Genomic DNA, 56,324 nt, shown 5'->3' with positions numbered 1-56,324 from the left:
TCGTGTGGATCAACGGAGAGAACTTCGCGTCCCTCAAGGAGCAAGGGCTGCTGGCGGACGGCTTCGCAACGGACTTGCCGAACTGGCGCTACGTCGACACCAGCAACCCCGGGGCCACGACGGACTTCACGCTGCCGATCGAGGGACAGGAGTCTCCCTGGGGCCGCGCCAAGCTGGTGTTCTTCTACGATTCCGCGCGCACCGCCGAGGCGGACCTGCCCCGCTCCGCCGCGGACCTCATGACTTTTGCCAAGGCCCATCCCGGGCGCTTCTCCTATCCGGCACCGCCCGACTTCGTCGGATCGTCTTTCCTCAAGCAGGTGCTGCTGGAACAGGTCGCCGACCGCAGCCTCCTCGAGCGCCCCGTGGACGAGGCGGCGTTCGCCAGCGTGACGGCACCCCTCTGGACTTATCTCGACGCGCTGAACCCGCTCCTATGGCGCGGGGGGCGCGACTTTCCAGCCAACTACCCGGCCATGAAACAGCTTCTCGCCGACGGTGAACTCGACATCATCTTCGCCTTCAATCCCGGGGAGGCCTCGGCAGGGATAGCGGCGGGCGAGTTGCCCGACACGGTGCGTTCCTTCACCTTCCCCGGCGGGACCCTCGGCAACACGCACTACGTGGCGATCCCCTTCAACTCGGGCTCGCAGGCGGCTGCGAAGGTCGTCGCCGACTTCCTCCTCTCGCCGGAGGCGCAGCTCCGCAAGGAGGATCCGTCCCATTGGGGCGATCCGACCGTACTCGACATGGCCAAGCTGCCGCAGCCCGAGCGCGCCGCATTCGAGGGGCTCGACCTCGGTCCGGCGACGTTGCAAGCGTCCGAGCTCGGCCCGGTCCTGTCCGAGCCTCATCCCAGTTGGATGACCCGCCTCGAAGCCGAGTGGATGAAGCGCTACGGCACGGGACGATGATGCGGGTGGCGAGGACGAGCGCAGGCCCGGGGATCGGGACGGCGGCCGGACGGGGGTCCGGTCCCGTCGCCATCGGCGTCGCGCTACTCCTCGCCGCACCCGTCGTGGCAGGGCTGCTCGGCGTTCTCCTGCCGGCCTTCGGCTTCCTTCCGGCGCTCGGTGGCTCGTCGGCGACCACGGCGCCCTTTCGCGCCCTGTTCGCCGAGCCGGCTCTTGCGGCGTCGGTGACCCTGTCCTTCGCCACCGGGCTGGCGACCACGCTCATGTCGGTCGGGGCGACCGCGCTGTTCCTTGCGTCCTTCTCCGGCACGCGGACGTTCGCCCTCGTCCAGCGCCTCCTGTCGCCGGTGCTTTCCGTGCCGCACGCGGCAGCCGCCTTCGGCCTCGCCTTCCTGATCGCGCCCTCGGGACTGTTCATGCGGGCCGTCGCCGGCCCGTTCGGCCTCGACCGCCCACCGGACCTTCTCATCGTCGGCGATCCCTGGGGACTAGCGCTCATGTCCGGCCTTGTCGCCAAGGAACTGCCCTTCCTGCTCCTCGTCGCCATCGCCGCCTTGCCGCAGGTCGATCCCGAACGCCGGATGATGGTGGCTCGGTCACTGGGGTACGGGCGTGTCGCCGGCTTCCTCACCTGCGTCTGGCCGGGCGTCTACCGTCAGATCCGACTGCCCGTCCTGGCGGTCGCGGCATACGGTTCCTCGGTCGTCGACGTCGCCTTGATCCTCGGCCCCTCCCTCCCGCCGACGCTCGCCGTGCGTCTCGTTCGCTGGATGTCGGATCCCGACCTGTCCTTCCGTTTCCTCGCGTCCGCAGGTGCGATCCTGCAACTCGGCGTGACCCTCGCCGTGGTGGCCGCCTGGCTCGCGGTCGAGCGGGCGGCCGGAATGGCGATGGCGATCCTCGGGAACTCGGGACGGCGCGGACAAGCGGACGGAGCGGTCCGGTTCGCGGCCGCGGGCATCGTCGGCCTTGCCTTGTCGACGGTCGGCGCCGGTCTCGTCGTTCTGGCGCTCTGGTCTGCTGCCGGGCTCTGGCAGTTCCCCGACCTTCTTCCCGCCAAGCTGTCGGGAACGACCTGGCTCCGGGCCTGGTCCAGCGCGTCGGGCCCGTTGATCACCACTCTTGCCGTCGCCGCGACATCGGCCCTGATCGCGCTCGTCCTCGTCGTCGCCCTTCTCGAATCCCACCGCCGGAGCCAGCGCGGGGACGACATCCGACTGCCCCGGGTGATGGCCGGGCTGATCTACCTGCCGCTCGTCGTGCCGCAGGTCGCATTCCTGTTCGGCCTTCAGATCCTCGTCCTGTCGCTGAGGGCCGAGGCGTCCCTTTCGCTTCTCGTCGCGACGCATCTCGTCTTCGTCGTGCCCTATGTGACGCTCGCGCTGGCGGCGCCCTGGTATGCGCTCGATCCACGCTACGAACGGGTCGCGGCGGGTCTCGGGACGTCGCGCCTACGCTCGCTCCTGCGCGTCCGGCTGCCGATGCTGGCCGCGGCGCTGGCCACCGCCTTCGCCGTCGGCTTCTCCGTCTCGGTCGGCCAGTACCTGCCCACCCTCCTCATCGGCGCCGGACGCTTCCCAACGATCACGACGGAAGCCGTGGCGCTCTCGTCGGGCGGCAACCCGCGCATCGTCGGCACCTATGCGTTGCTCCAGACGCTGCTGCCGACGATCGTGTTCATCTTGGCCGGCAGCGTCCCCATGGTCTTCGCCACGAAACCGGGACGGGCCACGTGACGATGGCCGCGGGCGATGGGAACCTCGAGCTTGAAGCGGTCCGCATCTCGCTGCGCGGGCGGCTCTTGCTGGACATCGACGCGGCGATCGAGGCCGGGAGCGTCCTGACCATTCGTGGCCCGTCCGGCTCCGGCAAGTCGAGCCTGTTCGCGCTTCTGGCAGGCTTCCTGGACCCGATCTTCACAGCCTCCGGCAAGGCGATCCTCGGCGGCCGGGATCTTCTCGCGCTTGCGCCCGAGAAGCGCGGCGTCGGCTTGATGTTCCAGGACGCCCTCCTGTTCCCGCACATGAGCGTCGGCCGCAACCTCACCTTCGCGATCCCTGCCGTCCGGCGCGGGCGTGGCCTCCGCAAGGCGATGGCGGAGGACATGCTAGAGGGGCTCGGGCTCGCCGGAACCTTCGACCGCTCGCCCATGACCCTGTCCGGCGGCCAGGCGGCTCGCGTGTCGCTGGCGCGGACGCTCCTTAGCGAGCCGCGGCTGCTCCTGCTCGACGAACCCTTCTCACGTCTCGATGCCGCCTTGCGACCGGAGATCCGCGAATTGGTGTTCCGCGAGGTCGCGACGCGCCGCATTCCCGCGCTTCTCGTAACGCACGATGCTCATGACATTCCAAAGTACGGGAAGGTCATCGAGATCGGCGGTTGATCGGATTGACTAGTGTGCTCCGAGAGCTGCGTAGCCAATGGGCCCATGCGCTCGTTGGCAATCAGCCTTGAACGTTACAACGATATTTGCATAATCACAGGGATGAACGACGACTCAGCCGTTGCCGCCCTGTCCGCCCTTGCCCATGCCGACCGCCTCGCGGCCTTCCGGATGCTCGTCCGGGCCGGCCCGAACGGCATGCCGTCCGGGGAGATCGCCGAGGCGCTGTCCATCCCGCCGACGCGCATGAGCTTCCACCTCGCGACGCTGGAGCGCGCCAAGCTCCTGCGCTCGTGGCGGGACGGACGGCGCGTCCTCTACGCGGCGAGCTACGACGACATGCGCCAGCTCCTCGCCTTCCTGACGGAGGACTGCTGTTCGGGGAACCCGGAGATCTGCGGGAACCTCGGAGCCGACCTCCTCGCCCCCTCCTGCCCGTCGGAGACCTGCTCGTGACCGTCACGATCTACCACAACCCCGCCTGCGGCACGTCCCGCAACACGCTGGAGATGATCCGCCAGTCCGGCGAGGAGCCGGAGGTCGTCGAGTACCTGAAGGCTCCTCCGAGCCGCGAGCGGCTGGTCGAACTGATCCACGCCATGGGCATCCGCCCGCGCGACCTCCTGCGCGAGAAGGGCACGCCCTACGCCGAACTCGGCCTTGGGGACCAGACGCTGTCCGACGACGCACTCCTCGACGCCATGATGGCGCACCCGATCCTGATCAACCGCCCGATCGTCGTGACGGACAGGGGTGCCGCGCTCTGCCGCCCGTCGGAGACGGTGCTGCCGCTCCTCGCCAACCCCGTCGCCACGTTCACCAAGGAGGACGGGGAGACCGTCGGAGGCTCCCGGACATGATCCCGACGCTCGTCGCGACCGCCGTCGACGATCCGGCCGGCCTCGTTGGCCTCCTGTCCGCGGCGGGGCTGCCGACTGAGGACGTGGCGGAGCCGGGCCGGGTGTTCCTGCGCTACGCCACCGAGGACGGCGAGTTCGTCGGGATCGGCGGCTTCGAACCCCTCGGCGCGGCCGTCCTCCTGCGGTCCATCGCCGTTGTCCCCGAGCACCGCGGGCGCGGCGTCGGCGGCGCGATCACGGCGGACCTGACGGAGCGCGGCCGCGACCAGGGCGCGGCCGACGCGTTCGCCTTCACTACAGGGGAACGGGCCTTCCTCGCGGCGCTCGGCTTCCGCCGCGTCGAACGGACGGAGGCTCCCGCCGCGGTGCTGGCGACTCGGCAGGCCATGGGCCTGTGTTCGGCCTCGGCCGTCCTATGGCGGAAGGAGACCGGACGATGACGGACCCCGCCGCCCTCGACCTGCCCTCCGCGGACCTCGACCAGCTTCGCTCGATCGACGTGGACGCGCTCGCCGGCCCCGGCGCCCCGACGCACCCGCCGCGCATCCTCGTCCTCTACGGCTCGATCCGCGAGCGGTCCTACTCCCGCCTCCTATCCGAGGAGGCCGGTCGCCTGCTTCGCTGGTTCGGCTGCGAGGTGCGCACGTTCGACCCCGGCGGCCTTCCTCTCCCCGACGGGGCGGAACCCGACCATCCGAAGGTGAAGGAGCTGCGCGACCTCGCCGACTGGTCCGAGGGCATGGTCTGGGTCAGCCCGGAGCGCCACGGCGCCATGACCGGGATCATGAAGGCGCAGATCGACTGGATCCCGCTGGCCCTCGGCGCCAAGCGTCCGACGCAGGGCAAGACGCTGGCCGTCATGGAGGTGTCGGGCGGCTCGCAGTCCTTCAACGCCGTGAACCAGATGCGCATCCTCGGCCGCTGGATGCGCATGGTGACGATCCCGAACCAATCGTCGGTCCCGAAGGCGTTCCTTGAGTTCGACGAGGCGGGACGCATGAAGCCGTCCGCCCTCTACCAGCGCGTCGTCGACGTCTGCGAGGAACTGGTGAAGTTCACCCACCTCGTGCGCGGTCGCTCGGACTACCTGACGGATCGCTACTCCGAGCGCGTCGAGAGCGCGGAGAAGCTGTCCGAGCGCGTGAACCAGCGCACCCTCTGATCCTCTCTCCCCCGGACCGTCCATGCTCGCCCTCGCGATCTTCGTCGCCACCCTCGTCCTCGTCATCTGGCAGCCCCGGGGGCTCGGCATCGGATGGTCGGCGCTCGCCGGCGCCGCGGTCGCGCTGGCGACCGGCGTCGTCGGCTGGGGCGATGTCGGGACGGTCTGGGAGATCGTGTGGGACGCGACGTTCACTTTCGTCGCGCTGATCGTCATCTCGCTCGTCCTCGACGAGGCCGGGTTCTTCGCCTGGGCCGCGCTCCACGTCGCCCGTTGGGGCGGGGGCAACGGGCGGCAGCTGTTCCCGCTCGTCGTCCTTCTGGGCGCCGCCATCGCCGCCGTCTTCGCGAACGACGGGGCCGCGCTGCTCCTCACCCCGATCGTGCTCGCCATCCTCCTGCGCCTCGACTTCCCGCCCGCCGGGGCGCTCGCCTTCGTCGTCGCCTGCGGGTTCGTCGCCGACACGACCAGCCTGCCACTCGTGGTGTCGAACCTCGTCAACATCGTCACCGCGAACTTCTTCGACGTGTCCTTCGGCCGCTACGCCGCGGTCATGGTGCCGGTGAACCTCGTCTCGCTGGCGGCGACGCTCCTCGTTCTGTGGGCGTACTTCCGGAAGGGCATCCCGGCAACCTACGACATGCGCCGGCTTGAAGCGCCCGGCAGCGCGATCCGCGATCCGGCCGTGTTCCGCACCGCGTTCCCGCTCCTCGGGCTCCTGCTCGTCGCCTACTTCGTGACGGGGCCGCTCGGCGTGCCGATCGCGTTCGTCACCGGCGCCGCTTCCCTCGTCCTCGTGGCGTTCGCGGGACGGTGGTTCTCCGGCGGACGCGGTGCGGTGATCGACCTGCCGAAGGTCCTGCGCGGCGCGCCTTGGCAGATCGTCCTGTTCTCGATCGGCATGTACCTCGTCGTCTACGGCCTCGGGAACGCTGGCCTGACCGACATCGCGGCGGGGGTCCTGCGCTGGCTCGCGACCCAAGGCACGTTCGTCGCCACCGTCGGGACGGGGTTCGTCGTGGCGGCGCTCGCCTCCGTCATGAACAACATGCCCGCGACCCTCGTCGGGGCGCTCGCTATCGACCGGGCGGACATGGCACCCCTGACCCGCGAGCTCATGGTCTACGCCAACGTCGTCGGGAACGACCTCGGACCGAAGTTCACGCCGATCGGCTCACTCGCGACCCTCCTGTGGCTCCACGTCCTCGCGGGCAAGGGGCAGCGGATCACCTGGGGCGCGTACATGCGGGTCGGCCTTGTTCTGACCCCGCCCGTGCTGCTGGCGACGCTCGTAGCTTTATGGGCTTGGCTCCCGGTTGTCAGATAATGTCCGCTTCAGCGTCCTTTTGATCCGGAAGCGGACTGACTGGTTTCCTGAAGAGTTTCGGGCGCCGCGAGGCGTACGAAAGTCGCGGAAGAACGAACCCGCGGGATGCCGTTCGGTGCGCTATGGGATTTTGGGCTGACGGGCGTTCCGGGGCGTGGAGCTGCAATCCGGGAGCGGGGCGACTTGTGGGTCGAGGTTGACCCGTGAGGCGGCCGCCGCCACCGACGACCGGGCCTTTGACCCTGCGACCACGGGCCGGCGGCAGCTCGTGCCGACACGATGGCCGTACGCGAACCTCCCCGGGAGCATGCGGCTCTCGGCGGATGCGGATGTCATGCCATGCCGGGTCATGGCGATCCCTCCCGGCGCGGTGGCGGGTGCGGCGGCGGTCCTCGCGGCTGGCGCCATCGCAGGAGGGTACCGACGACGCGCATCGCTCCGCCGCAGCACGGGCAAGGCGGCCGGATTTCGGGCGGCTCGGGCGTGTCCGGCGCTGCGGTGGTAGGATCGGGCGCAGGCGGTGCGCCGAGAAGCTGGCGGATGCGATCGAGGCCGGCCTCGCGGTTCGGCCCGGTCAGGAAGCCGTAGTGCCGGATGCGATGGAAGCGGCGGGGCAGGACGTGGAGGAGGAAGCGGCGGATGAACTCGCCCGCCTCCAGCGTCAGGGTGCGGTGGCGGGCGGCGCCGTCCTGGCGGTAGTCCTTGACGCGGAAGGTGACGGTGCGGCCGTCGAACGCGGTGATGCGCCGGGACGAGATGGCGACGCGGTGAGTGTAGCGCGACAGGTAGGCCAGGACGGCCTCTGGCCCCGCGAAGGGCGGCTTGGCGTAGACGACCCAGCGTTTGCGACGCACCGGGGCGAGATGGCGGGCGAAGGCGCGTGGGTCTGTGAGATGGGCGAGCGCGCCGTGGAAGGCGAGCTTGGCCGTCTTGTGGAGGGCGGCGAGCCCTTCGAGGAACAGCCGTCGGAACAGGGCCCCGAGCACGCGCACCGGCAGGAGGAATGCGGGACGCGAGGCGATCCAGCCCGTCCCGTCCGGCGACAGGCCGCCGCCGGGCACGATCATGTGGATGTGCGGATGATGGGTCATCGCCGAGCCCCAGGTGTGGAGCACGGCGGTGAGGCCGATGCGGGCGCCGAGGTGCTTCGGATCGGCTGCGATCGTCGTCATCGCCTGTGTCGAGGCGCGGAACAGGAGGTCGTAGACGGCGGCTTTGTTCTGGAAAGCCACAGCCCCGATCTCGGCGGGCAGGGTGAAGACGACGTGGAAGTATCCGACCGGCAGGAGGTCGGCCTGTCGCTCGGCCAGCCAGTCGCGCGCCGCCGCGCCCTGGCACCGCGGACAGTGCCGGTTGCGGCAGGAGTTGTAGGCGATCCGCAGATGGCCGCAGTCGTCGCAGCCCTCGACATGGCCGCCGAGTGCGGCGGTGCGACAATGCTCGATCGCCGCCATGACCTTCAGCTCCGCCAGACTTATGTGCCCGGCGCGGCTCACCCGGAACGCAGGCCCGGCGACGCGCAGGATGTCGGCGACCTCGATCGAGGCGCCCATCGGCTCAGCCGGGCGAAGCCTCCTCTCGGGGAACCAGGGCCAGCCGGTCGAGCGGGCTGACGACGGCCCGCACCGTGCGCAGGGCGACCTTGGCGTAGAGCGCGGTGGTGTCGAGCTTGGCGTGGCCGAGCAGGACCTGGATGACGCGGATGTCGACGCCGTCCTCCAGGAGGTGCGTGGCGAAGGAATGGCGCAGCGTGTGCGGCCCGACGCGCTTGGAGATCTCGGCGGCCCGAGCCGCCTCGGCCACGACGCGGTGGATCTGGCGGGTGGAGATCGGTCGATCCCAGCTCTGCCCGGGGAACAGCCAGCCCTCGCGATGAAGAACGCCCTGCCGGTGTCCCTCGACCCACCACTCGCGCAGGAGGGCGAGAAGATCGGCGGAGAGCATGGCGTTGCGGTCGCGCCCGCCCTTGCCACGTTCGACGCGCAGGAGCATGCGGGTGGAGTCGATGTCGCCGACCTTCAGGCTCGCGACCTCCGCGGCGCGCAGGCCCGCCCCGTAGGCGACCGAGAGCGCCGCCAGATGCTTCAGGCACACGGTGGCGCCCAGCAGCCGGCGGACCTCGTCCGGGCTCAGGACATCGGGCAGGCTGCGGGGATAGCGCAGCCGAACCAGCTTGCGGGCGAGATCGGGCCGGTCGATTGTGTGGACGAAGAAGAAGCGCAGCGCCGAGACGACCGCGTTCATCGTCGGCACGCCGAGACCGGCCTCCTGGAGGGCGATCTGCAAGCGGCGCAGGTCCTCAGGCGTAGCGGTGTCGGGCGAGCGCCCGAGGAACGAGGCGAGACGTCCGACGTCGCGCAGGTAGTTGCGCTGCGTCTCGGCCGAGAAGCGCCGCATCGTCATGTCGGCGATCAGGCGCTGACGCAAGGGACTGACCGAGGCGGCGGGAATGATGAAGGTCGTCATGGGAAGGCTCCGTCCAGGTGAAGGAGCCGGTATCGTCCGCCCGCACAGGGCAACGCTCAATCAGCGCAGCGCGCTCGTATCAGTCCGCCGACGACGAAGCCGCCGCCCTTCCCGCGGAAGCGGGTTCGTTCTTCCACCCAAGCTCGTCACGAATGAATCCGTTACGTCTTCCGCCCGGGCGCCCGGTCGGGGCGGTTCCTCGTCCATGTAGTCATCGTCCGCCGACCCCGCCTCCGGCCCTTCCATCGCCGCCAGGATGGCACGGTCTAGGCTTGCGCGGGCCGACCTCGGCAGCTTGGCGGCCTTGAGCCCGGCGGAGACCCGGCTCTCCATCGCGGCGCCCGCGAAGAAGGGGTATGGGGGCACGCGCAGCGTCATCCTGGCTTGGAGGTCGGCGACCGATGCCGCGACATCGAGTGCGGCGCACTCCGCCAGTCCCTCGGCCCCGCGCTTGGCCTCGGGCGACCGATAGCAGGCCCGGACGGCATCCGCGGCCGCGCTGATCCCACCCTCACGGTATATGTCCCCGAAGCGCTCGACGCCGCGCGCAGCCCCTACCTTCGTGGCGTGATCGATGTCGGGGCCGGCGACGGCCGCGGTGGACGACAACGCGAGAAGGGCGACGAGGGGAAGAACGGCGGCAAGGCGCATGGAGGCTCCTGTCAGGTGGAGCCGCCATCCTGGCACGGTGGCCCCTACCGCGAGTTGCCCGGATCGTTCGCATTGTCGCGACCCCGGCGCGGACGTGATCGACGTGACGAGCGCCACCACATCCGCGCTTGACGCCCGCGAGCACCGGCGACAGCCTGAAATGGATACCCCCGCGTCATCGCGCTGCCAGGCGCTCGGCGGGGGTCCATAGAGGCGAGAGAATCATGGCGTCCATGCTGGATGCCGTCAATCTGTTGGCGGCACACGTTTGACCTGCGGGCTGGGATACCCCCCAGCCTCCCCGACGCACCACTCTGTCCAAATCGCGTGTCAACAATTTGGGTCCGTCCCGCTTCCCGCCTCCGTCCGCGAGTTCGAGACGCGCTGGGATGAGGAAGCCTGGGTCCGCGAGATCAGGAACGACTGGAAGCAGCCCTCGCGCGGCCCCCTTAAGCCCGGCGCGGAAATCTTCGTGGCGTCGGCCCAGTCACGGCGCGACCTGATCCACCGCCGCCTCGCGGTTGGCTTCGAGCACTTCGGCGGCACCGTCGCCGGTCGGCACCACGCCCCGTTCACGGAGCGGGGCTTGCGTTCGGAGGCGAGCCACGTCCTCCGGCGGATCGTGCATGCGACGCCGCGGACGAGCCGGATGCGCGTCGGTCGCGACAAGGGCGCGGTCTGGACGCCGGATGCGAAGGTCTTTGGGCTGGACGAACCCTACGTTCACCTCAACCCTGCCGTTCGATCCGTCTTCCGGATCGACCTCGACCACGTGTTCCCCTCGTGGGCCGCGCTCCGTCAGGAGGTCGCGGACCTCTCGCTGCCGTGCCTGCCGTCCGTCGCGGTGGGGTTTGAGGACGAGGCGGGGCAGATCGAGCGCCCGCACCTCCTCTGGCTCCTGCCGTACAACGAGGGCGTCTGGTTCTCGGACAAGGACGCACGCTGCCGCCGGGACATCATGTCCCTGTGGCGCGGCGTGCATGCCGGGATCACCAAGGCGCTGATGCCCCTCGGAGCCGACCCGGGCGCCCTCTCGAACCCTGACAAGATCAAGTGCCCGCTCAGCCCATTCTGGTCGGTCCAAATTTGGAACGAGGCCATGTTCCCCAGCCTGTCTGAATGGGCGGGGTGGGTCGACACGTCCACGTCGCGGGACCGGATGATCCGGGACTCGGCCGCCGCCTTGTCCGGCATGGAGCGGACGGCCTCGAACGCCCTCTTCGCCGCCGCGCAGACGCTAGCGTTCGGGACGCTGCGCGAGTGGCATCATTCCGCTGACGCCGAATACGCGGGCGCGATCCTGCGCCGCGACCGGGACGCGCTCGCCGAGCGCCTGTTCCGGGCGCTGGTCGGGCACGTCAGCGCCGCCGCAAGCAATCCGAAGCAGGGCCAGGCGATCCTCTACAGGGTCGCCACCTATGCCGCCGACCACTGGGACCCGTCGCGGGCTGGACGGGACGGATCGCGCGACCGCGGCGCCTGCGCGGATGCCGTCGGGGACGTGCAGGGCGTCGCCGCCCGTCAGGCGGTCGGCGCACGCTACGCCGCCGGCCTTCGCCGTTCCCGGTCGGCCGACGCGATCCGCGAGGCGATCGAGGTCGCGCGTGCGGCTGGGGAGGCGGTCACCGTCTCGGGCATCGCGCGCCGGTCCGGCATGGACCGCAAAACCGTCCGCGCGAACTGGCCGGACGAGGAGTCCGCGGCGTGAGGGGGGTGGGGAATTCGGTGTATAGTAAAAAAGCAGGGGTGGTCCACGGCCCGGTCCTCTCACCTGCTCAGCCTCGGACGCGTCCTCCTCGTTCTCCACGCCGCGCGCGACGGAGGCTCACAGCCGTCTCCCGTCCTCTGGGCGGCGAATCCTTTCGACCCGTCGTCTTCCCCCTCGAATCCTTGCGAGTCCTTCGTCGGACACGGTGCGTCGGCCTGCGCACCCTACCCGAATCCTTGTTGATCTATAGTAATTCACGCCGCTATTCCGCCTAATCCTTGCGTGAACGCGAGTCCTTTAAGCATTCATGCGCGGACATCGACCTAATCCCACTGTTGTCAACAATTCTTATCGAACATATCGGGGAGATTATCGGACGGTGTACATTTCAATGTCGTTTACCAATCGCATCTGAACTTCCTTGTGCTCTTGACCAACTGTGGCCGATGGCGGCAGCATGGCGAACGACATCACGTGACGGAGACGGATACAGTGACGCAGGAGGCGACCGACACACCGACGAGGCGGGGCGCGAGGCCGCTGGGCGACCGCCCGATGACCGACGCGGAGCGCAGCCGCCGCTACCGCCGCAGGCACTCCACGACCCGCCTCCTGCGGCTCCCCGCGGACCCGGCCGACCGCCTCACCGCGGAGGCCGACCGCCTCGGCGTCGACCCCGGTGCGGTGCTGGCCGAGGCGCTGGCGGCGCTGGAGACAACGGGACGGGGCGGAGCCTGACCCCGTCCCTCACCCGACCGCTCCGTGATCAGGAGCGGCCCGGCGAGGGACGGCCAGAACCCTCGAACCAGCCACAAGGAGGCACCCTATGGACATCAAGAAGGTCGTCGGCGGCCTGCGCTACGACACGACCAAGGCCGAGGCAGTCTGCCGCTACGAACGCGGCTACCCCCGCGACTTCGAGTACGAGGACACCACGCTCTACCGCACGTCGGGAGGCCGCTTCTTCCTCGCCGGGGAAGGCGGCGCGCGGTCCCGTTGGGCCGAGCGGGTGAGCGGCGGCCTACAGGGCGGCGAGGGCCTGCTCCCCGTCACCGTCGAGGAGGCCCGCGAGTTCGCGGAGCAGCACGCCGACGCCGAGACGGTCGAGCGGTTCTTCGCGGTCGAGGACGCCTGACGATCCGGGCGGGCACCATGCCCGCCCTTCTCCCGGCCGCCGCGCATTGCGACGGCCTGGAGAGGGACGGCTACGACGGCACCCCTCGCATTCCCCAGGAGGCATCATGACAAGATACGAAGACGTGGGCGGCCCGCTCACCGACGACCTGACGGACGAGCCGCTCGTCCTGTCCGTGGAGGAACTCGGCGCCCAGATTTGGGGCCTTTGGAAGGCGCGTATCGCCGAAGGCTGCACCCCGGCGGAGTTCGCGGCCGCTCTCCGGCACGCCGTCCGCCTGGGCTACTGCCGGCCCGGAGACCCCGCCAAGTCCGTCCCGGCGGATGCCGAAGACGCATCGCTCCAGGTTCGGGCGCGCAGCCTCTACAGGCACCTCCTGACCCTGCACCCCGACGACCGCGAGGAAGGCTTGGCGATCGCCCGCGCCATCGTCGCCACCCCCGCCTCCTGGCAGCGCGTGGAATCCCGCGACCTGACTGTGCGCGACTGCGTCTACGCGGCCCGCAGCGAGGCGGCGGGAGAGGCTGCGTGATGAGCAAGCCCGTCAGCGAAGCTTTCGTCCTCGCTACCCTCTCGCTCGCGCGCGGCTCGATCGAGACGGGCGAGCCTTACTACCAGCCACAGGACTACGCGGTCGCCGCTCAAGAGGGATGCGACGAAGCGGCGGAAGAGGTGCGCCGTGAGGGCGTTACGCCTGACGTGCTGCACCTTGTCGGCCTCGTCGTCCGCGAAGCGGCGAAGTGCACCGCTGGCGACTTTGAGGCCGTCTTGCTCCTGCGTCGTCTCGCCCAGATCGAGGGACGCCCCGCCGACTTCGAGTCGGCTCTCGCTGAGTACGACGCGCTCGACAAGTCCCTCCCTATCTGACGGCGCACCCGGCGGGCCACGGCCCGCCGCCCTCCACCAAGCCGCCGTCACCCTCGGCGCCTTGGTGGGGAGCGGTTTCCCGGAGAGACCCATGGACATCGAGACTGCAATGCACCCGCGCGTCCGCGCGGGCGCGATCCGCCACGCCTTGGACCTCCAGACCGTAGGCCAGAAGTCCGGTACGGTCGCCGACCAGATTCTGACCTTTGCCACGGGCGGGACGGCGGGCTGCTCTTCCGGCCGCGCGATGGCCCGGCTCTACCTCGTCCTGACCCACGGCGCGGCGATCCCGCTGGGCGACACCGACATCGCTCTCGACGGCACGCGCCAGGCTTGGTGGCGGACGGCGATGGACGAGTACGGCCGGGGCATGTGGGGCGGCACGAGCGACGGGGCCGATCGGGTCCGCGCGCGGCATCCCGAGATCGCCCGCGAGGCGGACGCGGCGTCGAACGCCTACCGTGCCGCGAAGGGCTGACGAGGCGGTGGGCGTTCTGCCCGCCCCTGTCCCGGCCGCCGCGCAGCGCGGCGGCTCGGCGAGGGGCTGTCCCTCCGGAGACCGGATCATGTACATGGAGACCAAGGCGCTCGCCGCGATCAAGGCGGGCGACAAGTCGATCGATGACTACGAGAAGGCATCGACGTCCGAATGGCTGACGCTCTGCCTCGCGCTCGATCGCCACGATCGGCTCGCCGGCACGGGCTACGACACCCCTTCGGCGGCCTGGGCGCGGTTGGACGACCGGCAGCGCGCCATCGTCCGTGCGGCGGACCCTTCCTACGCTCCGGCGGGGCGGTAGCATGGCCGAGATCGCACATCTGGCCGTGGCGCGGTGGCGTCGCGCGAGCGTCGGCTACGTCCGCGTCGATCCCGAGGAAACGGCGGAGGTGGTCGGGGTGCCCGTCCGACGCGACGTGCGCCTCGGCACGTGGATGCTGGACGGCAACCAGTGGAGCAACGCGGTCCACGGCATCGACACCGCGATCGAGGACGAGGAGTCCGACGAGCGGATGACGCTCTACGTCGACCCGGAGGGCGGGGCATGGCGGGCGACGGTGCGCGGCCCCGGCGGAGTGGTCCTCTTCGATCTCCTGGCCCAGACCTCCGGCCACGCCATGTCGCTCGCGGAGGCGGGTGCTTGGCACATCCTGCACCTGCACCCGACGCTCGCGGCAGCCTGACCTGGACGCCGCATCGGCGGGGCCTCACGCTGGTCTCCCGACCACCAAGGAGGCCCCCCATGCTACCGATCGTCCTGACCAACGCCCTCCACCGCCGCCCTTGGACGCGGCGCCTCGTCCTCGCCGCGGGCTACCTCGGCGGGGCCGCCGCGCTCGTTTACGGCGGCCTCCTGTTCTGGTCGGGCAACCTCGATCGCGCGATGGAGTCCGGCTGGTGGCTCGTCGGCGGCCTCGCGCTCTGGCACTACACCGCCGAAGCCCAGACCCTGTCCCGGCACGAGCGCCGCGCCGCCGTCCGCAAGCCCGATCCGATCGAATCCAAGTCCGCCTAGACGCCGTTCCGTAACGCCTCTACGGCATGCTCGGGCGGGGACGCCGATGCCCAAGCGCGAGCGTCGCCCGTGCCGGGCGAGGCAGCTACCCCCGTCCAAGATGCCGCGTCGAGAGGCCGGAACGGTCGCCGAGACGGCCAGACATCGAGAGGAGATCGGACATGCACGGAACGCTCGTCATCAGGAACCCCGTCGCCCGCGTCCTCGTCGGCCTCCTCCTGCGCGCGGCGGCCGTCCTGTGGTGGATCGGCTTCCCTCTCGTGGTGTTCGCCATCTACCGCGCGATGTACGTCTGACCGGCGCGGAACCTCCGCGCCGGCCTTCGGTCACCCGCCCGACTTGTCGCCAGTCCCGGCGGCCGCCGCCCGCAGCGCTCCGCCGGCGCTCGCGCCCAGCGCCGTGGCGCCCGCCTTGGCGCCCTTGCCCCCGTCGTCGTCCTTTCTGGAACTCGCTCCGCCCTTCGCCATGCGGGGCATGTGGCGGTGCCCGGCTGTGACCCCGCCGACGACCGACGACCCGGCGTCGTCGTCGCCCCATGCGGTCGCTGAGAAGCCCAGGAACTCGGCGATCTTCGCAGGCATCGTCGTCAGGAGCTTGTAGGACCACAGGACCAAGGTCCATTGGGCGTAGACCATCACGCCGACGCTGACGACCAGCCCCGTCGCCCCGAGGTTGAAGCCAACCTGGCTGGCCTTGAACGCGATGTTGTAGGATGACAGGAAGAGGTTCAGCACCGTCACGTTCATCATGTGCAGCGCCACGAAGCTGGCGACGGTGATGGCCGGGCGGAGCATGACCCCGATGAGCAGGCTGACGTAACCCTGCTTCTGCGCCTGCCCGATCAGGTCGGGTTCGTCCACGCGGACGTGGAGTAGCGCCCAGACCACGACCGCGATGCCCGCCTTGACGACCTCCCACGCCCACGTAGCCGCGGCGAAGGTCAGGAACAGGAACGGGACGAGGGGCAGGACGTAGGTTAGGAGCGCGCCCCCGATCCAGGCGATCCCGATCACCGTCCAGCCGGGCGTCATGACGAACTCGAGGACGCCGCTCCCGACCCCGCCGAACAGGTCGGACGCGCCCTGCGCGGCGAGGGCGAGGGCGAACGCCGCCTGTCCCGAGACCATGAGCACGGTGCCGAGGTTCATGAGGTCCCCGACCGGATCGGCCCGCCAGCCCGAGTAGCCCGTCAAGAAGTCGTTCACCGGATTCGTCACCGTGGCGACGAGCGAGGCGAGGAAGGCGCCGCCCTCGGCCGCGTCGGCCGTCAGCTCCTCGCCCGTCGCGAGGACGGTGGCGGCGCTCTCGCGCTGCACCTGCGAGTCCACCAGCGCGAGCGCCTTGCGCACGGCTCCGCGCTGCGCCTCCCACTCCTCAGGGTCGGGGCGTTTCCGGACCGGCCGCTCGGCGACGGCCTCGGACGACGACAGGGACGCGTAGGCAAGGACACGGTAGTAAGACCCCAGCGCGATCCAGCCGCGCTCCTGGACGTCGCGGACGACCTCCGCGCGCAGCCCGTCGCCGTCCCCCGCCGACAGCGACGAGGCGACTTCGGAGAGGGCGCGGTCGTACCGCAGGCCGGAGGCTCGAAGCTCGGCGTCGACGGCCGCCTTCAGCATTCCATGGCTGGCGTAGGCCGCCTCGGCATCCGTCCCCGTCACAGGTACCTCGGCAATGCCCGCCGTCTTCACGGCGTCGGCGAGGCGATCCGCGAACCCGAGTCCCCGGACCTTCTCCACGACTGCGGCGACGGCCTGCCGACGCGCGTCGCCGAAGGCGCCGTCCGCGAACCCTTCGGCGCGGGTGAGAGTTACGGAACCGCAGGCGGGACCCCAGTCCCATGCGTAGCCGGTCGTGCGCGCGGGCGTCCCGTCGCTCCACGGGAACCAGCCGGCCTCGCCTGGCGCGACGACCTCCGTGCCGGCCGGCGGCGGCAGCCGGGCACCGCCGTCGCCGGCCGCCATCATGTTCGCCCGGCTGGCAGCGTAGGCCCGCGCGCAGACCTCCGACTCCACGACCGCAAGCACGAGTTCGCGTCCGCCCGCGGAGACCGGTGACAGGGGATGGCCGTCGCGCGGCACGAACGTGACCGCGCGTTCGGCCGCGAGGTTCGCGACGTTGATGCCGGGCCGCGCGACGAGGTCGCGGAGGACATAGTGGACGGTCGAGAGGCCGCCAGCGACCGGCAGGAGCGCCCCGAGCCCGATCACCACGCGCAGCGCGATCACGCCCCCGTTCTGCGTCTGCGACAGGGTTTCTCCGCGCTCTGCTGCGCGGAGTAGCATCATGATCGTCGCGTAGGCGAGCCACGCGACGGCGACGAGGAAGAGTGCCGTCGAGAAGACGCCCATGACCGCGGAGAAGGCCGTCTCCTCGCCGTCCGTCGGCAGGATCGTCGTCACCGCGCGCCACGCGAGATCGGTGTCGGGCGGGTCGGCCAGGAGGTCCGCGAAGTTCACGACTGCGCTCCTTCGGACTCGGCTACCGAACCCGTTGCCACGTCGGCGAAGAGCGCGGCGTCGCGCTCGGTCATCCGTCCGACCAAGACCGCCAACGTCCCGGACGGGACAACGCCCTCGCGCACGGCAGCCAGCAGGGCCGCACCGGCCACGACCTTCCTCCGGGTATCCGAGCGCCGCTCGGCATCCCGGAGGGCGGCGGTCGCATGCGCGAGCTTGCTTTCGAGGGCTGCGCGCCGTTGCGCCAGCTTCGAGAGATCGAGGGTCATGCGGTGTCCTCCCCGTTGCGCCGGTCGGCCGATCCGCCGGCGGAATCCACGCGAGCGGAGCGGAAGAGTTTTTCGATCCGCAGAGGGCCACCAGCCAGCTTTTGTAGGTTTCGTGCGGCCCAGAGGCGCCCCACGCGGAGCACCTGACATCCATGCTCTGGCGTCGCCTTGCGCGGTGCAAATCGGCGCCCAACCCTCGGGAAGGGGAAACCGGGAGAACCCGAAGGGCGCGCTATAGCGTTCTGCGAACGCTGCGGTCCTGCGGGGCCAAGTTTCTCCCCGCCGGCGACGAGGAGGACGACGACATGCCAAGCGCACATCGCCTGATCGAGGAATCCGCTCGCGCTGCCTGGCATCACGCCATGGCGCTCCAGCGCGCCGCGAGGGCGGACGGCGGGACACTCCGAGCAGACCTCGACGCCTTCGCGGACTACGTCTCGGAGCAGCGCGACGGCTGGCTCCGCGCGAGCGAGCGGACCCGTCGCGAGGAGGGTCAGCGTCGAGCGGACGCGGACAGCGTGGCCGCGACTCTCGCCGCCCTCGACTATGGCGCAGACGACTTCGGACCCGCCGGCCCAGGCGACGACGACTTCGGCTTCGACGTCCCGGGCGATCGATGACCAGCCTGCCGGCCCACGAAGCCCTCCTCACCACACGCTTCACCGTCGTTCAGAGATCGCGTGGACGATCCGCCGTCGCGGCTGCCGCGTACCGCGCGGCAACGCGCCTGACGGACGCTCGGACGGGTGCCATATGGGACTACGGTCGCAAGAAGGGCGTCCTGGATTCATTCGTTATGGCCCCGCCCAGCTCCCCGGCCTGGACGCACGACCGCGAGGCCCTGTGGAGCCGCGCGGAACTCGCCGAGAAGCGGAAGGACGCCCAGACCGCGCGCGAGACGCAGGTCGCAATCCCCCGGGACCTCAAGCCGAGCCAGTACCGCGCCTTCCTCGCCGACATAGCCGCGCCCTACGTCGCGGCCGGCGCGATCGTGGACGTCACCGTTCACGTCCCGCTGGCGAGCGACGGCGACCTCCAGCCCCACGCGCACCTCCTCCTCACGACGCGGGCGCTCGACCCGACGACCGAGACGGGCTTCGCGTCCAAGCGGAACGCGGCCCTTGCCGCCTTCTTTGACAGCGGCGGCCGGAAGGGCGGAGGCGGACGCGGCGACGCGATGACGGCGGAGCGCGCCCGCATCGCCGCCGTCGTGAACGACCACTTGCGCGCGGCTGGTTCCAGGCGCCGGGCGGACCCAAGGTCCTATGCCGCGCGCGGCGACCCTCGCCAGCCGGAACCCAAGCTCGGGGAGCAGCGCATGGCCGCGATCCGCAAGCGCCGGTCGCACGACCGACGATCGGCTGTCGTGGCCGGAATGCGAGCGACCCGGAAGCTCGAAAACGAAATCACGAAACTGGAGATGGAAATGGCATTGAAAGCACGCGGGTTCGCCCGCGCACCCGCTCGCCAGACAAGGGCGCCGCACCAGCAGGACTACAAGGCCGGCCTTTTGCGCGACCGCTTCCCCGACCTGATCCTGCCGCCCGACACAGCCGCCGCCCTCTACATGGTCGATGTCCGAGACCCGCGCCGCACCCGCGCGCTTCTCCGTGACGGCGCCTGGGTCGAAACGGACGACGAGAGCGGGACCGTGACGATGTGGGGACCGCACAGCGCGGACGCCGCCGCCCTAGCGTCCACCATCTCCGAGGCCACCGGCTATGGCGTCGACCACTTGTCGCGCACCGCCGCCGCGTCGAAGCCAGGCACGTCCCGCCGGAAATCAGCCATGCCCGAGGAGGAGGCCGTCACCCTCGCCGACCGCTGGCGCCGTCGCGGCTTCAGCGACGTGTCGGAATCTCCGGCCGGGGTGCGGGTCGGCCTCGGCGGGCGCTCGCGTCTGCTCGATCAGGGCGACCAGGTGGACCTGCACGGTCCCGTGTCCGATGCCGCGTTGCGCGCCCTCGCGGCGAAGGCCGCGGAAGACTGGTCGGGCCGCTTGGAGTTGGAAGGCCCGTGGCCCCCGGAGGCGGCCGGCCGCCTCTGGCTCGAATGCCAACGCCAGGGCGTCGGCCTCAACGGCTACGAGCCGCCGCCCGCCGTCGCGGCAGCCTGGGCGGCCGAGTCGGGTTCCGTCGCCGATACCGCGACGAAACTTCGAGCCGTCCGGTCGGAGACCCGCGAGGCCGACCTCCTCCTGTCCGCAGCCGCCGGCGACGTGGCCGCGCTGCGCAAGCTGGACCCGCCGCTCCGAGCGTTCGTCGCCTCGTTCCTCGACGACGACCAGCGCGCGGACCTCGTGAAGGCCGAGCGCGAAGAGGTGGTGGCGTCCCTCCACGAGTTCCGGAAGTTCGGTTCCCGCGAACTCGAGCGTGACCCCAGGGCCGCCACCGTCGTCGCGCAACCCGACACCTCAGCCCCGGCCGACGACTACAAGCGGCGGCCCTCGTGACCGGCGCGACCAGCGCCCTCGCATCCCGCCGCGAGGCGATCGCGCTCCGGCGGTACGTACGTGAGCGCGCCGCTGGGCGAGCCGCGTCCGAGTGGGTGACATACGACGATCGGCTACGCGCGTGGACGGCCGCTACCAGTGAAGCGGCGGCCACTACCTCCGGCCTCCCTTGGCGACGCGTCCGACAGCCCGGCGAGCCGTGGTGCGCCGTTCTCGGTCGGGACCTGACAATCGCGACCGACGACGCGCTCCAAGCCGTTTTCGTCACGCTCGCCGATGACGACATGTCCGCGTGGCGGCGCCTGTTCCTTGAAGCCGACCGCGGCCCGGAACGCTGCCTGTCGGACTGGCGCGTGCGGGGCCGCCGGCTCCTCACCGCCGTGTCCGTTGAACCCGGGGCGGCGGACGGAAACCTCGCCGGGCGGTTCGCCGTTCGGGGGATAGGCAAGCGCAGTCTGGCGGGGGTCTAAAACACCCGCCCTGCGCCCTGCCGCCGCAAGGACTCGTCGGGGTGGCCGGATGCCGCTCAGGAAGGTTTCATCGCTCTCGCGGCTCGCAGGGAGGCCCCTGAGAGCGACGTTGCATCCACGAGGCAGGAAAGTACCACCCGACCTCTCTTAGTCGTTCAGGTGGCTCGCCTGCGAGCCGCCAGAACAGTCCACCCACCGAAACGGCGTTGGATACGTCCGCCCCGTTCGCGTTCCTCTCGCACCGAGCAGCGTCCCGCCTGAGGCCAGTGGGGTGGGGGACGCCCTGTTGGGAATGTGGTGCGCTCGTCGGGGGCGGTCGGTCCCGCACCGACCTTCGGCGTCGCTCCTACGGCTACCCCAAGAACCGATCTCGCGCTCGAGATTCCCGCGCCCACGGGCCGCTCCGGTGCTCTGAATCCTTGCGTCGGCTTCGCCGGCGGCGGGCGAGTGCCGCGCCAGATTGTTGACAGCGCAGGAGGCCTGCCGTACCCATCAGCGTACCCAGGCGCCCGTCGCCGAGGCGCGGACTTCCTTAGCCCCGTCAACGGGTTGGGCGTTTCGATGGGGGTTCCTCCCATCCTCTCCGCCATGAAGCGCCATCACGCGATCCATCATATCCGATCATTCCCCTTTAAAATGTAGCAGTGCTTCCCTCTTGGGGTGACAATCGCGATTGGTAGCTTGCTGAGCTTGTTTCCTCGGAAACGCTTGCGATGCCCTGGCAGATCGGAGCGCTTCGGCGCGGGGCAAGATGCGATACGCCGGACCGTTTGCATCGAATGACGAATAGCGTTCGAGCAAGGATATGACCGCTTTGATCGCATGGCGGATCATCGCGACGGGGGGTATCAGCCCCGTTCGGACAAACGTTTCATACCTTCTTCAGTATAGAAACCACTTTCGGCCTGATGCTCCAGTTCTGGGCCGAACCATCTAGCCGTTGCCTTATTATAGGCCCATGAACGCTCGTGAGTTCGTGAGCCCGGAGAGGTGTGACGTGCACGGTAAGACTATGCGAATGTCTGTTCGCGCCAAAGTTGTTTGTTTAGCACTTTCAGTGGCTCTTCTCGTATCGGTCGTCAACATCTGGCAATCTTACCAGACCGCGATCACGGACGCCGGTCACAAGTCCGAGGCGCGGCTCTCGTCCAACATGCGGGTGGCCTGGAAGACGCTCAATCCCCGGAACGAAACCTTCACCGCCGAAAATGGAGAGTTGAAGCTCGGCTCCCGGACCCTGAACGGCGATACGAGCATCGTCGATGAGATCGCAGACATGTTGGGAGGCGCGGCGACGGTCTTCATGGGCGATACACGCATCGCCACCAACCTTCGCAATGCCGACGGGACGCGCGCAACGGGCACAAAGCTGACATCGGCCGGAGCCACGAACATCAGTTTGATCGGCGGACAGCCGTTCCGGGGCGAAGCGCAGATACTCGGAAAAGACTATTACGTCGCCTACGATCCCATCAAGGACGCCTCCGGCAAGACGCTTGGCCTCCTTCTGGTCGGGCTCGACCGAGCCGCCTATATCGCAGGCATCAACACCATGTTCTACACGATGGCGCTGACCAATCTGGCGATTGCAGTCGTGGCCGCGCTCGGAATTTTCTACGTGACGGGACGGATGTTCCGGCCGCTGAATATCCTGCAGGATGCGTTCAGCCGTATGGCCGGCGGCGATCTGAGCCGTTCGGTCGAGGCGACTCGCAGTAAAGACGAGATCGGTGACCTTCAGAATGCGGCCGCGGCGATGGCCAAGAGGCTTGCGTCGACGGTCGGACAAATCCGGGAAACGGCGTCGCAGGTCTCCTCCGGAGCGGCCAATTCCTCGATGACGGCCCAGCAACTCTCCTCCGGCTCCACCGAGCAGGCTGCCGCGTCGGAACAGGCCTCGGCGGCGATCGAGCAGATGACCGCCAATATTCGTCAGAACGCCGACAACGCGTCCACCACGGAAAAGATCGCCGCCCAAGCCGCCGAACACGCCGGGACAACGGGTGAAGCCGTCGCGAAGTCCACACAGGCCATGCGCGAGATCGCCGAAAAGATCGCTCTGGTGCAGGAGATCGCACGTCAAACCGACCTTCTGGCGCTGAACGCCGCCATCGAAGCGGCCCGCGCCGGGCAGCATGGCAAGGGCTTTGCGGTGGTGGCTTCCGAAGTGCGCAAGCTGGCGGAGCGCTCTCAGAGCACCGCGACCGAGATCGGCAATCTGTCCACGCGCACGCTGGTCGTGGCCGAGGACGCCGGTTCGCGTCTTCAGCGTCTGGTGCCGGACATCCGCAGAACGGCGGAGCTGGTCTCGGAAATCTCGGCGGCCTGCCGCGAGCAGTCGATCGGCATCGAGCAGATCAATCAGGCGATCGGGCAGTTGGATCAGGTCACGCAGGCCAATGCCGGTGCGGCCGGTGAGATGGCGGCGACGGCCGAGCAATTGTCGAACGAAGCGCAGCGGCTGAACGTCCAAACCGACTATTTCAAGCTCGCATCCACCGCTGCTACGGTTCCATCACCGGCCGCCGAACGTGAAGCCGTGATCCGGCCGGTGGCGGAATCGTCGCGGCCCTCCCCCTCGCGTCACGTCGGACGCGATGACGAATGGGAGCGGCTGAGCGCCTGAGAAGCAGATGTTCCAGGAGGCCGCGCCCCGAGAGGGCGCGGCATCGTCAGTTTGACATCGGCCGAAGGATCAGAAATCGCGCTGAAGGCGCAGGAAGCCGCTCGTCTGGTCCACCTGCCCCACGCGGTCGAAGTCGACATTGCGGTATGAGACCTCCAAGAGGGAGGCCATTTTGGACGTGATCTGGTAGCCGAGATTGCCAACCAGGGCGTAATAATCTCCTCGGCTCGTGAGCGTGCCGAAGCGTCCATCGGGCAAGGTGCCGAAGAAGCCGGTGTCGAACGTCCGGCCGAACTGACCCGAGACGGCCAAACCGACCTGTCCGACCTTCTGCGCGTAGCCCGCGCCCACGGCATATTCGAGGAAGATCGGGACAGAGCCAGGCTCCGGGTTCAGAACCGTCGGGTTGTTGGCCGCGAATGTGCTGGTCGTCGCAAGCCCGGCGATCGAGGCGTAGACGGTCGGGTCGAACGCATAATGCCCTTCGATCTTCAGCGACGAGTCGGGCGCTATAACGTTCTTGAACAGAACACCGCCCTTCAAAGCGAAGGCGTCGTGAGAACCATCCTGAAGCCGGGTGGGCAGATTGGGCAGGAAGAGCGGATAATACTCCAAACCCTGATACAGGAACGGATCCAAGCCGATGGCGCGGGCGGCGTCTTCCTGATTGAACGTTTCGTCATAAACGGCCGACAGGTAGGCCCCGCCCCAGGCGCCGGAATAGACGAGCTTGGCGTGGATATCGGGCTTGATGTCGCCGGTAGAATCGTCCTCCAGCCCCAGCGTCGCCGAGAAGCCCCCTCCGGCGAAGGTGTAGGACACCTGATTGGTGTTGAAGTCACCAACCACGAGGTCGGTGTCCGTCAGCAGCCCGTCTTCGATCCCGCCGATGTCGGATGACCAAAGGGAATCGCGGTAGCCCGCGAGAAGACCACCAAGCTGTACGAATCCCTGATCCATCGCGACCGTATTTCCGGTGCCGGACAGATTGGTGTTCTGAAGACGCGCGTAGGCGCGCAGCGTCCCCCATTCCGTTTCTTCCCGAATGTCGAAGTTCAAGCGCGTACGCACGCTGGTCGAGGCTTCGTAATCGTCCCCTTCCAGATTGCGCGCCGGGCTGCCGGCGACGATCGTGTCGAAGCGGAGATAGCCGCCGAAGCTGAAGCAGGTCTGCGTTCCCGGAATGAAGAGAAATCCCGCGCCATAGACGTCGCAGACCCGGACATAATCCGCCGGTTCCACTTGTGGCATGACAGTGACGTCCGCCCCATGCGCCAAGGATAAAGCCGGTACGCTGGCGCCAAACGCCAGGAAGACGGTGCGCAATGTCATGTGGATGTCCCCGCTTCACGTCCTGCAACCCGGCGCGCCGCTCCGCGGCATCCCTCCTCGCCGAATTACCAATGGTGCCTTAGCATCCGATCGGAAGCGAGCGTTAAACGCAAGGCTCCGAAGCCCTTCGAAATGGAATCGAGAGGCTTCGGCTTTCCAATGTTGCGGGAACCCCACGATTTAACGGGATGCTGAAGTGGTGCGCCTGTCCAAGTCGGCATAACCATTCGAATCATGGCGCGCGATATTATGGGCGTGTTTCAATCGACTTTCAGCCGGCTAAACGATTTGTGAGATTAACTGACTGCTTCTACGTGCTCGACTCAGACAGCGCGTATCGTCGATGCCCTCGGCCATTCGAGGCGCGGGTTTGCAACCATCGAAAGAGTCCCTCCCCGACCGTGGCCAAGCGCTCAAGTCGCCCCTCTGTCAGGTCTGGCTGTTCTCAATCGCGCCGATATCGTGGAGCGCTAGGCCGACAAGCTCGCCCATGGCGCGGCGCGCCTTTGCGGCATCGCCCTGCTCGATCGCCTGGAAAACGCTCACATGCTCGGGCAGAGGATCGCGGGGCATCCGGCCGTCACGGGCCTTGAACAAGGTCGTCCAACGCACGGCCGAAGCGATGCCCGGCGCCAGCGTGCCGAGGGCTCCGTTTCCGGTCGCGCGCAGGATCACCTCGTGAAACAGGCGATCGGCCTCGCGCCCGTCTTCCACCGCGAGACCATGACGCTCCATGCCGTCCAGCGCCGCTCGAAGCTCGTCGAGATCTTCGGCCGTGCGTCGCTCGGCGGCGAGCGCGGCCGCCGCCGGCTCGACGATCTGTCGCAGCTCGAACAGTTCCTGGAGGAAGGCCGGGTCCGGCGCACCGTTCTCGAAAATCCAGCGCAGGACGTCGGGGTCCAGAACGTGCCAGCTCCGGCGCGGGCTGATGCGGGTGCCGGCCTTCGGGCGGCTCGTCACGAGCCCCTTGGCAGCAAGAATACGCACCGCCTCGCGATAGGCCGTGCGCGAGACCTGAAGCTTTTCGGAAAAGGTGACTTCGTTCGGGAGAAGGTCGTTCGGCTGGTACCGCCCGGTCACAATGGCAGTGCCGATCTCCTGCGCGATGGAGCCGTGCAATCTCAAGGAGCGTCGCTTGGACGAACGGCTGACAGGTGCGATCTCGACTACCAGCGTGGCGACTCCTTCCCCACCGCGCGACCCCCCCGCGCGGCCCTCTACCGGACGCGAATCCGGCAGGCAACTGTAGCATAGCCGGATGGCAGGGCCAGCGTGATACCCAACCATTGGGCTCAATGCGCAGACAAATTCGCATCGAATCGGCGTCAAACCTCCGGCGTATCGCCCGGTTCGGTTCTGTCCCGCGCACCGTCCTGTTCGCTTTCGAGGCTGGCATACCAATCGGCGTAAGGCGTATTGCGCACGAGCCGCCGATTCAGATCCGGCGCACCATCGGACCACCAGACCGGCCCGCGCTCGCCCAAGGCCCTTTTGGCCCTATCCACTGCCTCCCGCGCGTCGGCAAGACCGTCGCCGTCCCCTTTACGCCGGCTCAGCGCCACCGCGCGGCGAGCCGCCATGAGGTTCTTGACGAGAGCGTCCCGTTTGTCGCCTGACAGAACGGGGTTGGACAGGCGCCAAAGGCGACCCCGTACCACGAAATATCGGCCGTCGGGTGTCTCGGGGTATCGCACCTAGAGACCTTAACGCTCCCAGTCCGCTTCCACCTCCAGGGCCGCCTTATCTCGTTTGCAGGTCACGATGGCTTGGCCGCCTCGATTGTCCGTCAGGCGCAAGGCGAAATTCTTGTCGGACGTCGAGCCGTCCAATTCGGCCTCCGCGATCTCCTCGGCATGGCCGACATAGCGAAGGCTGGTGCCGAAATGCGCGCTCCAGAAGAACGGTACGTCCTCGAAAGGCTCGCTGTGTCCGAGCAGGACGCGGGCGACGTGCTGGCCTTGGCGCTGGGCATGAACCCAGTGTTCGATCCGCTGGCGTCCCTGCCCGGCACGCGCCGGAAGGTTGGCGACGTCGCCGGCCGCGAAGATGCTGGATGCGGATGTGCGAAGATTGGAATCCACCCGAATGCCGCCTCCTTCCTCGTCCGAAGCCAGTTCGAGCCCGGCGGCCGATGCCAGATCGACGCGCGGCGCGACGCCGAGGCCGAGCACCACGAAATCCACGTCAAGGCGAATGCCGTCTTCCAGAACGGCGGTGCGCCCATCATAGGAGTGGACCTTCCCCTGATGGAAACGGACACCGTTCTCTTCATGAAGGGCGCGAACCATCCGCCCGACATCCGCGCCCAACACCTTGCGCAGCGGGATGTCGCCAGGCGCGACCACATGGACTTCGACCTTGCGGGCGCGCAGCGAAGCGGCCGCCTCCAGCCCGATGAAGCTGGAGCCGACGATCAGGGCCGTTCGACCCTCCCGCGCTTGTGCAATGATCGCATCGGCATCCGCGAGGCTGCGGAGCACATAAACGTTTTCGCGCTCGAAACCCGACGTGTCTGCTCGCTTCGGCGCGGCGCCGCTGGCGATCACCAGCGCGTCGTAAGGCAAGGTTCCGCTCTTCAGCGAGAGGGTTTTGGCCTCCGCGTCGATGGACAGGACCTGCTCGCCACTGCGCAGCGTCACGCCGCTTTGGCGCAGGAACTCGGCCTCGGCCATGGCCACGCCGGGGCGGTCCTTCTTCCCGGCGAGATATTGCTTGGAACAGAAGGTCCTGTCGTAGGGCGCGTCCCTCTCCTCGTCGATGAGAGTGACATGTGCGCCCGCGCCACGCTTGGCCAGTTCATGGGCGCAGGCAAAGCCCGCTGCGCCCGCGCCCAGGATCACGATTCGCTCGGGCGGCTGCCGGTCCAGTTGTGGGGGTTGGGTCGAGGTTTTCTCACCCACGACGATTTGCCCGTCGCGCTCTTCGACACGGTAGCAGGACAAGGGCGCGAAAGCCGGTGCGGCAACGGCCTCGCCCGTATCGGCAGAAAAGCGTGCATGATGCCAGGGGCAGCGGATCTCGCCATGCGCCAGCAGGCCCGTATCCAGCATGGCGCCGAGATGCGTGCATTTGGCCGAGAAGGCGCGCAGGCCCGCTTCGCTCCGCACGAGGATCACCGGCGCTTCGCCCATGGTGCCGCGCATCATCGCGCCGATCGCAAGCTCCGCCGAGGCGATGCCTTTCGCGAAGTCCGGTCCCTTGTCCTTCTCGGCCATGCGTCGCATCCTTGTCTGGAACTCTTCCAGCAAAGAGCGGAGCCGGCCAACAGGTTCCCTCGCCCGGCAAAGAGCCCGTCCCCAGCCGTTTTTAAAACCTTTGGCCCTTCCGCCAAGTGCTCCCTCGTCGTAGAGCGCGCGGCATCTCACGCGTGCAAAGGGGCATTCATGACGAAGCTGGTTGTGATCACAGGCGGAAACACCGGCATCGGGCGTGGCCTCGCATTGGCCTTCGCCTCGCAGGCCTATTCTGTCGCCGTCAGCTACAAGGCGGATGCGCAGGCCACCGCTTCGCTCGTCGCCGAGATCGAAGCCAAGGGCGGCCGGGCGCTGGGCCTCCCATGCGACGCGGGACGCTCGGCAGAGGTCTCGGCCTTCTATGACGAGATCGAGCGCTGGCATGGCGGCGCGCCGGATGTCGTGGTCAACAACGCGGGACTGCAGACCTGGAGTTCGCTGCTCGACCTTGCGGAGGAAGATTGGGACCGGGTCATCCAGACCAATCTGAAAGGCACGTTCCTTAATACGCAGGCGGCCGCACGCCGCATGATAGCGACTGAAAAGGGCGGCTCGATCGTCAATATCGGCTCGGGCTGCAACAAGCTCGCCTTCCCCCGGCTCGTGGACTACACGGCGTCCAAAGGCGGCATCGAGCAGCTGACCAAGGTGTCGGCCACTGAGCTCGGCCCTTACGGCATTCGCGTCAATTGCGTCGCCCCCGGCGCCATCCTCAACGAGCGCACCCTGCAGGAAGCGCCGGACTACGCAGCCAGTTGGGGCCGCATCACGCCGCTGCGCCGCGCCGGCACGGTGGACGACATCACCGGACCCGTCCTCTTCTTCGCCAGCGAGGCCGCCGCTTTCGTCACGGGCCAGACGCTCTGGGTCGATGGCGGCGTCTTCACGCAGGCGAACTGGCCACAGGACGTCTGAGACCCACAAACTGGCAAACTCATTATACCAGTTGACGAGCAGACCATGGATTGTCATGGTCCCGGCATCGCTGCGGGGAGGCAGCGCCCGGGTGGGGATCGTGGTGCCAAAACGCCGATCACCCGCCGAAGGGAGTTTCGGGAGGACGATCCATGTTCAAGCAGCTTCTTCTATCGACGGCCGCCGCCGCCATGCTCGCGGTCACCTTGCCGGCCGGGGCGTTTGCCGCCGACCTAATGGCGATCATCACGCCGAGCCACGACAACCCCTTCTTCAAGGCCGAGGCGGAAGGCGCGGCGGCCAAGGCCAAGGAACTCGGCTTCGAGCCGCTGATCCTGGTGCACGACGACGATGCCAACAAGCAGAACCAGCTGGTGGACACGGCGATCGCGCGCGGCGCCAAGGCGATCGTTCTCGACAATGCCGGCGCGGCGGCCACCACGGCGGCGGTGCAGAAGGCCAAGAATGCCGGCATTCCCTCCTTCCTGATCGATCGCGAGATCAACGAGACCGGCATCGCCGTGTCGCAGATCGTGTCGAACAATTATCAGGGCGCGCAGCTGGGCGCGGAAGAGTTCGTCAAGCTCATGGGCGAGAAAGGCCCCTATGCCGAGCTTCTGGGCCGCGAGGCGGACACCAATGCCGGCATCCGTTCGAGCGGCTATCATGACGTGATCGATCAGTATCCCGACATGAAGATGGTCGTGCAGCAGTCGGCCAATTGGAGCCAGCCCGAAGCCTTCGAGAAGATGCAGACGATCCTGCAGGCGAACCCTGAGATCAAGGGCGTGATCTCCGGCAACGACACGATGGCCATGGGCGCCTGGGCGGCGCTGGAAGCGGCCGGCCGCACCGACGTGATCGTGGTCGGCTTCGACGGCTCGAACGACGTGCGCGACTCGATCAAGAAGGGCGGCATCAAGGCCACGGTTCTCCAGCCGGCCTATCGCCAGGCGCAGCTCGCGGTGGAGCAAGCCAAGCAATATCTCGAAACCGGCAAGACGGGCACCGAGGAGAAGCAGCTGATGGACTGCGTCCTCATCAATGCCGACAATGCCGACAAGCTCGAAACCTTCGCCCTGAAGGACTGACCCGACAGGCGGGCGGCGCAACGTGCCGCCCGCATCGTCGGCTCGCCCGATCCGGAGGCTTCGCATGTCTCTTTTCCGCAAACTGCCCTTCGTCGCTCTCGGTCTCGCGCTCGCGCTGACCGGCTGCAAGTTCATCGAAACGGCGGAGCTTGCCGCCCGCAAGGAAGCGGCCGCCAAGCCCAAGGCGGGCGTCGGCGCAACCGCCATGTGGGGAGCCCAGGTCGTCCCCTATTTCAGCGAAAAGGCCCATCCCTTCGCCGAGGTTCGCCCCGCCATCGCGGCCGATCTCGACGCCGCCGGCCGAAGCTTCGGCTATCGCGAGGTGCAGGAAGGTGCGCCCTGGAACTTCGCCGTGCGTGTGAAGGGCACGGTGGTCGCCGCCAACACGCAGTCGCGCGCGGCCACCGCCGAACTCGACACGGACGGCGACGGCAAGGGCGACGTCACGCTCCAGCTCGGCCCCGTCATCAAGGGCACCTCGATCCGCGACGTGCTGCCCTTCGTCTCCTTCACGCAATACAGCAATCAGATCGAATATGCCGACGTCGCCAAGGCCTTCAACAATCAGGCCTACGAGACGGCGCTGAAGGACCTGCCGCGCGACAAGCTGGTGGGCGCGACTGTCGAGGCGACGGGCGTCTTCACGGTGAAGACCAAGGGCGACAAGATCGTCCTGACACCCGTCCTCGTCTCGCTCGGGGGCGGCGCATGAGCGCGGCGTCGCAAGACCACGAGATCGTGCTGTCGGTCCGCAACGCGACCAAGGTCTATCCCGGCACGCAGGCGCTGAAGGGCGTCGATTTCGACGTGCGCAAGGGCGCGGTGAACGTTCTCGTCGGCGAGAATGGCGCGGGCAAATCGACCCTCATGAAGATCATCGCCGGCGTCGAGCAGCCGACGACGGGCGAGGTGATCGTCAACGGCGAGCCCGTCACCCTGTCAGGCACGGCCGATGCCGCCCGGCACGGGATCGGCATCGTGTTTCAGGAACTCAACCTCTTCCCGAACATGACGATCGCCGAGAATATCTTCATCGGCCGCGAAAAGACGCGCCTCGGGATCGACATCGACAAGCAGGCACAGGCCAAGGCCGCGAGCGCGCTTCTGCGCCGGTTGGAGCATTCCAACGCGCCGGACACGCCGGTCGCGGACCTGCGCATCGGCGAGCAGCAGATCGTGGAGATCGCCAAGGCCCTGTCGCAGGATGCGCGCATCCTGATCCTGGACGAGCCGACCTCCGCCCTTTCGGCGGCCGAGGTGGAAATCCTGTTCGGCGTCATCCATGAGCTGAAGGCGCAGGGCGTCGCGATCGTCTATATCTCGCATCGGCTGGAAGAGCTGGTGCGGATCGGAGACTACATCACCGTCCTGCGGGACGGGCGCATCACCGGCGCGCAGCCGATGACCGACGTGGACGTGCCCTGGATCGTGCGCGCCATGATCGGCTCGGCCTCCAAGGACTTCGCCAAGACGGTTGACCATGCCTATGGCGGCGAGGTCTTAAGCGTCGAAGACATGACCCTGCCGCGCAAGGGCGGCGGCTTCGCTGTGGATCACGTGTCCCTGTCTTTGCGAGCCGGTGAGATCGTCGGCATCTATGGGCTGATGGGCGCGGGACGCACGGAGCTGTTCGACTGCATTATCGGGCGCGAGCCGCTCGCCACCGGCCGCATCGTGCTGGACGGAAAGGAGCTCCACGACCAGACGATCCACGGGCGTATCAAGCGCGGCATCGCGCTGATTCCGGAGGATCGAAAGGCGGAGGGTCTCGTGCAGATCCTCTCCGTCACCGAAAACATGACCATGTCGAGCTTGGCCGCCTTTACCAAACTTTTTCATCTCGACGTGAAGGCCGAGCGCGGTGCTGTCAGCGAGTTCGTGCGCAAGCTCGCGGTGAAAGTCTCATCGCTGGACAATCCAGTCTCCTCGCTGTCGGGCGGCAATCAGCAGAAGATCGTCATCGGCAAGGCGCTGATGACGGGGCCGAAAGTGCTCCTGATGGACGAGCCCAGCCGTGGCATCGACATCGGCGCGAAGGCCGAGATCTTCCGCGTCATGCGCGAGTTGGCCGCTCAGGGGCTCGGCATCCTCTTCGTCACCTCCGACCTCGAAGAGGTCATGGAGCTGTCGGACCGTATCATCGTCATGTCCAACGGCCGCGTGACGGGCGAGCGCTCACGCGCCGAGGCCTCCGAGCCCGAGATCGTCGCGCTCTCGGCCGCCGGCCATGGCCTGTCCCCTGCCCCAACCAAGTCCGTTTCGTCCCGTCCCGCTGGGGAGCTTCACTGATGTCGGCCCAATCGCTTGCAGCCGCTCCCGGCGGAAACGACGCCTCGCTCACGCTCCTTCTCCTGAAGGCGCGCACTTTCATCGCACTGATCGCGGTGATCGTCTTCTTCTCCTTCGCCGCGCCGAACTTCCTGTCGACGGCCAACCTCATCATCATGTCTGAGCACGTGGCGCTGAACGCGTTCCTCGCCATCGGCATGACCTTCGTCATCATCACCGGCGGCATCGACCTCTCGGTCGGCTCCATCGTCGGCCTGTGCGGCATGGTCGCGGGCTATCTCGTCCTGAACGGCGTGACGCTCGACTTCACGGGCTACACCGTCTTCTTCAACACGTTCGAGATCATCCTCTTGACCCTCGGCGTCGGCGTTGCAGTGGGCGTCGTCAACGGGCTTCTGATCACGCGCCTCAACGTCGCGCCCTTCATCGCGACGCTCGGCACGCTCTATGTCGCGCGCGGCATGGCGCTGCTCTCGTCCGATGGCGCGACCTTTCCGAACCTGCGCGGGTCCGAGGAATGGGGCACGGCGAGCTTTCCGTTCATCGGCGCGGGCTCCCTCTTCGGCGTGCCCGTGTCGATCTGGGTTCTCGTCGTGCTGGGGCTGGGCGCGGCCTATCTCGCCGCTCGCACGCCGCTCGGCCGGCAGATCTATGCGGTCGGGGGCAACGAGCGCGCGGCCGCCCTGTCGGGCATCAAGGTCGTCAGGGTGAAGATGTTCGTCTACATGTTCTCCGGCTTCTGCGCGGCGATCGTCGGCCTCATCATCGCCTCGCAGCTCGTCGCCTCGCATCCCGCCACCGGCGAAAGCTTCGAACTCAACGCCATCGCCGCGGCCGTTCTCGGCGGCACGTCCATGTCGGGCGGGCGCGGCAAGATAGGCGGCACGATTGTCGGCGCCTTCGTCATCGGCATCCTGTCGGACGGGCTCGTGATGATGGGCGTCTCCTCCTTCTGGCAGACCGTCATCAAGGGCCTCGTCATCATCGCGGCCGTCGTGGTCGATCAGTTCCAACAACGCCTTCAGCAGCGCATCGCGCTCCAGCGTCAGGCGGCCCTCGGCCGCTGACGGGAAGGCATATCCCTTCGCATGAAAGGACATTCCATGACATCCATTGCTCTGTTCGGAGCAGGCGGGAAGATGGGCTACCGCCTCGCCAGCAATCTGAAGGGCTCGCGTTTCGACGTGCGCCATGTCGAGCTGAGCGAAGCGGGACGCGAGCGGCTGAAGTCGGGTCTGGGCTTCGACTGCGTGCCGCAGGATCAGGCGCTGGACGGCGCCGACGTCGTGATCCTCGCTGTGCCCGACACCGCCATCGGCAAGGTCGCGGCCGGCATCAATGCGCAGCTGAAGCCGGGCACGATGGTCGTCGTTCTCGATGCCGCCGCTCCGTTTGCCGGCCATCTGCCGGAGCGCGCGGACCTCACCTATTTCGTGACGCATCCCTGCCATCCGCCGATCTTCAACGACGAGACGGACCCGGCCGCCAAGCGGGACTTCTTCGGCGGCATCGCGGCCAAGCAGCACATCACCTCCGCCCTGATGCAGGGGCCGGAAGAACATTTCGCGCTGGGCGAGGAAGTGGCGAAGGTGATCTGGGCGCCCGTCATGCGCTCGCACCGCGTCACGGTCGAGCAGATGGCGCTGCTCGAGCCCGGCCTGTCGGAAACCGTCTGCGCCAGCCTGCTCGTGGTCATGCGCGAGGCCATGGACGAGGTGGTCCGGCGCGGCGTTCCCAAGGAAGCCGCGCGCGACTTCCTGCTCGGGCACATGAACGTGCTCGGCGCGGTGATCTTCGAGGAAACGCCGGGCGTCTTCTCCGACGCCTGCAACAAGGCGATCGAGTTCGGCAAGCCGATGCTGATGCGCGACGACTGGAAGCGCGTCTTCGAGGCGGACGAACTCGCCGCCTCGATCCGCCGCATCACCTGATCGGCGAACACAGCTCGCACGCATTCCGTCCGGGCCGAAAGGCTCGGGCGGGACAGACAGCATGAGGGAGAGAGTGACATGACCGAGCTGCGCGGCGCCCTGATCGGCTGCGGCTTCTTCGCCGTCAACCAGATGAACGCCTGGGGTGAGATCGAAGGTGTGCGGATGGTCGCGATCTGCGACCGGGACGAAGCCCGCCTCGACGCCATGGGCGAGCGCTTCGGCATTGCGGCTCGCTACAGGGACGCCGCCGAGATGCTGCGCGCCGAGACGCCGGATTTCGTGGACATTGCCACCACCGCGCCGAGCCACCGCGCGCTGGTGGAACTCGCCGCCTCCCTTTCCATCCCGGTCATCTGCCAGAAGCCGTTCGCCCCCTCCATGGCGGATGCGCGCGCCATGGTCTCGGCCTGCGAGCGGGCCGGCGTTCCGCTGATGGTTCATGAGAATTTCCGCTGGCAATCGCCCATCCTGCGGGTGCGCGAGGCGCTGAATGCCGGCACGATCGGCACGCCCTTCTTCGGCCGCGTTTCCTTCCGCTCGGCCTATGACGTCTATTTCGGCCAGCCCTATCTCGCTGAGGGCGAGCGTTTCATCATCGAAGATTTGGGCATCCACGCGCTCGACATCGCCCGCTTTCTATTCGGCGACGTCTCGGCCATCACGACCCGCACGAAGCGCGTCAACCCGCGCATTCGCGGCGAGGATGTCGCCACCATGCTGCTCGACCACGAGAGCGGGATGCACTCGGTCGTGGACTGCTCCTATGCCACGAAGCTGGAGGAGGAACGCTTCCCCCAGACGCTGGTGGAAATCGACGGCTCCGACGGGTCGATCCGCCTCGACGCCGGCTACCGGCTGACCGTGACCGATGCGCAGGGCACGCGGCACGAGGACGTTTCGCCTCCGCTTCTCGCCTGGGCCGAGCGTCCCTGGCACAACATTCAGGAAAGCGTGCTCCTGATCCAGAAGCACTGGGTGGAGAGCCTGCGCGCGGGCCGCGAGCCAGACACATCCGGCCGCGACAATCTGAAGACGCTGGCGCTGGTGGAAGCGGCCTATCAGGGCGCGGCCTCGCGCCAGACCGTCGATCCCGCGAGCCTTTGAGCCATGAGCGACCGCATCAAGCTGTTCGGCACCCATGAGCCACCCGCCGCCTCGCGCCTGATGACGGCGGGGCCGTTGTCCGTGGAGTTCGTCTCGGGCGGGCTGCGCGCGATCCGCTTCAAGGGCCATGAGGTCCTGCGCGCCATTGCCTATGTCGTGCGGGATCGGGACTGGGGCACCTATGATCCGCCGATCGAGCATCTGAAGATCGCGGAAGAACCCGATCGCTTCACCCTGCAATTCGAGGCCGCCTGCGAGGCCCCGGATGGCGCGCGGCTGCGCTATAGCGCGCGCATTGCCGGCGAGGCGTCCGGCCGGCTTTCCTTTGACGTCGAGGCCTTGTCCGAAGGCGGGTTTGAAACCAATCGCTGCGGTTTCTGCGTGCTGCACCCCATCGAACATCTGGCCGGAACAGCGGCCGAGTTCGAGCATGTCGATGGGTCGGTGGAGCGCAGCGCCTTCCCCGATCTGATCGAGCCCTGGCAGCCCTTCAAGGACATCCGCGCCCTCACGCACGAGATCGCGCCGAGCGTCACCGCAACCTGCCGGATGGAGGGCGACATTTTTGAGATGGAGGATCAGCGCGCCTGGTCCGATGCCTCCTACAAGACCTATGTCCGGCCGCTCGCCCTGCCCTGGCCCTATCGCATGGAGAGCGGCCTCGCCCAGCGTCAGGTGGTGACGCTGACGATCACGGGGGACACCGCCACTCTGCCGCCGGCTGCCATCCAGGATGGCTTCATCGACATTGCACTCAGCGAAGCCACAGGCGAAACCCTGCCTCGCTTCGGGCTCGCCATTGCGCCTGAGGAGGCCGGGGCTGCGCTTGCCGAGGTTGAGCGGCTGCGAGCCATCGCCCCGCAATATCTCCTGTTGCACTTCGATCCGCTGGCCGGCCATGGCGTGGACGATCTCAAGCGTTTCGCCAGCATCGCGGCCGAGTGCCCCGGTGCCGAGATCGCGCTGGAATTCGTCCTGACCGCGCGCGGCGATCTCGACGCGGAATGCCAGGCCGGTGCACAAGCGATCCGCGAAGCCGGCCTTCGCCTGGATACGCTGGTGGTCGGCCCGGATGCCGATCGCGGCTCGACGCCGCCGGGCAGCGCATGGCCGGACTGCCCGCCGCTCGCCGACATCTACGCAGCCGCGCGCCGTGCGTTTCCCGGTGTCCGGCTTGGGGGCGGCATGTTCAGCTATTTCACGGAGCTGAACCGCAAGCGCGTTCCGCTGGAGCCGCTGGATTTCGTCACCCACGCGACCTGCCCCATCGTCCATGCAGCGGACGATCGGAGCGTCATGGAAACGCTGGAGGCCATCCCTTTCATCACCCGATCGACCCGCGCCTTCATCGGCGACAAACCCTATCGGCTGGGTCCGACGACGATCGGAATGCGGCAGAATCCCTATGGTTCGCGCACCATGCCGAACCCCGACAACAAGCGCGTGCCCATGGCCGCCGATGATCCGCGTGGGCGCGGTCTGTTCGGTGCGGCCTGGGCGGTCGGCTATGCCGCGAGGCTGGAAGGCTCGGGGGTGGAAGCTTGGTGCGGGGCGTCGCTGGCGGGGCCGCGCGGCCTCGTCCTGGAGAACGGCCGCGTCGCGCCCCTCTTTCATGTCGCCGCCGGCCTTGCCCGCGCAGCGGGCGATCCGCGCATCGGCTTCACGTCTTCGGATCGCAGGCGGGTCAATGGCTATGCGCATCGGGATGCGGACGGGCGCAGCATCGTCTGGCTCGCCAATCTCACGCCGGAACCGCAAACCATCCGCCTTCCCGGCCGCTGGCGGCACTGGGTGCTGAATGAGGCGAGCTTCGACGAGGCCGCCTCGGGCGAAGCGCCGGTCGCGCTGGAAGCAGGCGACACGATCCCGCTCGGGCCTCATGCCGTGGTCCAGCTCGTGTCGCTTGGCGCTTCCCGTTCGAGTCAGGACGCCTGATGAACATAGAGTGCGCGCGAGCGCTCCAGATGGCGGATCAGCGCCGCCTCGGCCTCGCTCGCATCGTTGCGCGCGATCGCGTCGAGGATTTCGTGATGCTCCACCAGCGTCACGTTTTCCTTGCCGGTCCAGATCAGCATTTCGGTGTGATAGGCCTTGAGCCAGCCGAGCATGGCGCCGGACACCGCCTCGAAGATCGGGTTTCCGCAGATCGCGGCAATGCGCGTGTGAAAACGCATGTCGGCGGCAATGAAAATCTCCGGCGTGCCGAGCGCGGCCTCCTGCTCGTCCAGGAGCGCGCGCAGCGCGGCAACGTCCTGTGGGCTCGCCTTTTCAGCCGCTTGCCGGACGATGCCACGCTCGAAGAAGATGCGTGCTTCCTTCAGATGGTCGAGCGCCGCCGGCGAGGTGGACAGCATGATTTCGGCCGCAAGATCCACCTGCGAGATCACGGAATGGGGCGTCAGCGGCAGAACACGCGCGCGCTCCCCGTGAGAGATCGCGATCAGGCCGATATTGCCGAGCGTCTGCATCGCCTCGCGGATCGCCGGGCGTCCGACACCGAAGCGCTCCATGAGTTCGCGCTCGGACGGCATGGCGTCGCCGGGCTTCAACGTCCCGTCCGTGACCATCGTCTTCAGCCGCTCGAAGACCTGCGCGGAGAGCTTGCGTCGGACGATGGGTTCGGACGGCGTCGCCATCGGGATCCTTTCGGAGCGGGGTCTCGTCAAACCGAACGCCCCTCAAGAGCGCCGGCGATCTGGTATCGTCATTATACCGGCACGCCTTCTCCAGAACAGACCCAAACGATCTCGCGCGACGCGTCTTCGCGCAAACTTTCCGATGGAACCTGACATGACCGACCGCATCGTCCTGACCTATCGCATCGAGACGCCAGGCAGCGTGGAAAAGATGGTGACGAAGATCGCCAGCGATCAGTCCACCGGCACCTTCGTTCCCCTTCCCGGCGAAACCCCGGAGTTGAAGGCGCGTGTGGCGGCTGAGGTTCTGGCGGTTCGCACGCTCGAACCCGTCGCCGAGCCTGCCTTCGGCCGGTCGCATGACGATCTGCGGGACGCCGGTCCGTTCCAGTGCGGCGAGGCTGACATCGCCTTTCCGATCGAGGCCATCGGCCCCGATCTCGCGGCGCTCATGACGATCGCGATCGGGGGCACCTATTCGATCAAGGGCTTCAGCGGCATTCGCGTCACCGGACTGACACTGCCCCCCGCTTTCGCGAGCGCCTATCCCGGCCCGCAATTCGGCATCGAGGGCTCGCAGCGCCTCACCGGCGTTCGCGGGCGGCCGATCATCGGCTCCATCGTCAAACCCGCGCTCGGGCTTCGCCCCCATGAGAGCGCCGCCATGGTGAAGGAACTGGTGGAGGCCGGCGTCGATTTCATCAAGGACGACGAAAAGCTGATGAGCCCCGCCTATTCGCCGCTGGCCGAGCGCGTGAAGGCGATCATGCCTGTGATCCTAGACCATGAGCAGAAGACCGGGCAGAAGGTGATGTACGCCTTCGGCATCTCCGCCACCGACCCGGACGAGATGATGCGCAACCACGACCTCGTCGCCGAGGCCGGCGGCAATGCGGCCGTCATCAATATCAACTCGATCGGCATGGGGGCCATGGCCTTCCTGCGCAAGCGCTCGAAGCTCGTGCTCCATGCCCATCGCAACGGCTGGGACATTCTCACGCGGCATCCCTCGCTCGGCATGGATTTCTCGGTCTATGGCACGATCTGGCGATTGCTAGGCGTCGATCAGTTCCAGATCAACGGGATCGGCGCCAAATATTGGGAGCCGGACGACTCCTTCATCCGCTCCTTCCGCTCGCTTCAGAAGCCGATCTTCTCGGACGCCGACCGCTCGCTCCCCGTGGTCTGCTCCGGCCAATGGGGTGGGCAGGCGCCGGCCACCTGGGACGCCGTGCGCACCACCAACATCATGTATCTTTGCGGCGGCGGCGTGGTGAGCCATCCCGGCGGGCCGGGCGCGGGCGTTCGCGCCGTGCGGCAGGCCTGGGAAGCGGCCGTCGCGGGCATTCCGCTGGAGACCTACGCCGCCGATCATCCCGAGCTTGCCGCCTCGCTTGATACGTTCGCCTCTGGCGCGGGCGCCTGATCCGATGGAGCGCGCTATGACGAGCCCCCTTCTCATCACCTTCTATGGCGACGATCTCACCGGCTCGACCGACGTGATGGAGGCCCTGGCGCTGCGAGGTGTCGAGACCGTCCTGTTTCTCGATGTGCCGACCGAAGCGCAGCGAGCGAGCTTCCCGAACGTTCGCGCCATCGGCGTCGCCGGCACGAGCCGCAGCGAAACGCCGGGCTGGATGAACGAGAACCTCGCGCCCGTCTTCCACTGGATGGCGCAAGAGCAGGCCGAGATCGCGCATTACAAGATTTGCTCGACCTTCGATTCCTCGCCAGAGATCGGCTCCATCGGCCGCGCGCTGGAGCTTGGGCACGCCGCCTTCGGGGGCAAGCCTGTGCCCATTCTCGTCGGCGCGCCGCAGTTGAAGCGCTACACGGCTTTCGGCGAACTTTTCGCGGCCTATCGTGGCGAGATCTTCCGCATCGATCGCCACCCGGTCATGAGCCGCCACCCGGTGACCCCGATGCGCGAGGCCGATCTGCGCCGGCATCTGGCCGGCCAAACCGACCTGTCCATCGCTCTGCTGGACCATCTCGCCCTGACGGAAGGCGACGCCATTGCCGCCGTGGACGCCGCTTTGGCACAGACGCCCGGCGCGCTTCTGATCGACGTCCTGAACGCGGCGACCCAGCGCGCGGCCGGGCGTCAGCTTCGCCGCCTGGCCTCTGCCGGCTCACGCTTCGTCGTGGGCTCGTCCGGCGTCGAATATGCGCTGGCCGAGAGTTGGCGGGAGGACGGGGTGATCGATCGGCCCGGCGTGTTCGCGCCGATGGAGCCTGTGGAGCGCTTGGCGGTGGTTTCCGGCAGTTGCTCGCCGACCACCGAGCGCCAGATCCGCTTTGCCGAAGCGCAGGGTTTCACGGCGCTTGCCTTCGACCCGCGCCATTTCGTGGCAGGCGACAGCGCGGCCATCGACGCCCTGCGGGACCACGCCCTGACCGAGCTCGCCCAGGGTCGCAGCCTCATCGTCTATACCGCGCTCGGCCCCGAAACCGATCTCGGCGCGGAGATCGCCGGCAGCGAAGGCGCGCGCCATGCGATCGGGCGTGGGCTCGGGCAGCTTCAGGCCGCGCTCGTACGCCAAGCCGGCCTGACGCGAGCGGTGATCGCGGGCGGCGATACGTCGAGCCACGCGCTGCGCCAGCTCGGCGTCCACGCGCTGACGCCCCGGATGCCGCTGGCCGAAACGCCCGGCTCCCCGGTCTCGACCGCCCATAGCGACGACCCGGCCTTCGACGGTCTGGAGATCGCGCTGAAGGGCGGTCAGGTCGGTCACGACGACTATTTCGTGCGGATTCGCCAGGGGGTCTGAACCCCGCCTCGAACCCGCAATCCACACACGACACGAAGCGGCCGACCGGACCCGTCCGGCGGAGCGCTTAAGCTTTGCCTGAAGGAGGAGGCGAGCCATGACCAGCACCCCGACCAGCGTCGAGACATCGACGATCTCCAAGATCGTCTGGAGGCTCGTCCCCTTTCTCGGATTGATGTTCTTCATCAATTTCCTGGACCGCACGGCCATCGGCTTTGCCGGCCCCAACGGCATGACGCAGGATCTCGGCCTGTCAGCCGCCCAATTCGGCTTTGCTGCCGGGATCTTCTTCTTCGGCTACATCATCCTCGAAATCCCCAGCAATCTGGCGCTTCACAAGTTCGGCGCGCGGCGGTGGCTGGCGCGGATCATGGTGAGCTGGGGGATCGTCTCGCTGCTCTTCACCTTCGTGCAGGACGCCACGCAGCTCTACTGGCTCCGCTTCCTGCTCGGCATCGCCGAGGCCGGCTTCTTTCCCGGCGCGATCCTCTTCCTCAGCCTCTGGGTGCCGGCCCGGCACCGCGCCAAGGTGCTGGCGGTCTTCTATGTCGCGCAGCCGCTGACCACCGTGATCGGCGCGCCGCTGGCTTCGCTGCTCATCGACATGCACGGGCTCCTCGGTCTGGAGGGCTGGCGCGTCATGTTTATGGGCGTGTCGATTCCGGCCATTCTCGTTGGCATCGTCACCTATTTCTATCTACCGGACACGCCGAACGACGCGACATGGCTGACACCGGCCGAGCGGGACTGGCTGAACGAGGAACTGGCGCGCGAGGATCGCTCCAAATCGACAGGCGGCCATATCTCGCGCAAGGCGCTGACGGACGGGCGCGTCTGGGCGCTGTCGCTCATCTATTTCGGCTTCATCTATGGGCTCTATGCGCTCGGCTTCTTCCTGCCGACCATCATTGGCGGCTTCGAAACGGCGTTCGGCACGAAGTTCACCGTCATGCAGCGCGGCCTCATCACCGCCATCCCCTATCTGCCGGCCGCCGTCGCGCTGGTTTTGTGGAGCCGCGACGCCACGCGCCGGGGCGTTCGCCCCTGGCATATCGGCATACCCGCCTTGCTCGGCGCCCTGTCCATTCCGCTGGCGCTCACCATGCAGAGCCCGGCGGCGACCATCGCGGTCATCACGGTGACGGCCTGCGCCATCTTCTCGGCTCTGCCGAACTTCTGGAGCTTTCCGGCGCGCTTCCTGACCGGCGCGGGCGCGGCGGCCGGCATTGCGCTGATCAACACGATGGGCAACGTGGCCGGTTTCGCCGCGCCCTACATCACCGGAGCGGTGAAGGACTGGACCGGCGGATATGTCGTTCCCATGGAGATCGTGGGCGGTTTCATGGCGCTGTCGGCGCTGCTCGCCTTCCTCATTCTGCCGCGCCTGGAAGGCCCGGTCGCAGCGCCCGCCGTCAGGCCCCTGCGCAAAGCTGCCTGACCCAGAATGGGAGAGCCCGCCGCACGGTGGGCTCACCTCATCTCAATTGCCGGTGACGGTCTGCAGCGAGCCGCCGATATTGCGGCCGACATCCTGAAGACTTTCGCCGACCCTCTGCCGGGCGCCGGGATCGACCAAAGCGGCCGGCGCATTCAACGCCGCGTTGACGGCGGAGCCGACGCCCTGCGCCGTGCCGATGGCGGCGGCCCCCAGCGTCTCGCCGAGGCCAAGATTGCCTTCGGACACCTTCTGCCCCGCGATCAGGCGGCGACCGATCGCCTGTACGACCTCGGCGCTTTGGGCAAATTTCGTGTGGTTCAGACTGTCGCCCGTGCGAACGCTGGTGAGGTCCACGACATTGATGCCGCGTTTCGCAAAGCCGGCCTGCACATCGGGCTTTGTCAGATCCACCGCGCCGAGACGCTGAACGCCGCCCGCCAGACGGCGCGAGACGAGAAGCGCGCGATCGTCCTGCGAGGTGAAGATCGTGATACGCGACTGGTCCGGGCCGATCTCGTCCAGCTGCTCGCGAAACACATCCACATCCAGATCGGGCGATGCCAGCACGACATTGCCGAGCTTCTTCGGCAATCCCCCATCGCGGATCGCCATCTGCCTCAGGGCTTCCATGGTCAGCCAGCTTCCCATGGAATGGGCCATGATGGTGATTTCGGACACGTCCTTGCGCGCCGCCGCCTGCTGGATCACCCTCTCCAGGCTCGAGCGCGAATAATTGGCGCTTTCGCGGTCGTAGAGATAGCCGAAGATCGAGCCCTGGGAGGGCCAGGTGAAGAGGATCGGCGCGGCGTCCGCGCCGGAATCGTAGCTGATCTGCGCGAAGCGGAAGACCGCTTCCTCATAGCTCGAATTGAAGCCGTGAACGAAGATCAGGAGGCGACCGCTCGGCGCTTCGCGCTGCTCGAACCAGCGGTTCGCGCCTTGCTCGGTCAGGGGATCGATGCGCAAAGCCACGAACTCGCGGGACGGGTCGGGCGGATTGCGCCTGGGATAGATCACGTCGCCGGCTTTGCGAACGCCGTCGGGCGGGATCGAAACGACAATGTTTTCCAGCGAAAGCTCCGGCCCGCGCTCCCCGGAGAAGATGACGCCCGGCACAGGCGATGGCGCACGAGTGGTCGCGACCAGCATATCGACGCGGTGCGCGCCCGGCACCGTCCGATCCACGGTCATCAGCGTCGCATAGGGTCGGCTCGCGCAACCCGACGCGAGGATCGCAGCGGAAACCAGAGCACCGGCGATGCGCCGGGCCCGCTGAGGGCCCCGTCCCCTGGCCAATGTCATGCGTCCCCCGAAGCTCGATCCCCACCCCGTCTAGCACAAAACACGTCGCGATCGAGGCCGTGACGCATGGCGGAAACGCCGGGTCAGGGCTTGTTGCGATCATGACGCAGGGCATAGATCGTCGCCCCTGCCAACATGATCGCAAGGCTGAACCAGGTCAGCGCGTACACGAGATGGTTGTTGTTGAAGCGCACCACCGTCAGTCCGCCCACGGGGTAGCCGCCCGGGTTGGGCGTCGCATCGGCATCCACGAAATAGGGCGCGACATTGGCCAGCCCGCGCCGCGCCGCGATCGCCGCGACGTCGCGCGAATACCAGCGGTCGGTTGCCGGATCATTGGCGCGCAGCAATCCGCCGCCCGGCTCGCTCATGCGCAGCAGGCCCTCGACGGCCCCTTTGCCGGTGATCTGCCCCGCCGGCCTCGCGGAGGCGTCGCGTTTCTCCTGAGGCACGAAGCCGCGGTTGACCAGCGTGATCGATCCATCGGCGGCTTGCAGAGGCGTGAGCACCCAGAAGCCGCCGCCGAGATCCGTCAGCGCCTGAACCAGCGTTTCCTTGTCGTTCAGGAAGGTTCCGGTGAGACTGACATGGCGATATTCGTCGTTACTGGCATTGACCTCCGCCCATTGCGCCTTCGGCGGCGCGTCGCTCGCCGGCGCGTGAACCCGCGCCTCGACCTTGGCGATCAGATCGAGCTTCCAGGCACGCCGCTCGACCTGCCAGACGCCCAAGCCGACGAGGAGAGCGATCAGAGGGAGCGACAGAAGAAGGAGGAGGATCCTCGACCGAGTGCTCATCTCAAGCCTTTCCGCACATATGCAAAATCCGCGCGGCGAGGCCGCGCGGATCGGATTTTGAAATCAGCGAGGCGCAGGCTGCGCCGGTCGCAGAAGACCGGGGGTCAGGACGCGTCAGCCCATGTCCTGCATCTGCATCATACCCGGCATCATGCTGGTGTTCATGTGGTACATGACCCAGAGCGAGCCTGCGAGCACGATGACGACGACAACCACGGTGAAGACCAGGGCCGTCATGGTCCAGCCGCCTTCCGACTTCCCGTTCATATGTAGGAAGTAGATCATGTGGACGACGATCTGCACCGCCGCGAAACCCATGATCACGAGGCCGGTCAGGGCGTTGTCCTGAAGCGGGTTCGCCATGACCAGCCAGAACGGAATCGCCGTCAGGATGACCGAAAGAACGAAGCCGGTGACGTAGCCGCCCATGGTGCCGTGATCATGGCCGTGGCCGTCGAGATGGCCATGGTCGTGGCTTGGCCCCTGCCCCGCGCCATCCGCCAGGGCGGCGTGTTTCGTCGAGGGGGCGTTGGCGCTCATCGAAGCACTCCCATGAGATAGACGAAGGTGAAGACACCGATCCAGATGACGTCGAGGAAGTGCCAGAACAGGCTGAGGCACGACAGGCGAAGCTGGTTCGCCGGCACCAGCCCGCGCTGATGGATCTGCACCATCAGCGTCACCAGCCAGACGAGGCCGAAGGTCACGTGCAGACCGTGCGTGCCGACCAGCGTGAAGAAAGCCGACAGGAAGGCGCTGCGCTGGGGCGTCGCGCCCTCATGGATCAGGTGCCAGAACTCGTAGAGTTCGATGCCGAGAAAGGCGAGACCGAACAGGCCGGTGATCGCCAGCCAGATCTGCACCGAGCGCACGTCGTTCTTCGCCATGGAGAGCATGGCGAAGCCGTAGGTGATCGACGACAGGAGCAGCATCGACGTGTTGAGCGCGACCAGCGGGAGGTCGAACAGGTCGCGCGGGCTCGGACCCGCCGCATAGGCGGTTCCGAGAACGGCATAGGTGGCGAAGAGGCACGCGAAGATGAGGCAGTCGCTCATCAGGTAGATCCAGAAGCCCAGCATGGTGCTGGACCCTTCGGCGTGCTCGTGCTCGTCGGCGACGTAGAAGGTCATCTCGTCGCTGCTGACACTGTGAGAACTGCTGGTGCTCATGCGCTCTTCGCCTTCACCGCCAGGAGACGTGTCCGCTCGGCTTCCGTCGCGATGACTTCACTCACCGGGATGTAGAAGCTCTTGTCGTAGTTGAACGTGTGATAGATCGAGTAGCCGACGATCCCGATGAAGGAGAAGACGGCGAGCCACCAGATGTACCAGATCATCGCGAAGCCGAAGACGACGCTGAGAGCCGCGATCACCACACCCGCTTCCGTGTTGTTGGGCATGTGGATCGGCTTGAAGCCTTCCAGCGGACGCTCATAGCCGCGCTGCTTCATCTGCCACCAAGCATCGCCGTCGTGGATCATCGGCGAGAAGGCGAAGTTGTAGCTCGGCGGCGGCGAGGACGTCGCCCATTCCAGCGTACGGCCACCCCAGGGATCGCCATCCACGTCCACCAGCTTCTCGCGGTTCCTGATGCTGACGAAGATCTGCATGAGGAAGGAGGCGATGCCGATCGCGATCAGGCCTGCGCCGATGGCGGCGATGATGAACCAGATCTGCAGCGAGGGATCGTCGAACACACGCAGGCGACGCGTCACGCCCATGAGGCCGAGCACATAGAGCGGCATGAAGGCGACGTAGAAGCCGACCACCCAGAACCAAAAGCTCATCTTGCCCCAGAACTGATCGAGCTTGAAGCCGAAAGCCTTAGGGAACCAGTAGTTGATGCCGGCGAAGAGGCCGAACAGGACGCCGCCGATGATGACGTTATGGAAGTGAGCGACGAGGAAGAGCGAGTTGTGGACGATGAAGTCCACCGGCGGAACCGCCAGGAGAACGCCCGTCATGCCGCCGATCACGAAGGTGATCATGAAGGCGATGGTCCACAGCATCGGCGTTTCGAACCGGATGCGCCCGCGATACATCGTGAACAGCCAGTTGAAGATCTTCGCACCCGTCGGGATCGAAATGATCATCGTCGTGATGCCGAAGAACGAGTTCACGCTCGCGCCCGAGCCCATCGTGAAGAAGTGATGGAGCCAGACGAGATAGGCGAGGATCGTGATGACGACCGAGGCGTAGACCATCGACGTGTAGCCGAAGATGCGCTTGCCCGAGAAGGTCGAGGTGACTTCCGAGAAGATGCCGAAGGCCGGCAGGATCAGAATGTAGACCTCGGGATGGCCCCAGATCCAGATGAGGTTCACGTACATCATCGGATTGCCGCCGAGATCGTTCGTGAAGAAGTTGGTCCCGACGTAGCGGTCGAGAGACAGAAGGGCCAGAACCGCCGTCAGCACCGGGAAGGACGCCACGATCAGCACGTTGGTGCAGAGCGAGGTCCAGCAGAAGACCGGCATCTTCATGAGCGTCATGCCCGGCGCGCGCATCTTGATGATGGTCACCAGCAGGTTGACGCCCGAGAGCAGCGTGCCGACGCCGGCCACCTGGAGACCCCAGATATAGTAATCGACACCGACGCCCGGACTGTAGTTCGCGTCCGACAGCGGCGGGAAGGCCAGCCAGCCGGTCCGTGCGAACTCGCCGACGAAGAGCGAGGCCATGATCAGAACCGCGCCGCCCGCCGTCATCCAGAAGCTGAAATTGTTCAGGAAGGGGAAGGACACGTCGCGCGCGCCGATCTGCAGCGGAACGACGTAGTTCATCAGGCCCGTCACCAGCGGCATGGCGACGAAGAAGATCATGATGACACCGTGGGCGGTGAACACCTGATCGTAGTGGTGGGCATTCAGATAGCCTTCCGACCCTCCGAAGGCGATCGCCTGTTGCAGACGCATCATGATCGCGTCGGCGAAGCCGCGCAGCAGCATGACGATGCCGAGCACCATGTACATGATGCCGATCTTCTTGTGATCGACGCTCGTGAACCACTCTTTCCAGAGATAGCCCCAGAGCTTGAAATAGGTCAGCGCGCCGAGAAGCGCGATGGCGCCGAGCATCACCACGGCGAAGGTCACGACGACGATCGGCTCGTGATACGGGAAGGCTTCGAGCGTCAAGCGCCCGAAGATCATTCGTATGAGGTCTGAGTTCTCTTGCATCTCTGGCACTCGTGCGATGGCATCGTCTGGCGTCGCACCCGGCGGGGTGCGACACGGTGCTCCGTTAGTTCGTCTGGTTCAGCTGCGCCGGCGCGACGCCCGTGCCGCTATTGGGCATCTGGTGGTCGCTGTGGCCGGCCGGCGGCGTGCTGGTCCCACTCTCGTTCACCTGAGGATTCAGCTCGTCGGGCTTCATGCCCTGCGGCTGGTCCTCGCTATGCGGCAGACGGCCGCTGGCCGGGAAGGTCGCGCCCGAGGGCTCATCGCCCTGTTCGGCGCGGCGGTTATCATAGAGTAGGCGCTCGCGGTTTTCATGGCTCTCGACGCCGGCACCGCCCATCGCGTCGATATGCATCATCTCGTCGGCGCACATCTTGCCCGGCGCGACGCACTTGTTGAGGATCGCGTGGTAGAGGCCATCGGCGAAGCTCGAATAATAGTGGATCGGCTCCTTCTCGGAGGGCTTCTCCAACTCGAGGAAAAGCTCGCGGCTCAGCGGCTGCCCCTCGGCGCGCACCTTGGCGACCCACTCGTCGAAGCCCTGCTGGTTCAGCGCGTGGAACTTGAAGTTCATGTAGGAGAAACCGGCGCCGCTATAATGCGACGACATGCCCTCGTAGATGCCTTCCTTGTTCATGACGCCGTGCAGCTGCGTCTCCATGCCCGCCATCGTGTAGACCATGCCGGCCATGGACGGCACGAAGAACGCGTTCATCACGCTGGTGGACGTGAGCTTGAAATTGATCGGCGTGTTGACCGGAGCGGCCAGTTCGTTGACGGTGGCGATCCCCAGTTCGGGATAGATGAACATCCACTTCCAATCCATCGAGACGACGCGCACCTCGAGGGGCTTCATCTCCGGCGTGACCGGCTGCCCTTCGGCGATTCGCGTCAGCGGACGGTAGGGATCGAGAAGATGCGTCGCCGTCCAGGTCAGTGCTCCCAGACAGATGATGATCAGAAGCGGGGCCGACCAGATCGCCAGCTCCAGATGCGTCGAATGGTTCCACTCGGGATCGTAGGTCGCATCCTTGTTGCTTCGGCGGTAGCGCCAAGCGAAAACAAGGGTGGCGACGATCACCGGAACGATGATCAGGAGCATCAATCCGGTGGAGATGTAGAGGAGATCCCGCTTCTGAAGGGCGACATCGCCCGCCGGGTTGAGCAGGACAGCGTTACACCCCCCCATGAGGACGAGGAGCGGTGCGAGGGCTAGGAAGCGAAATCGGCTCAAGATAGCGGTCCAATCCAGCGAAATGGGGTCGCTTGCATGCTTTATCTTAGCTGCATCGCAGCAAATAGTTTATGGGGCGTTCGTTAAGCCCGCCGGAGCCTATATTCAAGGTGGAAGCCGTGAGGGAAACGCGAATGTTCCACCTTCGCGAAATGTGAGGAGCGAGATCAGAGATGAGTGCGAACAGTGCGGCGGCGGCTCCGTCCGCCTTTGAAAGGGATGCGCGCGCCGCCAACGCGCATCACGGCGAAATTCGCCCCAGCGAAATCGCGATCGGAGTGCTGATTGGCCGCACCGCCGAATTCTTCGATTTCTTCGTCTATGCGATCGCGTCCGTGCTCGTGTTTCCGGCGGTGGTCTTCTCCTTCGCCGATCCCGTAACCGGCACCTATTATGCCTTTGCGCTCCTGGCCCTAGCCTTCGTGGTGCGCCCGATCGGCACCGCCTTCTTCACCTGGATGCACCGGCGCTATGGCGACGCGGCCAAGCTCACCACCGCGCTCTTCCTCCTTGGCTGCTCCACGATCGTCATCGGCTTCCTGCCGGCCTATGCCAGCGTCGGCACCGCCTCGGTCATCACGCTGATCGTGCTGCGCGTCGGCCAAGGCTTGGCGCTTGGCGGCACGTGGGACGGTCTCGCGCCACTCCTTGCCGTCTCCGTTCCCGAGAACAAGCGGGGCTGGTATGCGATGCTGCCGCAGCTCGGCGCGCCGCTCGGCCTGCTCGTCGCCAGCGCGCTCTATTATTTCCTGATCACCAACCTGACCCAGGACGACTTCCTCGGCTGGGGCTGGCGCTATCCGTTCTTCGTGGCCTTCGCGGTCAACGTCGTCGCACTCTTCGCCCGCCTGCGCATCGTCGTCACCGAGAACTATCGCGAGATGTTCGAGCGCGGCGAACTGCATCCCTCGCCGGTGCGCCAGACCATCGCGCGCAACGGACGCAATATCGTGATCGGCGCCTTCGTGCCGCTGGCGAGCTTCGCGCTGTTCCACATGGTCACGGTGTTTCCGCTGTCCTGGATTCATCTCAATAACGAACCCGTCTCGCGCTTCCTCCTGATCGAGATCATCGCGACGGTCTTCGGCGTCGTGGCTCACATCGCCTCCGGCCCGCTGGCCGATCATTACGGCCGCCGCCGTGTTCTGGGCGTTTGCGCCGGCGCGATCGCCTTCTACAGCTGCCTGGCACCGCTGCTCCTGAACGGCGGCACGATCGGCGAGACGATCTACATGATCATCGGCTCGGTGATTCTGGGCATCTCCTTCGGCCAGTGCTCCGGCGCTCTGGCGGCGAACTTCCCGCGTTCGCAGCGCTATACCGGCTCGGCTCTGACGTCCGACCTCGCCTGGCTCTTCGGTGCGGGTTTCGCGCCTCTGGCCGCTCTGGCGATCGCCCAGAATCTCGGCCTCGTCTTCTCCGGTGCCTATCTCCTGTCGGGCGCGGTGGTCACGCTGCTGGCGCTGCTCGTCAACCGCCGTCTCGCCGCCAGCGCGCTCTGAGACGACAAACGACGCAAAGTCCATGAAAAAGCCGGGGGCGCTCGCCTCCGGCTTTTTTCGTTCCCGTTCCTGATGGTCGAAGCCCTCTCCCCTACGCCGGTGTGGGCGGCGCGCGGAAGGAATCGAACAGGCTGTCCACCATGCGCCGACCGACCGCCACGAGATCGAAGCCGAAGCCCGATCTCAGCCATTGGTTGATGAGACCCGCCATGCCGCAATGGAGCGTCGTCGTCGCCGAATCGGGCGTCCAGTCCTCGGCCATGAGCCCACGGCGCGAAGCCTCCTGGAAGGCGAAGCGAATCGTGCCGAGCATCTCCTCGTCCGCGTCGCGCATTCGAACCAGCATCTCCTCCATTTCCGCCACATATTCGCAGCGAAGGAGCATGATCGTCAGAATCTTCTGGGTTCGCGTGTTGAGGCTGATGAACTCCAACGCCTCGATCGCATTGGCGCGGATACGATCCAACGGGTCGGCAGCCGCCATGAGTTCGTCCAACCCCACGAAACATTCCTGAGGCAGCCGCCCGCGCTCCAGCATCGCTTCGAACAGCGCGTTTTTATTGGCGAAGTGGAAATAGATCGCCCCACGCGTGACGCTCGCGGCCTGCGCAATCATGGCAAGCGTTGTGCGCGAGACGCCGTTCTCGAAGAAGGTCAATTCCGCAGCGTCGAGGATCGCGGACCGCGTTTCCATCGCCTCGTTCTTCGTCCGCCTCATATTACGCCTGCCTTGCCGTTCTCTTGTTTAGTGTCATACATGCATGTATGTTGCACAGCAATATTCGGGGGTGCCGCATTCGCGTGGGGCGAGGCGGCGAACAGAGCGGTTCCATGAGATTTCCAGCACGTTCCTTTTACGCAGCGACAGCCCTTGGCCTTCTCGTCCTCGCGGGTTGCCAAGGCGAATCCAAGACGGCCGCAGCACAAGGGGCTGGCGGCGGCGCGCCGCCGCCGACGCCGGTCGGCATCGTCGAGGTCCAGCCCGAAGCTATTCCGGTGACCTCCGAACTGCCTGGCCGAATCGCCTCGACCCGCATTGCCGAGGTTCGCCCGCGCGTCGGCGGCATCGTGATCCAGCGCGTGTTCGAGCAGGGATCGGACGTACAGGAAGGCGATCCGCTGTTCCAGATCGACCCGGCCATGTTCCAGGTCGCAGTCGAATCGGCGCAGGCCGGCGTCGCGCGCGCCGAGGCCGTGCTGACGCAGGCGCGGCAGGACGCCCAGCGCACGCAGGAACTCGTCTCCCGCAACACGGTCGGCTCCGCCAATCTGGAAACGGCGATCGCGACCCAGAAGCAGGCGGAAGCCGATCTCGCCTCCGCTCGGGCGCAGTTGCGCTCCGCCCAGATCAATCTTGACTATGCCACGGTCCGCGCGCCGATCTCTGGCCGTATCGGCCGCGCTATCGTCACCGAGGGCGCGCTGGTCGGCACCACCGACACGACCGCCATGGCGACGATCCAGCAGCTCGACCCCGTTTACGCCGATATCCAGCAGCCCGTGTCGCAGCTTCTGCGCCTGCGCGAAGCGCTGCGCACAGGCCAGTTGACCAAGCTGGAGGAGAATGTCGCGCAGGTTCGCCTGCGGCTCGACGATGGCAGCGACTATCCCTACCCTGGACGCCTTCTCTTCTCTGAAGCCACCGTGGAGGAAACCAGCGGTCAGGTGACGCTGCGCGCCGAGTTCCCCAACCCGGACGATACGCTCCTGCCGGGCCTTTATGTCCGCGTGACGGTCGATCAGGGCATCGACGCCAAGGCGCTCGCAGTTCCCAACCAAGCCATTCAGCGCGATACGGCAGGCCAGGCCTTTCTCTATCTCGTGAACGGCAATTCCACGGTCGAGCAGCGCAACGTGACCGTGGTTCGCGTCGTCGGCAATCGCTCCGTCATCTCTCAGGGGCTGGCGCCGGGCGACAAGGTGATCGCGGACGGGTTCCAGAAGATCGGCCCCGGCGCGCCCGTCGCGCCCGCGCCCTGGACGCCGGTCGGCGCGGCGGCCGATGCGCTGACGAAGGATGGCGGCCAATCGGGTGCGGTCGGCGCAGGCACGCAGAAGCCCGAGGCCGAGCCGACGGGCGGGGCCGCCGAGCCGCAGGCCCAGCGCGCCACGCCAGCCCCCGGCTCGGACGCCGCCACGTCCGGCACGACCAATCCCGCCCCGCAGGATGCGGGCAGCCAGAAGGCCACCGCGCCCGCTGGCGATGCGCCCAAGTCCGCGCGTTAAGGATCGACCGACATGCCTCAATTCTTCATCGATCGACCCATTTTCGCGTGGGTGATCGCGATCTTCATCGTACTGGCAGGCGTCATCTCCCTGCCGTCGCTGCCGATCGCGCAATATCCCAATGTCGCGCCGCCTCAGCTTACCATCTCGACCGCCTTCCCCGGCGCATCGCCCGAGGACCTGTATCAGCAGGTCACGCGGCCGATCGAGGAGGAGCTGAACGGCATTCAGGGTCTGCTCTATTTCGAGAGCACCAGCGACGCGACCGGCGCGGTGCAGATCACCGTAACCTTCTCGGCCGGCACCGAAATCGCCCAGGCCGTCGTGGACACGCAGAACCGCCTGCGGCGCGTGGAATCCTCCCTGCCCCAGCAGGTGACGCAGCAAGGCGTTCTGGTCGAGGAAGCCGGTTCCAGCTTCCTGATGGTCGTGTCGCTCGTCGGCGACGACAAGTCGACGCTCGATGCCGTGGGCCTCGGCGACTACATCACGCGCAACGTCATCAACGAGGTTCGCCGCGTGCCCGGCATCGGGCGCGCGCAGCTGTTTGCCTCCGAGCGCGCCATGCGCGTCTGGATCGACCCCGATCGTCTCGTCGGCCTCAATCTCGCTGTCTCCGACGTTACAGGCGCCATCGCGCAGCAGAACGCGCAGGTCGCGGCCGGCTCCATCGGCGCCAATCCCAACCCGGTCAGCCAGCAGATTCAGGCGACGATTCTGGTCAAGGGCCAGTTGCAGACGCCCGAAGAGTTCGGCGCTATCGTGCTGCGCGCCAATCCCGATGGTTCGTTGGTGCGCCTGTCCGATGTCGCGCGGGTCGAGATCGACGCCGAGAGCTACAATTTCAACACGTTCCTGAATGGGCGTCCGAGCGCGGCCATCGGCATCCAGCTTTCGCCCACGGGCAATGCGCTAGATGCAGCCAAGGGCGTGCGTCAGGTCATGGAGCGTCTGGCTCCGCTCTTCCCGCAAGGGGTGAGCTACCAGATCCCCTATGACACGACGCCCTTCGTCTCGGCCTCGATCGAGAAGGTCATCCACACGCTGCTGGAAGCGGTGGCGCTGGTCTTCGTGGTGATGTTCGTGTTCCTGCAGAACATCCGATACACCGTCATCCCGACGCTGGTCGTGCCGATCGCGCTGGCCGGTACGCTCGCCGTCATGCTGGCCGCCGGCTTCTCGATCAACGTTCTCACCATGTTCGCCATGGTTCTGGCGATCGGCATTCTGGTCGATGACGCGATCGTCGTGGTCGAGAATGTCGAGCGCATCATGGCGAGCGAAGGCCTGTCGCCCAAGGAGGCCGCCAAGAAGGCGATGGGTCAGATCACCGGCGCGATCATCGGCATCACGCTGGCGCTTTGCGCGGTGTTCATTCCGCTGGCCTTCTTCCCCGGCTCGGTCGGCGTCATCTATCGCCAGTTCTCGCTGACGATGGTGACCTCCATCCTCTTCTCGGCCTTCCTCGCCCTGTCGCTGACACCCGCGCTTTGCGGCAGTTTCCTGAAGCCGGTGAAGGCGGGGCATCATCACGAGAAGCGCGGCGTCTTCGGCTGGTTCAACCGCGGCTTCGACCGGACCTCGCGCTCGTATTCGCGTGGCATCGGCTTCCTGATCGGGCGCACCAAGCGCTTCATGGTGATCTACCTCGCGCTTCTGGCGGGCCTCGGCTGGTTCTACATTCAGATCCCCTCGGCCTTCCTGCCACAGGAAGACCAGGGCTTCCTGATCGCGAACTTCCAGGGACCGGCGGGCGCGACCAGCAACCGTCTGCGTGAGGTCACGTCGCAAGCCGAGGCGTTCATCCTCGAACAGAAGCCAGTCGAGAGCATGATCACGATCCAGGGCTTCTCCTTCTCCGGCCAGGGCGCGAATGCGGGCCTCGCCTTCATCACGCTGAAGGACTGGAGTGAGCGCGGTCCCGGCGAGGATGCGGGAACGCTGTCCAAGATCATTTCGGGTCGTCTCATCCAGTTCCGGGATGCGATCGCCTTCGCCCTTTCGCCCCCGCCCATTCAGGATCTCGGCAACACGGGCGGCTTCGCCTTCCGTCTGCAGGACCGCGCCAACCAGGGCACGCCGGCGCTGCTGGCAGCACGAGACCAGCTGGTTGCGGAAGCCGGCAAGAGCCCGATTCTGGGTCGGATCAACTTCGAAGGCCTGCCGCCCGGCCCGCAGATCGAACTCGACATCGACCGCGAGAAGGCCAATGCCTTCGGTGTCACCTTCACCGACATCAACCAGACGATCTCGGCGGCGCTCGGCTCGTCCTATATCAACGACTTCCCGAATGGCGGGCGGATGCAGCGCGTCATCATCCAGGCCGAGGAGCGCTCGCGGATGCGGGCCGAGGAGGTTCTGCGCCTCAATGTCCGCAACAATCAGGGCGGCATGGTGCCTCTCTCGGCCTTCGCGGATGCGCGCTGGACGCTCGGCTCCTCGCAGCTCGTCGGCTATAACGGCTATCCCTCGATCCGCCTTTCGGGCGATGCCCAGCCCGGCTACTCGTCGGGCGATGCGATCGCGGAGATGGAGCGGCTGGCCCGCCAGCTCCCCTCCGGCTTCTCGTTCGAATGGACGGGGCAGTCCCTGCAGGAGATCGAGTCCGGTAATCAGGCGCCCTTCCTGATCGGTCTGGCCGTGCTCTTCGTCTTCCTGTGCTTGGCCGCCCTCTATGAAAGCTGGTCGATCCCCTTCTCGGTCATGCTGGTCGTGCCGCTTGGCGTCATCGGATGCGTGGCCGCCGTGATGCTGCGCGGCCTGTCGAACGACGTGTACTTCACTGTCGGCATCATCACGATCGTCGGCCTGTCGGCCAAGAACGCGATCCTGATTGTGGAAGTCGCCAAGGATCTGATGGCGGAGGGGATGAGTCTGCGGGACGCGACGATCGAAGCCGCGCATCTGCGCTTCCGGCCGATCCTCATGACCTCACTGGCCTTCACCATGGGCGTCCTCCCCATGGCGATCGCGACCGGTGCCAGCGCCGCCAGCCAGAACGCCATCGGCACGACGGTGATCGGCGGCATGATCTCGGCGACCATCCTCGCCGTGTTCTTCGTGCCGATCTTCTTCGTCTTCGTGTTGAAGCTGACAGGCCAGGGCAAGGCCAAGCCGGCGGGCGAGGCATCGAAGCCGGCGCATTGAGCCTTCGGCCAGACCTGAACAACGCCTCGGTGGCCTGTGCCGCCGGGGTGTTGTCCCATTCAGGGCGTTGACATGGCGAGCGGCCGGGTTCATCCCGCAGGCGAGCTTGGCTGGCAGGAGGCCGTCCGCCGATGACCGCGACCCTTTCCGTAAATCTCAATGCGATCGCCATGCTGCGCAATCGCCGCGACCTGCCTTGGCCCGACGTCATTCACTTCGGCCGCATCGCCCTTCAGAACGGGGCGTCCGGGCTGACGGTCCATCCCAGGCCCGACCAGCGGCATGTCCGCTTTTCCGACGTGCCGGCTTTGCGCGATTTGATCGACCGCGAGTTTCCGTCCGCCGAATTCAACATCGAAGGCTATCCGAGCGACCATTTCCTCCAGCTCTGCGAGGACGCACGCGCCGATCAGGTCACGCTCGTGCCCGACGATCCGACGCAGGCGACCTCGGACCATGGCTGGGATTTCGCCACCGAGGCGGAACGTCTGGTGGGGATCGTCGCCCGGCTGAAAGCGCGCGGCATTCGCGTGTCGCTGTTTGCCGACCCCTCGCCGGTCGGGCTGGATATCGCCCGGCGCGTCGGCGCCGATCGCGTCGAGTTCTATACAGGCCCCTATGGCGCCACGCATTCGGACGCGGCGGCGGCAGAGCGCGAATTGGCGCATTTGAAGGACGCGGGCGATACCGCTGCGCGCGAGGGGCTGGGGGTGAATGCCGGCCACGACCTGACGATCGACAATCTGCCGGCGCTCTGCCAAGCTATTCCCGCGCTCAAGGAAGTCTCGATCGGCCATGCCTTTACGGCCGATGCGTTGGAGCATGGGTTCGCGGAAACGACGCGCCGCTTCATTCGGGCGCTTCAACCTGCCTGAGGCCGGTTTCCACGGTCTCGACCCGCCTCAATCGGCGGGTCGAATTTCCGTGATCTC

General features: G+C 66.9%; 54 protein-coding genes (1 of these 54 running past the window's edge). 37 read left to right on the top strand and 17 right to left on the bottom strand.

Annotated elements, in window-relative coordinates; translation table 11 throughout:
• The 8 genes from AUL28_RS07605 to AUL28_RS07570 form a co-directional block, all read left to right on the top strand.
• Window positions 1-914 carry the 3' portion of an ABC transporter substrate-binding protein gene (locus AUL28_RS07605; protein ID WP_062224365.1) on the top strand. It extends 328 nt beyond the left edge of the window, so the window shows 914 of its 1,242 coding nt (coding positions 329-1,242); its start codon lies off the left edge, out of view; it ends in the stop codon at window positions 912-914.
• 5 nt (window positions 915-919) lie between these two features.
• Window positions 920-2,650, top strand: a complete 1,731-nt coding sequence (locus AUL28_RS07600; RefSeq protein WP_244493445.1) for an ABC transporter permease — start codon at window positions 920-922, stop codon at window positions 2,648-2,650.
• A 2-nt stretch (window positions 2,651-2,652) separates the two neighbouring features.
• Entirely contained in the window at window positions 2,653-3,297 is a 645-nt protein-coding gene (locus tag AUL28_RS07595) for an ATP-binding cassette domain-containing protein (protein WP_062231383.1), read from the top strand.
• Window positions 3,298-3,399: 102 nt separating this feature from the next.
• On the top strand, window positions 3,400-3,753 hold the full coding sequence (locus tag AUL28_RS07590) for an ArsR/SmtB family transcription factor (RefSeq protein ID WP_062224383.1): 354 nt from the start codon (window positions 3,400-3,402) through the stop codon (window positions 3,751-3,753).
• Window positions 3,750-4,157 carry an arsenate reductase (glutaredoxin) gene (gene arsC, locus AUL28_RS07585; RefSeq protein ID WP_062224369.1) on the top strand — a complete coding sequence of 136 codons (408 nt, stop codon included), beginning with the start codon at window positions 3,750-3,752 and terminating at the stop codon, window positions 4,155-4,157. The genes AUL28_RS07590 and arsC overlap by 4 nt, the downstream gene beginning before the upstream one ends.
• A complete protein-coding gene (locus AUL28_RS07580; protein ID WP_062224371.1) occupies window positions 4,154-4,597 on the top strand; it encodes a GNAT family N-acetyltransferase in 444 nt (147 codons plus the stop codon). The genes arsC and AUL28_RS07580 overlap by 4 nt, the downstream gene beginning before the upstream one ends.
• On the top strand, window positions 4,594-5,319 hold the full coding sequence (gene arsH / locus AUL28_RS07575; RefSeq protein ID WP_062231381.1) for an arsenical resistance protein ArsH: 726 nt from the start codon (window positions 4,594-4,596) through the stop codon (window positions 5,317-5,319). Before AUL28_RS07580 ends, arsH begins: the two co-directional genes overlap by 4 nt.
• A 22-nt stretch (window positions 5,320-5,341) precedes the next feature.
• Window positions 5,342-6,646: an arsenic transporter gene (locus AUL28_RS07570; RefSeq protein WP_062231379.1), complete on the top strand. Its 1,305-nt coding sequence runs from the start codon at window positions 5,342-5,344 to the stop codon at window positions 6,644-6,646.
• 347 nt (window positions 6,647-6,993) lie between these two features.
• Here the strand turns inward: AUL28_RS07570 and AUL28_RS07565 are convergent, their stop codons facing one another.
• The 3 genes from AUL28_RS07565 to AUL28_RS07555 are packed head-to-tail and all read right to left on the bottom strand — an operon-like array spanning window position 6,994 to window position 9,763.
• The gene (locus AUL28_RS07565) at window positions 6,994-8,199 is read right to left on the bottom strand and encodes an IS91 family transposase (RefSeq protein ID WP_062231378.1); all 1,206 of its coding nucleotides are present in this window, start codon (window positions 8,197-8,199) and stop codon (window positions 6,994-6,996) included.
• A gap of 4 nt (window positions 8,200-8,203) precedes the next feature.
• Window positions 8,204-9,112, bottom strand: a complete 909-nt coding sequence (locus tag AUL28_RS07560) for a tyrosine-type recombinase/integrase (RefSeq protein ID WP_062231376.1) — start codon at window positions 9,110-9,112, stop codon at window positions 8,204-8,206.
• A 60-nt stretch (window positions 9,113-9,172) separates the two neighbouring features.
• Window positions 9,173-9,763 carry a hypothetical protein gene (locus tag AUL28_RS07555; protein ID WP_062231375.1) on the bottom strand — a complete coding sequence of 197 codons (591 nt, stop codon included), beginning with the start codon at window positions 9,761-9,763 and terminating at the stop codon, window positions 9,173-9,175.
• A gap of 472 nt (window positions 9,764-10,235) precedes the next feature.
• Here AUL28_RS07555 and AUL28_RS07550 point away from each other — a divergent pair, with 472 nt between their 5' ends.
• From AUL28_RS07550 to AUL28_RS23505, 10 genes are all read left to right on the top strand, one after another.
• On the top strand, window positions 10,236-11,471 hold the full coding sequence (locus AUL28_RS07550) for a hypothetical protein (RefSeq protein WP_244493443.1): 1,236 nt from the start codon (window positions 10,236-10,238) through the stop codon (window positions 11,469-11,471).
• Window positions 11,472-12,026: 555 nt separating this feature from the next.
• On the top strand, window positions 12,027-12,209 hold the full coding sequence (locus AUL28_RS07545) for a hypothetical protein (protein ID WP_156419925.1): 183 nt from the start codon (window positions 12,027-12,029) through the stop codon (window positions 12,207-12,209).
• 88 nt (window positions 12,210-12,297) lie between these two features.
• Window positions 12,298-12,606, top strand: coding sequence for a hypothetical protein (locus tag AUL28_RS07540; RefSeq protein ID WP_062231370.1), 309 nt, complete (start codon window positions 12,298-12,300; stop codon window positions 12,604-12,606).
• A gap of 106 nt (window positions 12,607-12,712) precedes the next feature.
• Entirely contained in the window at window positions 12,713-13,138 is a 426-nt protein-coding gene (locus tag AUL28_RS07535) for a hypothetical protein (protein WP_062231368.1), read from the top strand.
• Window positions 13,138-13,473, top strand: coding sequence for a hypothetical protein (locus tag AUL28_RS07530; RefSeq protein ID WP_062231366.1), 336 nt, complete (start codon window positions 13,138-13,140; stop codon window positions 13,471-13,473). Before AUL28_RS07535 ends, AUL28_RS07530 begins: the two co-directional genes overlap by 1 nt.
• A 91-nt stretch (window positions 13,474-13,564) precedes the next feature.
• Complete coding sequence (locus AUL28_RS07525; RefSeq protein WP_062231364.1) at window positions 13,565-13,951, top strand: hypothetical protein; 387 nt, start codon at window positions 13,565-13,567, stop codon at window positions 13,949-13,951.
• 88 nt (window positions 13,952-14,039) lie between these two features.
• Window positions 14,040-14,273 carry a hypothetical protein gene (locus AUL28_RS07520; protein ID WP_062231362.1) on the top strand — a complete coding sequence of 78 codons (234 nt, stop codon included), beginning with the start codon at window positions 14,040-14,042 and terminating at the stop codon, window positions 14,271-14,273.
• A 1-nt stretch (window position 14,274) separates the two neighbouring features.
• Entirely contained in the window at window positions 14,275-14,655 is a 381-nt protein-coding gene (locus AUL28_RS07515; RefSeq protein ID WP_062231360.1) for a hypothetical protein, read from the top strand.
• Between the two features lie 59 nt (window positions 14,656-14,714).
• Complete coding sequence (locus AUL28_RS07510) at window positions 14,715-14,987, top strand: hypothetical protein (RefSeq protein ID WP_062231358.1); 273 nt, start codon at window positions 14,715-14,717, stop codon at window positions 14,985-14,987.
• A 161-nt stretch (window positions 14,988-15,148) separates the two neighbouring features.
• Window positions 15,149-15,283, top strand: a complete 135-nt coding sequence (locus tag AUL28_RS23505) for a hypothetical protein (RefSeq protein WP_280137262.1) — start codon at window positions 15,149-15,151, stop codon at window positions 15,281-15,283.
• A 30-nt stretch (window positions 15,284-15,313) separates the two neighbouring features.
• Here AUL28_RS23505 and AUL28_RS07505 read toward each other — a convergent pair whose 3' ends face one another.
• Entirely contained in the window at window positions 15,314-17,446 is a 2,133-nt protein-coding gene (locus AUL28_RS07505; RefSeq protein WP_062231356.1) for a DotA/TraY family protein, read from the bottom strand.
• Window positions 17,443-17,715: a hypothetical protein gene (locus AUL28_RS07500; RefSeq protein ID WP_062231354.1), complete on the bottom strand. Its 273-nt coding sequence runs from the start codon at window positions 17,713-17,715 to the stop codon at window positions 17,443-17,445. The genes AUL28_RS07505 and AUL28_RS07500 overlap by 4 nt, the downstream gene beginning before the upstream one ends.
• 305 nt (window positions 17,716-18,020) lie before the next feature.
• Here AUL28_RS07500 and AUL28_RS07495 point away from each other — a divergent pair, with 305 nt between their 5' ends.
• The 4 genes from AUL28_RS07495 (at window position 18,021) to AUL28_RS07480 (ending at window position 23,263) form a co-directional block, all read left to right on the top strand.
• Window positions 18,021-18,335: a hypothetical protein gene (locus AUL28_RS07495; RefSeq protein WP_156419924.1), complete on the top strand. Its 315-nt coding sequence runs from the start codon at window positions 18,021-18,023 to the stop codon at window positions 18,333-18,335.
• Window positions 18,332-20,167, top strand: coding sequence for a MobA/MobL family protein (locus AUL28_RS07490; protein ID WP_082640330.1), 1,836 nt, complete (start codon window positions 18,332-18,334; stop codon window positions 20,165-20,167). The genes AUL28_RS07495 and AUL28_RS07490 overlap by 4 nt, the downstream gene beginning before the upstream one ends.
• On the top strand, window positions 20,164-20,637 hold the full coding sequence (locus AUL28_RS07485) for a hypothetical protein (RefSeq protein WP_062231348.1): 474 nt from the start codon (window positions 20,164-20,166) through the stop codon (window positions 20,635-20,637). Before AUL28_RS07490 ends, AUL28_RS07485 begins: the two co-directional genes overlap by 4 nt.
• 958 nt (window positions 20,638-21,595) lie before the next feature.
• Complete coding sequence (locus AUL28_RS07480) at window positions 21,596-23,263, top strand: methyl-accepting chemotaxis protein (protein WP_244493442.1); 1,668 nt, start codon at window positions 21,596-21,598, stop codon at window positions 23,261-23,263.
• Window positions 23,264-23,332: 69 nt separating this feature from the next.
• On the opposite strand, the gene AUL28_RS07475 is transcribed toward AUL28_RS07480, so the two are convergent.
• The 4 genes from AUL28_RS07475 to AUL28_RS07460 form a co-directional block, all read right to left on the bottom strand.
• On the bottom strand, window positions 23,333-24,595 hold the full coding sequence (locus AUL28_RS07475; protein ID WP_062231345.1) for a porin: 1,263 nt from the start codon (window positions 24,593-24,595) through the stop codon (window positions 23,333-23,335).
• Window positions 24,596-25,024: 429 nt separating this feature from the next.
• Window positions 25,025-25,720 (bottom strand): FadR/GntR family transcriptional regulator, encoded by a 696-nt coding sequence (locus AUL28_RS07470; RefSeq protein ID WP_244493441.1) that lies wholly within the window; start codon window positions 25,718-25,720, stop codon window positions 25,025-25,027.
• A 200-nt stretch (window positions 25,721-25,920) separates the two neighbouring features.
• Window positions 25,921-26,289, bottom strand: a complete 369-nt coding sequence (locus tag AUL28_RS07465) for a hypothetical protein (RefSeq protein WP_062231343.1) — start codon at window positions 26,287-26,289, stop codon at window positions 25,921-25,923.
• A 9-nt stretch (window positions 26,290-26,298) separates the two neighbouring features.
• Window positions 26,299-27,810 (bottom strand): FAD-dependent oxidoreductase, encoded by a 1,512-nt coding sequence (locus tag AUL28_RS07460; RefSeq protein WP_062231342.1) that lies wholly within the window; start codon window positions 27,808-27,810, stop codon window positions 26,299-26,301.
• Window positions 27,811-27,978: 168 nt separating this feature from the next.
• Here AUL28_RS07460 and AUL28_RS07455 point away from each other — a divergent pair, with 168 nt between their 5' ends.
• The 8 genes from AUL28_RS07455 (at window position 27,979) to apnL (ending at window position 37,096) form a co-directional block, all read left to right on the top strand.
• The gene (locus tag AUL28_RS07455; RefSeq protein ID WP_062231341.1) at window positions 27,979-28,743 is read left to right on the top strand and encodes an SDR family NAD(P)-dependent oxidoreductase; all 765 of its coding nucleotides are present in this window, start codon (window positions 27,979-27,981) and stop codon (window positions 28,741-28,743) included.
• Window positions 28,744-28,895: 152 nt separating this feature from the next.
• The gene (locus AUL28_RS07450; RefSeq protein WP_156419923.1) at window positions 28,896-29,834 is read left to right on the top strand and encodes a D-ribose ABC transporter substrate-binding protein; all 939 of its coding nucleotides are present in this window, start codon (window positions 28,896-28,898) and stop codon (window positions 29,832-29,834) included.
• Window positions 29,835-29,898: 64 nt separating this feature from the next.
• Window positions 29,899-30,546: a DUF2291 family protein gene (locus AUL28_RS07445; RefSeq protein ID WP_062231339.1), complete on the top strand. Its 648-nt coding sequence runs from the start codon at window positions 29,899-29,901 to the stop codon at window positions 30,544-30,546.
• Window positions 30,543-32,123, top strand: coding sequence for a sugar ABC transporter ATP-binding protein (locus AUL28_RS07440; protein WP_062231338.1), 1,581 nt, complete (start codon window positions 30,543-30,545; stop codon window positions 32,121-32,123). Before AUL28_RS07445 ends, AUL28_RS07440 begins: the two co-directional genes overlap by 4 nt.
• The gene (locus AUL28_RS07435) at window positions 32,123-33,190 is read left to right on the top strand and encodes an ABC transporter permease (protein WP_062231336.1); all 1,068 of its coding nucleotides are present in this window, start codon (window positions 32,123-32,125) and stop codon (window positions 33,188-33,190) included. The genes AUL28_RS07440 and AUL28_RS07435 overlap by 1 nt, the downstream gene beginning before the upstream one ends.
• A gap of 36 nt (window positions 33,191-33,226) precedes the next feature.
• The gene (locus tag AUL28_RS07430) at window positions 33,227-34,054 is read left to right on the top strand and encodes a phosphogluconate dehydrogenase C-terminal domain-containing protein (RefSeq protein WP_062231334.1); all 828 of its coding nucleotides are present in this window, start codon (window positions 33,227-33,229) and stop codon (window positions 34,052-34,054) included.
• Window positions 34,055-34,132: 78 nt separating this feature from the next.
• On the top strand, window positions 34,133-35,161 hold the full coding sequence (locus AUL28_RS07425; RefSeq protein ID WP_062231332.1) for a Gfo/Idh/MocA family protein: 1,029 nt from the start codon (window positions 34,133-34,135) through the stop codon (window positions 35,159-35,161).
• A 3-nt stretch (window positions 35,162-35,164) separates the two neighbouring features.
• A complete protein-coding gene (apnL, locus tag AUL28_RS07420; RefSeq protein ID WP_062231330.1) occupies window positions 35,165-37,096 on the top strand; it encodes a D-apionate lactonase in 1,932 nt (643 codons plus the stop codon).
• On the opposite strand, the gene AUL28_RS07415 is transcribed toward apnL, so the two are convergent.
• The gene (locus AUL28_RS07415; protein ID WP_062231328.1) at window positions 37,084-37,797 is read right to left on the bottom strand and encodes a transcriptional regulator NanR; all 714 of its coding nucleotides are present in this window, start codon (window positions 37,795-37,797) and stop codon (window positions 37,084-37,086) included. The genes apnL and AUL28_RS07415 overlap by 13 nt on opposite strands.
• 154 nt (window positions 37,798-37,951) lie before the next feature.
• On the opposite strand from AUL28_RS07415, the gene oiaX reads away from it, so the two are divergent.
• The 3 genes from oiaX (at window position 37,952) to AUL28_RS07400 (ending at window position 42,006) form a co-directional block, all read left to right on the top strand.
• Window positions 37,952-39,223 carry a 3-oxo-isoapionate-4-phosphate decarboxylase OiaX gene (oiaX, locus tag AUL28_RS07410; RefSeq protein WP_062231326.1) on the top strand — a complete coding sequence of 424 codons (1,272 nt, stop codon included), beginning with the start codon at window positions 37,952-37,954 and terminating at the stop codon, window positions 39,221-39,223.
• Between the two features lie 16 nt (window positions 39,224-39,239).
• Window positions 39,240-40,568: a four-carbon acid sugar kinase family protein gene (locus tag AUL28_RS07405; RefSeq protein ID WP_062231324.1), complete on the top strand. Its 1,329-nt coding sequence runs from the start codon at window positions 39,240-39,242 to the stop codon at window positions 40,566-40,568.
• A gap of 97 nt (window positions 40,569-40,665) precedes the next feature.
• Window positions 40,666-42,006, top strand: a complete 1,341-nt coding sequence (locus AUL28_RS07400; RefSeq protein ID WP_062231322.1) for an MFS transporter — start codon at window positions 40,666-40,668, stop codon at window positions 42,004-42,006.
• Window positions 42,007-42,048: 42 nt separating this feature from the next.
• Here the strand turns inward: AUL28_RS07400 and AUL28_RS07395 are convergent, their stop codons facing one another.
• From AUL28_RS07395 to cyoA, 6 genes are all read right to left on the bottom strand, one after another.
• On the bottom strand, window positions 42,049-43,308 hold the full coding sequence (locus AUL28_RS07395; RefSeq protein ID WP_062231320.1) for an alpha/beta hydrolase: 1,260 nt from the start codon (window positions 43,306-43,308) through the stop codon (window positions 42,049-42,051).
• Between the two features lie 83 nt (window positions 43,309-43,391).
• A complete protein-coding gene (locus AUL28_RS07390; protein WP_062231319.1) occupies window positions 43,392-44,105 on the bottom strand; it encodes an SURF1 family protein in 714 nt (237 codons plus the stop codon).
• Between the two features lie 114 nt (window positions 44,106-44,219).
• Window positions 44,220-44,645 (bottom strand): cytochrome o ubiquinol oxidase subunit IV, encoded by a 426-nt coding sequence (gene cyoD, locus AUL28_RS07385; protein WP_058599341.1) that lies wholly within the window; start codon window positions 44,643-44,645, stop codon window positions 44,220-44,222.
• Window positions 44,642-45,274 (bottom strand): cytochrome o ubiquinol oxidase subunit III, encoded by a 633-nt coding sequence (cyoC, locus tag AUL28_RS07380; RefSeq protein ID WP_058599342.1) that lies wholly within the window; start codon window positions 45,272-45,274, stop codon window positions 44,642-44,644. Before cyoC ends, cyoD begins: the two co-directional genes overlap by 4 nt.
• Window positions 45,271-47,283 carry a cytochrome o ubiquinol oxidase subunit I gene (gene cyoB / locus AUL28_RS07375; RefSeq protein WP_058599343.1) on the bottom strand — a complete coding sequence of 671 codons (2,013 nt, stop codon included), beginning with the start codon at window positions 47,281-47,283 and terminating at the stop codon, window positions 45,271-45,273. The genes cyoC and cyoB overlap by 4 nt, the downstream gene beginning before the upstream one ends.
• A 64-nt stretch (window positions 47,284-47,347) precedes the next feature.
• Window positions 47,348-48,472 carry a ubiquinol oxidase subunit II gene (gene cyoA, locus AUL28_RS07370; RefSeq protein ID WP_244493449.1) on the bottom strand — a complete coding sequence of 375 codons (1,125 nt, stop codon included), beginning with the start codon at window positions 48,470-48,472 and terminating at the stop codon, window positions 47,348-47,350.
• 218 nt (window positions 48,473-48,690) lie between these two features.
• Here cyoA and AUL28_RS07365 point away from each other — a divergent pair, with 218 nt between their 5' ends.
• A complete protein-coding gene (locus AUL28_RS07365; protein WP_062231317.1) occupies window positions 48,691-50,019 on the top strand; it encodes an MFS transporter in 1,329 nt (442 codons plus the stop codon).
• Between the two features lie 91 nt (window positions 50,020-50,110).
• On the opposite strand, the gene AUL28_RS07360 is transcribed toward AUL28_RS07365, so the two are convergent.
• Window positions 50,111-50,713, bottom strand: a complete 603-nt coding sequence (locus AUL28_RS07360) for a TetR family transcriptional regulator (RefSeq protein WP_058633879.1) — start codon at window positions 50,711-50,713, stop codon at window positions 50,111-50,113.
• 137 nt (window positions 50,714-50,850) lie between these two features.
• Between AUL28_RS07360 and AUL28_RS07355 the strand changes: the two genes are divergently transcribed.
• From AUL28_RS07355 to AUL28_RS07345, 3 genes are all read left to right on the top strand, one after another.
• Window positions 50,851-52,245, top strand: coding sequence for an efflux RND transporter periplasmic adaptor subunit (locus AUL28_RS07355; protein ID WP_062231315.1), 1,395 nt, complete (start codon window positions 50,851-50,853; stop codon window positions 52,243-52,245).
• Between the two features lie 12 nt (window positions 52,246-52,257).
• A complete protein-coding gene (locus AUL28_RS07350) occupies window positions 52,258-55,392 on the top strand; it encodes an efflux RND transporter permease subunit (RefSeq protein WP_062231313.1) in 3,135 nt (1,044 codons plus the stop codon).
• A 131-nt stretch (window positions 55,393-55,523) separates the two neighbouring features.
• A complete protein-coding gene (locus tag AUL28_RS07345) occupies window positions 55,524-56,267 on the top strand; it encodes a pyridoxine 5'-phosphate synthase (protein ID WP_062231312.1) in 744 nt (247 codons plus the stop codon).
• Window positions 56,268-56,324: the final 57 nt, after the last annotated feature.

Origin of the sequence: Aureimonas sp. N4 (genome assembly GCF_001463925.1) — a bacterium.
Lineage (GTDB): Bacteria > Pseudomonadota > Alphaproteobacteria > Rhizobiales > Rhizobiaceae > Aureimonas > Aureimonas ureilytica_A.
The sequence above is the reverse complement of the archived record's forward strand: the minus strand, read 5'-3'. Positions and strand labels throughout refer to the sequence as shown.

Coding starts and splice junctions, on each gene's coding strand:
- AUL28_RS07595 (WP_062231383.1), top strand. CDS start 2,653: ATGGCCGCGGGCGATGGGAACCTCGAGCTTGAAGCGGTCCGCATCTCG.
- AUL28_RS07590 (WP_062224383.1), top strand. CDS start 3,400: ATGAACGACGACTCAGCCGTTGCCGCCCTGTCCGCCCTTGCCCATGCC.
- AUL28_RS07580 (WP_062224371.1), top strand. CDS start 4,154: ATGATCCCGACGCTCGTCGCGACCGCCGTCGACGATCCGGCCGGCCTC.
- arsH (WP_062231381.1), top strand. CDS start 4,594: ATGACGGACCCCGCCGCCCTCGACCTGCCCTCCGCGGACCTCGACCAG.
- AUL28_RS07570 (WP_062231379.1), top strand. CDS start 5,342: ATGCTCGCCCTCGCGATCTTCGTCGCCACCCTCGTCCTCGTCATCTGG.
- AUL28_RS07565 (WP_062231378.1), bottom strand. CDS start 8,199: ATGGGCGCCTCGATCGAGGTCGCCGACATCCTGCGCGTCGCCGGGCCT.
- AUL28_RS07560 (WP_062231376.1), bottom strand. CDS start 9,112: ATGACGACCTTCATCATTCCCGCCGCCTCGGTCAGTCCCTTGCGTCAG.
- AUL28_RS07555 (WP_062231375.1), bottom strand. CDS start 9,763: ATGCGCCTTGCCGCCGTTCTTCCCCTCGTCGCCCTTCTCGCGTTGTCG.
- AUL28_RS07545 (WP_156419925.1), top strand. CDS start 12,027: ATGACCGACGCGGAGCGCAGCCGCCGCTACCGCCGCAGGCACTCCACG.
- AUL28_RS07540 (WP_062231370.1), top strand. CDS start 12,298: ATGGACATCAAGAAGGTCGTCGGCGGCCTGCGCTACGACACGACCAAG.
- AUL28_RS07535 (WP_062231368.1), top strand. CDS start 12,713: ATGACAAGATACGAAGACGTGGGCGGCCCGCTCACCGACGACCTGACG.
- AUL28_RS07530 (WP_062231366.1), top strand. CDS start 13,138: ATGAGCAAGCCCGTCAGCGAAGCTTTCGTCCTCGCTACCCTCTCGCTC.
- AUL28_RS07525 (WP_062231364.1), top strand. CDS start 13,565: ATGGACATCGAGACTGCAATGCACCCGCGCGTCCGCGCGGGCGCGATC.
- AUL28_RS07520 (WP_062231362.1), top strand. CDS start 14,040: ATGTACATGGAGACCAAGGCGCTCGCCGCGATCAAGGCGGGCGACAAG.
- AUL28_RS07515 (WP_062231360.1), top strand. CDS start 14,275: ATGGCCGAGATCGCACATCTGGCCGTGGCGCGGTGGCGTCGCGCGAGC.
- AUL28_RS07510 (WP_062231358.1), top strand. CDS start 14,715: ATGCTACCGATCGTCCTGACCAACGCCCTCCACCGCCGCCCTTGGACG.
- AUL28_RS23505 (WP_280137262.1), top strand. CDS start 15,149: ATGCACGGAACGCTCGTCATCAGGAACCCCGTCGCCCGCGTCCTCGTC.
- AUL28_RS07500 (WP_062231354.1), bottom strand. CDS start 17,715: ATGACCCTCGATCTCTCGAAGCTGGCGCAACGGCGCGCAGCCCTCGAA.
- AUL28_RS07495 (WP_156419924.1), top strand. CDS start 18,021: ATGCCAAGCGCACATCGCCTGATCGAGGAATCCGCTCGCGCTGCCTGG.
- AUL28_RS07490 (WP_082640330.1), top strand. CDS start 18,332: ATGACCAGCCTGCCGGCCCACGAAGCCCTCCTCACCACACGCTTCACC.
- AUL28_RS07480 (WP_244493442.1), top strand. CDS start 21,596: ATGAACGCTCGTGAGTTCGTGAGCCCGGAGAGGTGTGACGTGCACGGT.
- AUL28_RS07475 (WP_062231345.1), bottom strand. CDS start 24,595: ATGACATTGCGCACCGTCTTCCTGGCGTTTGGCGCCAGCGTACCGGCT.
- AUL28_RS07460 (WP_062231342.1), bottom strand. CDS start 27,810: ATGGCCGAGAAGGACAAGGGACCGGACTTCGCGAAAGGCATCGCCTCG.
- AUL28_RS07455 (WP_062231341.1), top strand. CDS start 27,979: ATGACGAAGCTGGTTGTGATCACAGGCGGAAACACCGGCATCGGGCGT.
- AUL28_RS07450 (WP_156419923.1), top strand. CDS start 28,896: ATGTTCAAGCAGCTTCTTCTATCGACGGCCGCCGCCGCCATGCTCGCG.
- AUL28_RS07445 (WP_062231339.1), top strand. CDS start 29,899: ATGTCTCTTTTCCGCAAACTGCCCTTCGTCGCTCTCGGTCTCGCGCTC.
- AUL28_RS07440 (WP_062231338.1), top strand. CDS start 30,543: ATGAGCGCGGCGTCGCAAGACCACGAGATCGTGCTGTCGGTCCGCAAC.
- AUL28_RS07435 (WP_062231336.1), top strand. CDS start 32,123: ATGTCGGCCCAATCGCTTGCAGCCGCTCCCGGCGGAAACGACGCCTCG.
- AUL28_RS07430 (WP_062231334.1), top strand. CDS start 33,227: ATGACATCCATTGCTCTGTTCGGAGCAGGCGGGAAGATGGGCTACCGC.
- AUL28_RS07425 (WP_062231332.1), top strand. CDS start 34,133: ATGACCGAGCTGCGCGGCGCCCTGATCGGCTGCGGCTTCTTCGCCGTC.
- apnL (WP_062231330.1), top strand. CDS start 35,165: ATGAGCGACCGCATCAAGCTGTTCGGCACCCATGAGCCACCCGCCGCC.
- AUL28_RS07415 (WP_062231328.1), bottom strand. CDS start 37,797: ATGGCGACGCCGTCCGAACCCATCGTCCGACGCAAGCTCTCCGCGCAG.
- oiaX (WP_062231326.1), top strand. CDS start 37,952: ATGACCGACCGCATCGTCCTGACCTATCGCATCGAGACGCCAGGCAGC.
- AUL28_RS07405 (WP_062231324.1), top strand. CDS start 39,240: ATGACGAGCCCCCTTCTCATCACCTTCTATGGCGACGATCTCACCGGC.
- AUL28_RS07400 (WP_062231322.1), top strand. CDS start 40,666: ATGACCAGCACCCCGACCAGCGTCGAGACATCGACGATCTCCAAGATC.
- AUL28_RS07395 (WP_062231320.1), bottom strand. CDS start 43,308: ATGACATTGGCCAGGGGACGGGGCCCTCAGCGGGCCCGGCGCATCGCC.
- AUL28_RS07390 (WP_062231319.1), bottom strand. CDS start 44,105: ATGAGCACTCGGTCGAGGATCCTCCTCCTTCTTCTGTCGCTCCCTCTG.
- cyoD (WP_058599341.1), bottom strand. CDS start 44,645: ATGAGCGCCAACGCCCCCTCGACGAAACACGCCGCCCTGGCGGATGGC.
- cyoC (WP_058599342.1), bottom strand. CDS start 45,274: ATGAGCACCAGCAGTTCTCACAGTGTCAGCAGCGACGAGATGACCTTC.
- cyoB (WP_058599343.1), bottom strand. CDS start 47,283: ATGCAAGAGAACTCAGACCTCATACGAATGATCTTCGGGCGCTTGACG.
- cyoA (WP_244493449.1), bottom strand. CDS start 48,472: ATGGGGGGGTGTAACGCTGTCCTGCTCAACCCGGCGGGCGATGTCGCC.
- AUL28_RS07365 (WP_062231317.1), top strand. CDS start 48,691: ATGAGTGCGAACAGTGCGGCGGCGGCTCCGTCCGCCTTTGAAAGGGAT.
- AUL28_RS07360 (WP_058633879.1), bottom strand. CDS start 50,713: ATGGAAACGCGGTCCGCGATCCTCGACGCTGCGGAATTGACCTTCTTC.
- AUL28_RS07355 (WP_062231315.1), top strand. CDS start 50,851: ATGAGATTTCCAGCACGTTCCTTTTACGCAGCGACAGCCCTTGGCCTT.
- AUL28_RS07350 (WP_062231313.1), top strand. CDS start 52,258: ATGCCTCAATTCTTCATCGATCGACCCATTTTCGCGTGGGTGATCGCG.
- AUL28_RS07345 (WP_062231312.1), top strand. CDS start 55,524: ATGACCGCGACCCTTTCCGTAAATCTCAATGCGATCGCCATGCTGCGC.